Annotated in this window: 50 protein-coding genes (1 of these 50 running past the window's edge); 39 read left to right on the forward strand and 11 right to left on the reverse strand. The window is 73.3% G+C overall.

Translation table 11 applies throughout. The features are described from left to right. Window positions 1-353: 353 nt before the first annotated feature. From gatC to pucL, 7 genes are all read left to right on the forward strand, one after another. Complete coding sequence (gene gatC, locus FB00_RS08535) at window positions 354-650, forward strand: Asp-tRNA(Asn)/Glu-tRNA(Gln) amidotransferase subunit GatC (RefSeq protein ID WP_047232578.1); 297 nt, start codon at window positions 354-356, stop codon at window positions 648-650. A gap of 1 nt (window position 651) precedes the next feature. Beyond that, entirely contained in the window at window positions 652-2,193 is a 1,542-nt protein-coding gene (gatA, locus tag FB00_RS08540) for an Asp-tRNA(Asn)/Glu-tRNA(Gln) amidotransferase subunit GatA (RefSeq protein ID WP_047232503.1), read from the forward strand. Next, entirely contained in the window at window positions 2,190-3,695 is a 1,506-nt protein-coding gene (gatB, locus tag FB00_RS08545; protein WP_047232504.1) for an Asp-tRNA(Asn)/Glu-tRNA(Gln) amidotransferase subunit GatB, read from the forward strand. The genes gatA and gatB overlap by 4 nt, the downstream gene beginning before the upstream one ends. Window positions 3,696-3,699: 4 nt before the next feature. Next, on the forward strand, window positions 3,700-4,305 hold the full coding sequence (locus FB00_RS08550; protein WP_082141147.1) for a GNAT family N-acetyltransferase: 606 nt from the start codon (window positions 3,700-3,702) through the stop codon (window positions 4,303-4,305). Window positions 4,306-4,622: 317 nt separating this feature from the next. Further along, complete coding sequence (gene uraD, locus FB00_RS08555) at window positions 4,623-5,120, forward strand: 2-oxo-4-hydroxy-4-carboxy-5-ureidoimidazoline decarboxylase (RefSeq protein WP_047232505.1); 498 nt, start codon at window positions 4,623-4,625, stop codon at window positions 5,118-5,120. Continuing rightward, on the forward strand, window positions 5,117-5,485 hold the full coding sequence (uraH, locus tag FB00_RS08560) for a hydroxyisourate hydrolase (protein ID WP_047232506.1): 369 nt from the start codon (window positions 5,117-5,119) through the stop codon (window positions 5,483-5,485). Before uraD ends, uraH begins: the two co-directional genes overlap by 4 nt. A 1-nt stretch (window position 5,486) precedes the next feature. Further along, on the forward strand, window positions 5,487-6,425 hold the full coding sequence (pucL, locus tag FB00_RS08565) for a factor-independent urate hydroxylase (RefSeq protein ID WP_047232507.1): 939 nt from the start codon (window positions 5,487-5,489) through the stop codon (window positions 6,423-6,425). Window positions 6,426-6,516: 91 nt separating this feature from the next. On the opposite strand, the gene FB00_RS08570 is transcribed toward pucL, so the two are convergent. After that, window positions 6,517-7,329, reverse strand: coding sequence for an IclR family transcriptional regulator (locus tag FB00_RS08570; RefSeq protein ID WP_047232508.1), 813 nt, complete (start codon window positions 7,327-7,329; stop codon window positions 6,517-6,519). 131 nt (window positions 7,330-7,460) lie between these two features. On the opposite strand from FB00_RS08570, the gene FB00_RS08575 reads away from it, so the two are divergent. The 5 genes from FB00_RS08575 to FB00_RS08595 all read left to right on the forward strand — a co-directional run bounded on the left by FB00_RS08575 (window position 7,461) and on the right by FB00_RS08595 (window position 13,956). Beyond that, a complete protein-coding gene (locus FB00_RS08575) occupies window positions 7,461-8,957 on the forward strand; it encodes an NAD-dependent malic enzyme (protein WP_082141148.1) in 1,497 nt (498 codons plus the stop codon). Between the two features lie 42 nt (window positions 8,958-8,999). After that, window positions 9,000-10,646, forward strand: a complete 1,647-nt coding sequence (aceB, locus tag FB00_RS08580) for a malate synthase A (RefSeq protein ID WP_047232509.1) — start codon at window positions 9,000-9,002, stop codon at window positions 10,644-10,646. Then, window positions 10,643-12,016, forward strand: a complete 1,374-nt coding sequence (locus tag FB00_RS08585) for a DUF6986 family protein (protein ID WP_419865522.1) — start codon at window positions 10,643-10,645, stop codon at window positions 12,014-12,016. The genes aceB and FB00_RS08585 overlap by 4 nt, the downstream gene beginning before the upstream one ends. Window positions 12,017-12,111: 95 nt before the next feature. Next, window positions 12,112-12,942, forward strand: a complete 831-nt coding sequence (locus tag FB00_RS08590) for a bifunctional allantoicase/(S)-ureidoglycine aminohydrolase (protein ID WP_047232510.1) — start codon at window positions 12,112-12,114, stop codon at window positions 12,940-12,942. Between the two features lie 441 nt (window positions 12,943-13,383). Further along, window positions 13,384-13,956 (forward strand): Ltp family lipoprotein, encoded by a 573-nt coding sequence (locus FB00_RS08595; RefSeq protein WP_231581781.1) that lies wholly within the window; start codon window positions 13,384-13,386, stop codon window positions 13,954-13,956. 27 nt (window positions 13,957-13,983) lie between these two features. On the opposite strand, the gene FB00_RS08600 is transcribed toward FB00_RS08595, so the two are convergent. Continuing rightward, entirely contained in the window at window positions 13,984-14,232 is a 249-nt protein-coding gene (locus FB00_RS08600; RefSeq protein WP_156186344.1) for a hypothetical protein, read from the reverse strand. Window positions 14,233-14,585: 353 nt separating this feature from the next. On the opposite strand from FB00_RS08600, the gene FB00_RS08605 reads away from it, so the two are divergent. The 4 genes from FB00_RS08605 (at window position 14,586) to allB (ending at window position 19,565) form a co-directional block, all read left to right on the forward strand. After that, window positions 14,586-15,392 (forward strand): hydroxypyruvate isomerase family protein, encoded by an 807-nt coding sequence (locus FB00_RS08605; RefSeq protein ID WP_047232512.1) that lies wholly within the window; start codon window positions 14,586-14,588, stop codon window positions 15,390-15,392. 62 nt (window positions 15,393-15,454) lie between these two features. Then, window positions 15,455-16,339: a 2-hydroxy-3-oxopropionate reductase gene (locus tag FB00_RS08610; RefSeq protein ID WP_047232513.1), complete on the forward strand. Its 885-nt coding sequence runs from the start codon at window positions 15,455-15,457 to the stop codon at window positions 16,337-16,339. A gap of 43 nt (window positions 16,340-16,382) precedes the next feature. Then, window positions 16,383-18,158, forward strand: coding sequence for a glyoxylate carboligase (gene gcl, locus FB00_RS08615; protein ID WP_047232514.1), 1,776 nt, complete (start codon window positions 16,383-16,385; stop codon window positions 18,156-18,158). A gap of 42 nt (window positions 18,159-18,200) precedes the next feature. After that, window positions 18,201-19,565, forward strand: a complete 1,365-nt coding sequence (allB, locus tag FB00_RS08620; protein ID WP_047232583.1) for an allantoinase AllB — start codon at window positions 18,201-18,203, stop codon at window positions 19,563-19,565. Between the two features lie 162 nt (window positions 19,566-19,727). On the opposite strand, the gene FB00_RS08625 is transcribed toward allB, so the two are convergent. The 3 genes from FB00_RS08625 to FB00_RS08635 form a co-directional block, all read right to left on the reverse strand. Next, window positions 19,728-20,216, reverse strand: a complete 489-nt coding sequence (locus FB00_RS08625) for an SRPBCC family protein (RefSeq protein ID WP_047232515.1) — start codon at window positions 20,214-20,216, stop codon at window positions 19,728-19,730. Continuing rightward, window positions 20,213-20,581 (reverse strand): ArsR/SmtB family transcription factor, encoded by a 369-nt coding sequence (locus tag FB00_RS08630; RefSeq protein WP_047232516.1) that lies wholly within the window; start codon window positions 20,579-20,581, stop codon window positions 20,213-20,215. Before FB00_RS08630 ends, FB00_RS08625 begins: the two co-directional genes overlap by 4 nt. A gap of 109 nt (window positions 20,582-20,690) precedes the next feature. After that, complete coding sequence (locus FB00_RS08635; RefSeq protein ID WP_047232517.1) at window positions 20,691-22,070, reverse strand: cryptochrome/photolyase family protein; 1,380 nt, start codon at window positions 22,068-22,070, stop codon at window positions 20,691-20,693. Window positions 22,071-22,121: 51 nt separating this feature from the next. Between FB00_RS08635 and FB00_RS08640 the strand changes: the two genes are divergently transcribed. After that, complete coding sequence (locus FB00_RS08640; RefSeq protein ID WP_082141150.1) at window positions 22,122-23,753, forward strand: peptide MFS transporter; 1,632 nt, start codon at window positions 22,122-22,124, stop codon at window positions 23,751-23,753. A gap of 93 nt (window positions 23,754-23,846) precedes the next feature. On the opposite strand, the gene FB00_RS08645 is transcribed toward FB00_RS08640, so the two are convergent. Continuing rightward, a complete protein-coding gene (locus tag FB00_RS08645; RefSeq protein WP_047232518.1) occupies window positions 23,847-24,452 on the reverse strand; it encodes a hypothetical protein in 606 nt (201 codons plus the stop codon). Window positions 24,453-24,771: 319 nt separating this feature from the next. Here FB00_RS08645 and ilvD (FB00_RS08650) point away from each other — a divergent pair, with 319 nt between their 5' ends. The 4 genes from ilvD (FB00_RS08650) (at window position 24,772) to FB00_RS08665 (ending at window position 30,751) form a co-directional block, all read left to right on the forward strand. After that, window positions 24,772-26,637, forward strand: a complete 1,866-nt coding sequence (ilvD, locus tag FB00_RS08650) for a dihydroxy-acid dehydratase (RefSeq protein ID WP_047232519.1) — start codon at window positions 24,772-24,774, stop codon at window positions 26,635-26,637. A 745-nt stretch (window positions 26,638-27,382) separates the two neighbouring features. Further along, window positions 27,383-29,101, forward strand: coding sequence for a dihydroxy-acid dehydratase (gene ilvD, locus FB00_RS08655; protein WP_047232520.1), 1,719 nt, complete (start codon window positions 27,383-27,385; stop codon window positions 29,099-29,101). An 80-nt stretch (window positions 29,102-29,181) separates the two neighbouring features. Next, on the forward strand, window positions 29,182-29,856 hold the full coding sequence (locus FB00_RS08660; protein WP_047232521.1) for a 4a-hydroxytetrahydrobiopterin dehydratase: 675 nt from the start codon (window positions 29,182-29,184) through the stop codon (window positions 29,854-29,856). Between the two features lie 76 nt (window positions 29,857-29,932). Then, complete coding sequence (locus FB00_RS08665; RefSeq protein ID WP_156186346.1) at window positions 29,933-30,751, forward strand: hypothetical protein; 819 nt, start codon at window positions 29,933-29,935, stop codon at window positions 30,749-30,751. A gap of 38 nt (window positions 30,752-30,789) precedes the next feature. Here FB00_RS08665 and FB00_RS08670 read toward each other — a convergent pair whose 3' ends face one another. Continuing rightward, complete coding sequence (locus tag FB00_RS08670; protein WP_231581782.1) at window positions 30,790-32,109, reverse strand: cytochrome P450; 1,320 nt, start codon at window positions 32,107-32,109, stop codon at window positions 30,790-30,792. Window positions 32,110-32,237: 128 nt separating this feature from the next. Between FB00_RS08670 and FB00_RS08675 the strand changes: the two genes are divergently transcribed. The 13 genes from FB00_RS08675 (at window position 32,238) to FB00_RS08735 (ending at window position 48,247) form a co-directional block, all read left to right on the forward strand. Continuing rightward, a complete protein-coding gene (locus FB00_RS08675; RefSeq protein ID WP_231581783.1) occupies window positions 32,238-33,329 on the forward strand; it encodes a 3-oxoacyl-ACP synthase III family protein in 1,092 nt (363 codons plus the stop codon). Next, window positions 33,326-34,117: a glycosyltransferase family 2 protein gene (locus FB00_RS08680; RefSeq protein ID WP_047232525.1), complete on the forward strand. Its 792-nt coding sequence runs from the start codon at window positions 33,326-33,328 to the stop codon at window positions 34,115-34,117. The genes FB00_RS08675 and FB00_RS08680 overlap by 4 nt, the downstream gene beginning before the upstream one ends. Further along, window positions 34,114-35,418, forward strand: a complete 1,305-nt coding sequence (locus FB00_RS08685; protein ID WP_231581784.1) for a cytochrome P450 — start codon at window positions 34,114-34,116, stop codon at window positions 35,416-35,418. Before FB00_RS08680 ends, FB00_RS08685 begins: the two co-directional genes overlap by 4 nt. Beyond that, on the forward strand, window positions 35,415-37,211 hold the full coding sequence (locus FB00_RS08690) for a class I adenylate-forming enzyme family protein (RefSeq protein WP_052877555.1): 1,797 nt from the start codon (window positions 35,415-35,417) through the stop codon (window positions 37,209-37,211). The genes FB00_RS08685 and FB00_RS08690 overlap by 4 nt, the downstream gene beginning before the upstream one ends. Then, the gene (locus FB00_RS08695) at window positions 37,208-38,188 is read left to right on the forward strand and encodes an NAD-dependent epimerase/dehydratase family protein (protein WP_047232526.1); all 981 of its coding nucleotides are present in this window, start codon (window positions 37,208-37,210) and stop codon (window positions 38,186-38,188) included. Before FB00_RS08690 ends, FB00_RS08695 begins: the two co-directional genes overlap by 4 nt. A 47-nt stretch (window positions 38,189-38,235) precedes the next feature. Next, complete coding sequence (locus FB00_RS22985; RefSeq protein WP_047232527.1) at window positions 38,236-39,282, forward strand: DUF4037 domain-containing protein; 1,047 nt, start codon at window positions 38,236-38,238, stop codon at window positions 39,280-39,282. A 19-nt stretch (window positions 39,283-39,301) separates the two neighbouring features. Further along, window positions 39,302-41,155, forward strand: a complete 1,854-nt coding sequence (locus tag FB00_RS08705; RefSeq protein ID WP_082141151.1) for an alpha-glucosidase — start codon at window positions 39,302-39,304, stop codon at window positions 41,153-41,155. A 120-nt stretch (window positions 41,156-41,275) separates the two neighbouring features. Next, window positions 41,276-42,259 (forward strand): ABC transporter ATP-binding protein, encoded by a 984-nt coding sequence (locus tag FB00_RS08710; RefSeq protein ID WP_047232528.1) that lies wholly within the window; start codon window positions 41,276-41,278, stop codon window positions 42,257-42,259. Continuing rightward, complete coding sequence (locus tag FB00_RS21045) at window positions 42,256-43,263, forward strand: ABC transporter permease subunit (protein WP_052877556.1); 1,008 nt, start codon at window positions 42,256-42,258, stop codon at window positions 43,261-43,263. The genes FB00_RS08710 and FB00_RS21045 overlap by 4 nt, the downstream gene beginning before the upstream one ends. A gap of 438 nt (window positions 43,264-43,701) precedes the next feature. After that, window positions 43,702-45,615: an acetolactate synthase large subunit gene (locus tag FB00_RS08720; RefSeq protein WP_047232529.1), complete on the forward strand. Its 1,914-nt coding sequence runs from the start codon at window positions 43,702-43,704 to the stop codon at window positions 45,613-45,615. Window positions 45,616-45,621: 6 nt separating this feature from the next. Next, the gene (gene ilvN / locus FB00_RS08725; protein WP_047232530.1) at window positions 45,622-46,146 is read left to right on the forward strand and encodes an acetolactate synthase small subunit; all 525 of its coding nucleotides are present in this window, start codon (window positions 45,622-45,624) and stop codon (window positions 46,144-46,146) included. 120 nt (window positions 46,147-46,266) lie between these two features. After that, window positions 46,267-47,292 (forward strand): ketol-acid reductoisomerase, encoded by a 1,026-nt coding sequence (ilvC, locus tag FB00_RS08730; RefSeq protein ID WP_047232531.1) that lies wholly within the window; start codon window positions 46,267-46,269, stop codon window positions 47,290-47,292. 415 nt (window positions 47,293-47,707) lie between these two features. Continuing rightward, window positions 47,708-48,247 carry an ASCH domain-containing protein gene (locus tag FB00_RS08735; protein ID WP_047232532.1) on the forward strand — a complete coding sequence of 180 codons (540 nt, stop codon included), beginning with the start codon at window positions 47,708-47,710 and terminating at the stop codon, window positions 48,245-48,247. Between the two features lie 69 nt (window positions 48,248-48,316). Here the strand turns inward: FB00_RS08735 and FB00_RS08740 are convergent, their stop codons facing one another. Then, window positions 48,317-49,534, reverse strand: coding sequence for an ROK family transcriptional regulator (locus FB00_RS08740; RefSeq protein ID WP_047232533.1), 1,218 nt, complete (start codon window positions 49,532-49,534; stop codon window positions 48,317-48,319). Window positions 49,535-49,665: 131 nt separating this feature from the next. On the opposite strand from FB00_RS08740, the gene FB00_RS08745 reads away from it, so the two are divergent. Next, window positions 49,666-50,709, forward strand: a complete 1,044-nt coding sequence (locus tag FB00_RS08745) for a 3-isopropylmalate dehydrogenase (RefSeq protein WP_047232534.1) — start codon at window positions 49,666-49,668, stop codon at window positions 50,707-50,709. A gap of 207 nt (window positions 50,710-50,916) precedes the next feature. Further along, a complete protein-coding gene (locus tag FB00_RS08750) occupies window positions 50,917-52,050 on the forward strand; it encodes a branched-chain amino acid aminotransferase (protein WP_047232589.1) in 1,134 nt (377 codons plus the stop codon). Between the two features lie 100 nt (window positions 52,051-52,150). Here the strand turns inward: FB00_RS08750 and FB00_RS08755 are convergent, their stop codons facing one another. Next, window positions 52,151-52,744 (reverse strand): hypothetical protein, encoded by a 594-nt coding sequence (locus tag FB00_RS08755; protein WP_047232590.1) that lies wholly within the window; start codon window positions 52,742-52,744, stop codon window positions 52,151-52,153. Between the two features lie 338 nt (window positions 52,745-53,082). Between FB00_RS08755 and cimA the strand changes: the two genes are divergently transcribed. Then, entirely contained in the window at window positions 53,083-54,741 is a 1,659-nt protein-coding gene (cimA, locus tag FB00_RS08760; protein WP_047232535.1) for a citramalate synthase, read from the forward strand. A gap of 109 nt (window positions 54,742-54,850) precedes the next feature. Further along, window positions 54,851-55,900, forward strand: coding sequence for a lipoate--protein ligase family protein (locus FB00_RS08765; protein WP_047232536.1), 1,050 nt, complete (start codon window positions 54,851-54,853; stop codon window positions 55,898-55,900). 73 nt (window positions 55,901-55,973) lie between these two features. Here the strand turns inward: FB00_RS08765 and FB00_RS08770 are convergent, their stop codons facing one another. Next, window positions 55,974-56,720 (reverse strand): YggS family pyridoxal phosphate-dependent enzyme, encoded by a 747-nt coding sequence (locus FB00_RS08770; RefSeq protein ID WP_047232537.1) that lies wholly within the window; start codon window positions 56,718-56,720, stop codon window positions 55,974-55,976. Window positions 56,721-56,829: 109 nt separating this feature from the next. Between FB00_RS08770 and FB00_RS08775 the strand changes: the two genes are divergently transcribed. Beyond that, the gene (locus FB00_RS08775) at window positions 56,830-57,228 is read left to right on the forward strand and encodes a YccF domain-containing protein (RefSeq protein ID WP_047232538.1); all 399 of its coding nucleotides are present in this window, start codon (window positions 56,830-56,832) and stop codon (window positions 57,226-57,228) included. 79 nt (window positions 57,229-57,307) lie between these two features. Here the strand turns inward: FB00_RS08775 and ybaK are convergent, their stop codons facing one another. Then, window positions 57,308-57,671, reverse strand: the 3' portion of a protein-coding gene (gene ybaK / locus FB00_RS08780) for a Cys-tRNA(Pro) deacylase (protein ID WP_047232539.1). Its footprint extends 140 nt past the window's final position; the window shows 364 of its 504 coding nt (coding positions 141-504); the start codon falls outside the window, past its right edge — the gene reads right to left on this strand; the stop codon is at window positions 57,308-57,310.

The raw sequence follows: 57,671 nt of genomic DNA on the forward strand, positions 1-57,671 counted from the left end.
CACTGCTGCGACGTGCGCCGATGGCTGAGCGGTGGGGGTGGGCTCGGATGCGAAGGGGCGTCAGAGCGGCGCTCCTAGAACCCACGGCCGAGGGACCCGGGTGACGGCGCCGCAGCCCCGAGCACCGAGGCCACCCGCGCCGCGGACCCGACCCCGCGGGCTTGAAACCCGACCGCGTCCACCTTGTCGAACCACGGTTCTACCCCGTGCGACCACAGTTCTACCTCCCGCGCCCACGGTTCTACCCGTGCGGCGGGGGCTCTCTCGTCGGCGGCACGGTCTGGTCACACCCGCGTGGTGGGAGGGCCGGCGGCGCGGTGGGCACGGCGTCGGTCCCCACTAGAATGGCGACCATGTCCACCATCTCCCGTGACGAGGTCGCGCGCGTCGCCGCGCTGGCCCGCATCGATCTGCGACCCGAGGAGCTGGACCGGCTCTCCGGCGAGCTCGACGTGATCGTCGACGCCATCGCCAAGGTCAGCGAGGTCGCGACGCCCGATGTCCCTGCGACGAGCCACCCGCTCCCGATGACCAACGTCTTCCGGGACGACATCCCCGAGCCGCCGCTGCCGGTCGAGGACGTGCTCGCCGCGGCGCCGTCGGCCGAGGACGGGCGCTTCGCCGTCCCGCAGATCCTCGGGGAGGAGTGAGATGAGCGAGGACCTGACCCGACTGTCCGCCGCGGAGCTGGCGGAGGGGCTGACCGCACGTGACTTCTCGAGCGTCGACGCGACCCAGGCGCACCTCGACCGGATCGTCGCCGTCGACGGCGCCGTGAACGCGTTCCTCCACGTGAATGCCGAGGAGGCGCTGGCGACCGCGCGCTCGGTCGACGAGCGACGCGTCGCGGGCGAGGAGCTGCACCCGCTGGCAGGTGTCCCGATCGCCGTCAAGGACGTCGTCGTGACCCGGGGCATGCCGACGACCGCCGGCTCCAAGATCCTCGAGGGCTGGATCCCGCCCTACGACGCCACGCTCGTCGAGAAGATCCGCGCCGCGGGGCTGCCGATCCTCGGCAAGACGAACATGGACGAGTTCGCGATGGGCTCGTCGACCGAGCACTCGGCGTTCGGCAACACGCGCAACCCGTGGGACCTCGACCGCATCCCGGGCGGGTCGGGTGGCGGTTCGGCCGCCGCGGTGGCCGCGTTCGAGGCGCCGCTCGCGATCGGTACGGACACGGGCGGCTCGATCCGCCAGCCCGGTGCCGTCACCGGCACCGTCGGCGTGAAGCCCACCTACGGCGGGGTCTCGCGCTACGGCCTCATCGCGATGGCGTCGTCGCTCGACCAGGCGGGTCCTGTCACCCGGACCGTGCTCGACTCCGCGTTGCTGCACGAGCTCATCGGGGGCTACGACCCGCGCGACTCGACGTCGATCCCCGGCCGCGCGCCGGCGCTCGTCGACGCGGCGGTCCAGGGCGCCACGGGCGACCTGTCGGGCGTGCGCGTCGGCGTCGTCAAGGAGCTCAACGGCGAGGGCTACCAGGAGGGCGTCAGCGCGCGGTTCGCGCAGTCGCTCGACCTCCTGCGCGGTCTGGGCGCGGAGATCGTCGAGGTCTCCTGCCCGCACTTCGAGTACGCGCTCGGCGCGTACTACCTCATCATGCCGTCGGAGGCGTCGAGCAACCTCGCGAAGTTCGACGGCATGCGCTTCGGCCTGCGCGTCGAGCCGGAGGAGGGCCCGGTGACCGCCGAGCGCGTCATGGCCGCGACCCGCGGCGCGGGCTTCGGCGACGAGGTGAAGCGCCGCATCATCCTCGGCACGTACGCGCTGTCGGCGGGCTACTACGACGCTTACTACGGGAGCGCGCAGAAGGTCCGCACGCTCATCCAGCGCGACTTCGCCGCGGCCTTCGAGCACGCGGACGTCCTCGTCTCCCCGACGGCGCCGACCACGGCGTTCCGGTTCGGCGAGAAGCTCGACGACCCGCTGGCGATGTACCTCAACGACGTCGCGACGATCCCCGCGAACCTCGCGGGCGTCCCCGGCATGTCGGTCCCGGCGGGCCTGTCGGACGACGGCCTGCCCGTCGGGTTCCAGATCCTCGCGCCGGCCAAGGCCGACGATCGCATGTACCGGGTGGGCGCCGCGCTCGAGTCCGCGCTCCTGAGCGCGTGGGGCGGCCCTCTGCTCGACCGCGCGCCGGCGCTGCCCACGGCCACCATCGAGAAGGAAGGCCAGGTCGGATGACCGCCACGACCGTCGACCTCGTCGACTACGCCGACGCCATGCGCCGCTACGACCCCGTCATCGGGATCGAGGTGCACGTCGAGCTCGGCACGCTGACCAAGATGTTCTGCCCCGCCGAGGTGAGCTTCGGCGCGGAGCCCAACACCCAGGTGACCCCGGTGTCCCTCGGGCTCCCGGGCGCGCTGCCGGTCGTCAACGGCAAGGCCGTCGAGTACGCGATCCGCATCGGCCTCGCGCTCAACTGCCAGATCGCCGAGACCTGCCGGTTCGCGCGCAAGAACTACTTCTACCCGGACGTCCCGAAGAACTTCCAGACGTCGCAGTACGACGAGCCCATCGCGTACGACGGGTGGCTCGACGTCGAGCTCGAGGACGGCACCGTGTTCCGCGTCGAGATCGAGCGCGCGCACATGGAGGAGGACGCCGGCAAGAACACCCACGTGGGTGGCGCGACCGGCCGCATCCACGGCGCGGAGTACTCGCTCGTCGACTACAACCGGGCCGGCATCCCGCTGGTGGAGATCGTCACGCGGCCGATCACGGGCGCGGGCGACCGCGCCCCCGAGGTCGCGCGTGCCTACGTCCAGACGCTGCGTGACATCTTCCGTGCGCTCGACGTGTCCGAGGCCCGCATGGAGCGCGGCAACGTCCGCGCCGACGTGAACCTCTCCCTGCGTCCGACGCCCGAGTCGCCGCTCGGCACCCGGACGGAGACGAAGAACGTCAACTCCTTCCGCTCCGTCGAGCGGGCCGTCCGGTACGAGGTCTCGCGCCAGGCCGCCGTGCTCGACGCGGGCGGCACCGTGATCCAGGAGACGCGGCACTGGCACGAGGACACCGGCATCACGACCTCCGGGCGCGTGAAGTCCGACGCCGAGGACTACCGGTACTTCCCGGAGCCGGACCTCGTGCCGATCGCGCCGCCGCGCGAGTGGATCGAGGAGATCCGTGCCGGGCTCCCGGAGCTCCCGGTCGCGCGCCGCCGTCGCCTTCAGGGCGAGTGGGGCTACGCGGACGCGGAGATGCGCGACGTCGTCAACGCGGGCGCGATCGACCTCATCGAGGCGACCGTCGCCGCAGGGACGAGCCCGGCCGGCGCGCGCAAGTGGTGGATGGGCGAGCTCGCCCGTCGCGCGAAGCAGGACGAGGTCGCGCTCGAGGAGCTGCCCGTGACGCCCGCCCAGGTCGCGGCGCTCCAGGGGCTGGTCGACGCGGGCCGGATCAACGACAAGCTCGCGCGCCAGGTCCTCGACGGCGTGCTCGCCGGCGAGGGGGACCCGGAGGCGGTCGTGACCGCCCGGGGGCTCGAGGTCGTGTCCGACGACGGCGCGCTGCTCGCCGCGATCGACGAGGCGCTGGCCGCGCAGCCGGACGTCGTCGAGAAGGTCCGGGGCGGCAACCTCGGTCCGGTCGGCGCGATCATCGGCGCCGTCATGAAGGCGACGCGCGGTCAGGCGGACGCCGGTCGGGTGCGCGAGCTCATCCTCGAGCGGATCGGCTGACGCCGTGACGCGCGGACCGGTCCTGCTCGGGGAGATGGTGCGCCTGCGCCCGATCGAGGCGCGGGACGCCGACCGCATGTGGGAGTCGCTCCAGGACCCGGAGTCGAACCGGCTCACGGGGACGACCGCGACGTTCACGCGCGACCAGATCGACGAGTGGTCGGCGAAGATCAGCGACCGCGAGGGTCGTTACGACTGGGCGATCACCGCGGGCGCCGTGCGCGACGGCCAGCTGGTGAGCGACGAGATGATCGGCGAGATCGTGCTCAACGACCTCGACGAGGACGCCCGTTCGGCGAACCTCCGCCTCGCGCTGCTCCCGAACTATCGGGGCCGCGGCTACGGTCGTGAGGCGATCTTCGAGGTGCTGCGGTTCGCGTTCGAGGGCGCGACCGACGTCGAGGGGGAGCACCACGAGGGGCCGCACCTGCACCGCGTGAGCCTCGACGTGCTGAGCATCAACCCGCGGGCGCGGATGCTCTACGAGTCCCTCGGCTTCCGTGAGGAGGGCCGGCTGCGCGACGTCTACCGCGACGGCGACGGGTGGGCGGACGCGACGGTCATGAGCATCCTCGAGGACGAGTTCAGGGCGGGCCTCGGCGCACCCTGAGCCGTCGGACGACGCTTTCGCGCGCACGGACGAGACGGGAGGGCCCGGCAGCATCGGCTGCCGGGCCCTTCGCCGTCCCCGAGGCGTGCGGTTCTCGCGGGCGTGCGGTCCTTGCGGCGTGCTGCGGGAGCGCCCGGGTCCCGTGGCGCTCGGGCTCGTGACGTGCGGTGGTGCCCGCAGCGGGAGACCGTGGTTGACATGACCGAGCGATCCGACGTACATTCATAAGACGGAAACAAACTTCCGAGATGTGGAATCCAGGTCCGGGCGGTGTCGCACACGCCGACCGGGCCGGACGTCGAGAGGGACACGCGGCGATGACGCTGGACGAGTTCAACCGGTTGTCACCGGAGGAGGCGCGCGATGCGCTCCTGGCGTGCGCGCACGTCGGGCGGTGGGCCGACGCGGTCGCCGCCGGCCGCCCGTACGCGAGCGTCGAGGACGCGGCCGACGCCGCCCTCGCCGCGGCGGACCCCTGGACGGACGCCGAGGTCGACTCGGCGCTGTCCCGGCACCCCCGGATCGGGGAGCGCGCACAGGGCGACGCGGCGGACGCGAGCATGTCGCGGTCCGAGCAGTCCGGCGTCGACACGTCCGACGACGACATCCAGCGCCGGCTGACCGAGGGCAACCGCGCGTACGAGGAGCGGTTCGGGCACGTGTTCCTCATCCGCGCCGCCGGCCGCAGCGCCGAGGAGATCCTCGAGCAGCTCACCGAGCGGCTCGGCAACGACGCCGACTCCGAGCGGGCGAACGCCGCCCGCAACCTGCGCGAGATCGCCGCGCTGCGGCTGAAGGGAATGCTGACCCCATGAGCACCCACGCCAGCCACATCACCACGCACGTACTCGACGCGGCCAGCGGTAGGCCCGCCGAGGGGATCGCCGTCCGCCTGGAGGCGGCTCCGGAGATCGCGGACAGGACGACGGGGCAGGGCTGGTCCCTGGTGGCGTCCTCCCGCACGAACGACGACGGCCGCGTGCCCCAGCTCGGGCCCGAGACCCTCGTCCCCGGTACGTACCGGCTCGTGTTCGACACGGCCGAGTACTTCGACCGGCGAGACACCGTGTCCTTCTACCCGGAGGTCGTCATCGTCTTCCGGGTGGCGAGCGCTGAGCAGCACTACCACGTCCCCGTCCTGCTCAGCCCGTTCGCCTACTCGACCTATCGAGGGAGCTGACATGAGCACCACCACGACCGCCGAGCAGCCGGCGGCCACGCAGAGCAGCGGGGCCATCGTCCTGGGCGACAACCAGTGGGGCAAGGCGGAGGTGCGCCTCGTGCGCGTCGACCGCGCCACGCCTCGCCACGAGATCACGGATCTCAACGTCTCCTCGCAGCTGCGGGGCGGGCAGGAGGCCACGCACCTGGAGGGCGACAACTCCAGGTGCGTCGCCACCGACACCCAGAAGAACACGATCTACGCGTTCGCCCGCGACGGCGTCGGCGCGATCGAGGACTTCGCGATCCGCCTCGGCCAGCACTTCGTCGAGGACTTCGAGTGGATCGAGGGTGGTCGCTGGGAGATCGAGCAGTACACCTGGAACCGCATCGAGACCGCGGACGGCGAGCACGACCACGCGTTCGTCCGGAACAACCAGGAGACGCGCACGACGGTCGTCCAGCGCGACGGCGACGAGGTCTTCGTCGTCTCGGGCCTCACGGACCTCGTCGTGCTCAAGTCGACGGGCTCGGAGTTCCACGGGTTCCCGCGCGACCGCTACACGACGCTCGTGGAGACGAACGACCGCATCCTCGCGACGTCGGTCACCTCGCGGTGGCGCTACACGACGACGGACGTCGACTTCGACGCCGTGTACGCGAAGGTCCGCGCGATCCAGCTCGAGGCGTTCGCGACGACCCACTCGCTCGCGCTCCAGCAGACGCTGTTCGCGATGGGCAAGGCGGTCCTCGAGGCCATCCCGGAGATCGCCGAGATCAAGTTCTCGATGCCGAACAAGCACCACTTCCTCGTGGACCTCGCGCCGTTCGGCCTCGACAACCCGAACGAGGTCTTCTACGCGGCAGACCGCCCGTACGGCCTCATCGAGGCCACGGTCCAGCGCGAGGGCGAGCCGGCCGAGCCGCGCGCCTGGGCGACCGTCACCGGGTTCTGCTGAGCCGACCGTGACGGACGGACGCGCCCTGCCCGACCGCGGAGCACCCGCGGTACGGCAGGGCGCGCCCGCACCGTCGCACCCCGGCGCCGCCTCAGGGCGCGGCGGTGATGAGCTCGCGCGTGAGCTCGCTCGCGACGCGGTGCAGCACCGGCACGGCCCGCTCCCCGAACTCGTACGTCACGCGGGCCGCGGGGCCCGAGACGGACAGGGCGGTGGGGGTCGGGGCGTCGGGCACCGCGACGGCGAAGCAGCGCACGCCGAGCTCCTGCTCGCCGTCGTCGATCGCGTACCCGCGCTCGCGCGTCGCCGCGAGCTCGGCGAGGAGCGCGTCGACGTCGGTGATCGACTGGTCGGTCGCGGGCGGCATGCCGACCCGGCCCATGATCTCCCGCACGGTCTGGTCGGGGAGCTGGGCGAGCACGGCCTTGCCGACGCCCGTGCAGTGGGTGAAGACGCGCCGGCCCACCTCGGTGAACATCCGCATGGAGTGGCTCGACGACGCCTGGGCGACGTAGACCGCCATGTCGCGGTCGATCATCGCGAGGTTCGCCGACTCGCCGAGGTCGCGGGCGAGCTGCTCGAGGTAGGGGCGGGCGCCGGCGCCGAGCTGGCGGCCCGCCGACTCGCCGAGCCGGATGAGGCGCGGGCCGAGCGTGTAGCGACGCGACGGCGTCTGGCGCACGTAGCCCTGGGCGAGCAGCGTCCGGAGCAGCCGGTGGATCGTCGGCAGGGGCAGCCCGGCGTGCTGCGCGAGCTCGCTGAGCCCGGACTCGCCGCCGAAGTCGGCGAGCAGCTCGAGCAGCTCGATCGCCCGGTCCACGGACTGCACGCCCCCGGCGGGCTTCGCGGGCCGTGCGCCCGGCTGGCTCTCCGTCGGCTCCGTCGCCGCCGAGATCTCGGCCATCTCACGATCTCCTGTCCACCTGGTGCCGCCCGACGCAGGGTGCGTACCTCGTCAGAGCAGTGCGGGACCGTCCCGCGCTCCCTTCCGCATCACGGAAGACACGCCTCAGCATACGAGAAGAAGGAACGAACATGACGTCCGAGACGAAGGCCCCGGAGACGCAGGCCCCGACGGCGAAGGCCGCCGCGACCAGCCCGAGCTACTCCATCACGCTGCGGGTCGAGGCCCCGAGCGGGCACCGCACCGCGAGCGACCTCGTCGCCGCGGTGAGCGCGACCGGCGCCGCGATCACGGGTGTCGACGTGTCGGAGTCGGGCGCGGACCGCCTCGTCGTCGACGTCACGGCGGACACCGTCGACGCCGCGCACGTGGAGCGCATCCGCGACGCGCTGAGCGCGCTCGACGGCATCACCGTGCGCCACGTGAGCGACGCGACGTTCCTCATGCACCTGGGCGGCAAGCTCGAGGTCAACCCCAAGGTGCCGCTGCGCCACCGCGCCGACCTCGCCCGCGCCTACACGCCCGGCGTGGCGCGCGTGTGCCTCGCCATCGCCGAGCGCCCCGAGGACGCACGCCGGCTGACGGTCAAGCGCAACACCGTCGCGGTCGTGACCGACGGGACCGCCGTCCTCGGCCTGGGCGACATCGGCCCGGCCGCCGCGCTCCCCGTCATGGAGGGCAAGGCCGCGCTGTTCAAGCAGTTCGCGGGCGTCGACGCCTGGCCCGTGTGCCTCGACACGACCGACACCGAGGAGATCATCCGCACGGTCAAGGCGATCGCCCCCGTGTACGGCGGGATCAACCTCGAGGACATCTCGGCGCCGCGCTGCTTCGAGATCGAGCGCCGGCTGCGCGAGGAGCTCGACATCCCCGTGTTCCACGACGACCAGCACGGCACGGCGATCGTCGTCCTCGCGGCGCTGACCAACGCGCTGCGGGTGGTCGGCAAGACGATCGAGGACGTGCGCATCGTCGTCTCCGGCGTGGGCGCGGCGGGCAACGCGATCATCTCGCTGCTTCAGGGGCAGGGTGCGCGGCACATCGTCGCGTTCGACCGCCACGGCGCGATCCACCCGGGCGCGAACCTCACGGACGACCACCGCCGTCGCCTCGCCGAGACGACCAACGCCGAGGGCTTCACCGGCACGCTCCGCGAGGGTCTCGCCGGGGCCGACGTGTTCATCGGCGTCTCCGGCCCGAACATCCTCACGGGTGACGACGTCGCGACGATGGCCGACGACGCGATCGTCTTCGCGCTCGCGAACCCGACGCCCGAGGTCGACCCCATCGCCGCGGCGCAGCACGCGACCGTCGTCGCGACGGGCCGCAGCGACTACCCGAACCAGATCAACAACGTGCTCGCCTTCCCGGGGCTATTCCGCGGCCTGCTCGACGTCGGCGCGAGCGAGATCACCGACGAGATGCTGCGCGCTGCGGCCGTCGCGATCGCGGACGCCGTCGCGCCCGAGGAGCTCAGCGCGAGCTACATCGTGCCGAGCGTGTTCGAGCCCGCGGTCTCCAAGGCCGTCGCGCGCGCCGTCGCCGAGGTCGCGGAGCGCGGCCGGGCGGAGCAGGCTCAGGGGAGCACCACGTCGGGCCACCACGTCGGGTCGGCGTCCCGGTCCTGACGCACCGTCGTCAGCCCGGCCGCCCCGCAGAAAGGACACACCATGACCACCACCACGGCCGTCGCCGTCCACGGACCTGCCGTCGAGCGGTCCGACGAGATCCTGACCCCGGACGCGCTCGACTTCGTCGCGGGGCTCCAGCGCCGGTTCGGCGGACGCCGCGACGAGCTCCTCGCCGCTCGCGCCGCGCGGCGCGAGGAGGTCGCCCGCACCGGTCGTCTCGACTTCCTGCCCGAGACCGCCGACGTGCGCGCGGGGGAGTGGACGGTCGCCGGCGCGCCCGCCGACCTCCGGGACCGCCGCGTCGAGATCACCGGGCCTCCGACGCCGAAGATGGCGATCAACGCGCTCAACTCGGGCGCGAAGGTGTGGCTCGCGGACCTCGAGGACGCGTCGACGCCGCACTGGGCCAACGTCGTCGGGGGCCAGGTCGCCCTGCACGACGCCACGCGCCGCACGCTCGCGTTCACCTCGCCGGAGGGCAAGCAGTACGCGCTGCGCCCCGAGGCCGACGGCGACGCGCTCGCCGTCATGGTCGTGCGACCGCGCGGGTGGCACTTCGACGAGGTGCACCTGACGGTGGACGGGACGCCCGCCGTCGGCGCTCTCGTCGACTTCGGCCTGCACTTCTTCCACAACGCCGCGGAGCTCCTCGCGCGCGGCTCGGGCCCGTACTACTACCTGCCGAAGATGGAGTCGCACCTCGAGGCGCGCCTGTGGGACGAGGTCTTCACGCACGCGCAGGAGGCGCTCGGGATCCCGCACGGGACGATCCGCGCGACGGTGCTCATCGAGACCATCCCGGCCGCGTTCGAGATGGACGAGATCCTCTACGAGCTCCGCGACCACGCGTCGGGGCTCAACGCGGGCCGCTGGGACTACCTGTTCTCCGTCATCAAGTACTTCCGCGACTCGGGCCCGTCGTTCACGCTGCCCGACCGCGGCGCGATCACCATGACCGCGCCCTTCATGCGCGCGTACACCGAGCTGCTCGTCCAGACGTGCCACAAGCGTGGGGCGTTCGCGATGGGCGGCATGGCCGCGGTCATCCCGAACCGTCGCGAGCCCGAGGTCACGGCCCAGGCGTTCGACAAGGTGCGCGCCGACAAGCAGCGCGAGGCCGGGGACGGGTTCGACGGCTCGTGGGTCGCGCACCCGGACCTCGTGCCCGTGTGCCGCGAGGTGTTCGACGGCGTGCTCGGCGACCGGCCCAACCAGCTCGACCGACAGCGCCCCGAGGTCCACGTCACGGCCGACCAGCTCCTCGACGTGTCGTCGGCGCAGGGCGACGTCACCGAGGCCGGGCTGCGCAACAACCTCTACGTGTCCGTCGCGTACGTCGCGGCGTGGCTCGCGGGCAACGGCGCGGTCGCGATCCACAACCTCATGGAGGACGCCGCGACCGCGGAGATCTCGCGGTCGCAGGTGTGGCAGTGGGTGCGCTCGGGCGCGTCGTTCACGGCGGGCGAGAGCGCGGGCACGACGGTCACCGCGGACCTGGTCCGCACGCTCCTGCGCGAGGAGACCGCGCGGCTGCGCGACGACGTCGGGCACGAGGCGTACGACGTCGGTCCCTACGACCGGGCCGCCGCGCTCGTCGAGGACATCGCGCTCAACGAGCACTACGTCGACTTCCTCACGCTCCCGGCGTACGAGGACGTCGTCGCGCACGAGCAGGACGCCTCCTGATGCCGGCGGGGTTCCCGGAGGGGTCGGGCTCGACATCGGGGCGGGCCTTCAGCGAGCAGGGCGTCGCCGCGCTGCACGCGACGCTCGACGGTCTGCTCGCGCCGTGGGACGCGGAGCTCGAGGCGCGGTACCCGGGCGACGACGGCTCGCGCCAGCCTGTGCACACCGTCTACGTGCCCGGTGACCGGTACACCGCGGGCCTCGTGCCCGAGTGGGCGGCCCGGGCGCGCGAGGCGGTCGACGCGGCGGGCGGCGGTGCCGAGGGGGTACGTCGGCTCGTCGACCTGCTCGGGATCGGTGCGGGATCCGGGGACGGCCTCGCCGACGCCGTGGCCGAGCGCGTGCGCGCCAAGCTCGCCGTCGAGGCGATCGAGGACCTGCGGATCGACTTCGAGGACGGGTTCGGCGACCGCGGCGACGCGGCCGAGGACGCCGCGGTCGCGGCGGCCGCGCGCGAGCTCGCTCGCGCCGAGGCGCAGGGCACGGCGACGCCGTTCAGCGGGATCCGGATCAAGTGCCTCGAGGCCGCGACGCGCCGGCGCGGCGTGCGCACGCTCGCGCTGTTCGTCGCGGAGCTCGTCGCGGCCCGCGCCGCCCAGGGCCAGACGGGCCTGCCCGACGGCTTCGTCGTCACGCTCGCCAAAGTCACCGCGCCGCAGCAGGTCGAGGCGATGGCGGTCGCGTGCGAGCGCGTCGAGCAGGCGAACGGCCTGGAGCCGGGCAGCCTGCGGTTCGAGGTGCAGGTCGAGACGCCGCAGGCGCTGCTCGCGGCGGACGGCACGGCGACCGTGGCGCGGCTCGTGCACGCGGCGCCCGGGCGGGTCACCGCGCTGCACTACGGCACGTACGACTACTCGGCGTCGCTCGGCATCGCGGCGGCGTACCAGTCGATGGAGCACCCCGCGGCCGACCACGCGAAGTCGGTCATGCAGCTCGCCGTCGCGGGCACGGGCGTGCGCCTGTCGGACGGCTCGACGAACGTGCTCCCCGTCGGCGACCCGCAGGCCGTCGACGCGGCGTGGCGCCTGCACGGGCGGCTCGTGCGCCGCTCGCTCGAGCGCGGCTACTACCAGGGCTGGGACCTGCACCCCGCGCAGCTCCCGAGCCGGTTCGCGGCGACGTACGCGTTCTACCGCGAGGGCGCGGCGTCGGCGCTCGCGCGCCTCGCGGCGTACGTCGGGTTCGTGCCCGACGCCGGTGGCGTGCTCGACGAGCCCGCCACGGCCAAGGCGATGGCCTGGTTCCTCGGGCGCGGCGTCGACTGCGGCGCGCTCACCGAGGCCGAGGTCCGCGCCGCGACCGGTCTCGACCGCGCCGGGCTCGACGCCGTCCGCGTCTCGGGGCACGCCCCGCAGCCCGTCGCGGGCTGACCGACGCCCTCCGCACCGTCCCGTCCACCCCGCCCCGTCCAGCCCGCCGCGACCGACCGTCGTCGGCCCGGGCCATCATCTCGAGGAGTGAACCCATGACCCAGACCACCCCCTACTACACCCCGCAGGGTGGCCTGCCCGCGCAGACCGAGCTGCTCACCGACCGCGCGATCGTCACCGAGGCCTACACGGTGATCCCGCGCGGCGTGCTGCGCGACATCGTCACGAGCAACCTGCCGGGCTGGGAGAAGACCCGGCTGTGGGTGCTCGCCCGGCCGATCGAGGGTTTCGCGACGACGTTCGCGCAGTACGTCATGGAGGTCTCGCCCGGCGGCGGGTCGGACCAGGGCGAGGACGAGGAGACGGTGCAGTCCGTCGTCTTCGTCACCGAGGGCACGCTCGTGCTCACGCTCGCCGGGGTCGAGCACGTGCTCGAGCCGGGCGGGTACGCGTACCTGGCGGCGGGGGAGCGGTGGGCGCTGCACAACCGGTCGGACGCCAAGGCCGCGTTCCAGTGGATCCGCAAGGTGTACGAGCCGATCCCGGGACACACCGCGACGTCGTTCGTCACGCGGGAGCAGGACGTCGAGCCGCGCGCGATGCCGGACACCGACGGCGTCTGGGTGACCACGCGGTTCGTCGACCCCGACGACCTCGCGCACGACATGCACGTCAACATCGTGACGTTCCAGCCCGGCGGGTCCATCCCGTTCGCGGAGACGCACATCATGGAGCACGGCCTCTACGTGCTCGAGGGCAAGGCGGTCTACCGCCTCAACGGCGACTGGGTCGAGGTCCAGGAGGGCGACTTCATGTGGCTCCGGGCGTTCTGCCCGCAGGCCTGCTACGCGGGCGGCCCCAAGCCGTTCCGCTACCTGCTCTACAAGGACGTGAACCGGCAGGTCAAGCTCGACCGCCGCCGCTGACGCGACACTCGACGAGGGCATGACGAGGGCCCGGTTCCGCACGCGGAACCGGGCCCTTTGCTCTTGCTTCGCACATTTCACCCGGCGCGGCGCGAAGATCATCCGGCCCGGAACGGCTCCCGGCTCGTCAACGGTGCCACAGTGAGTGCACGGCAACGGATCACGTGAACCAATGGAGTGTTCATGGCACCGCGCTACAACTCCCCGCCCAACTGGCCGCCGCCCCCCGCAGGGTGGTCACCGCCCCCAGGCTGGTCGCCTGATCCCTCATGGGGTCCAGCGCCGCAGGGGTGGCCGTTCTGGGTCGACGACTCCGAGTCCGGCTCTCCCGATCACCGGGGGGTGCTTCCGGCGGCCGACGTGGGTGAGGAGAGCGCCGGCGCGGAGAAGTCGAGGTCCTGGTTTGCTCGGCACAAGCTCCTGACGGGAGCAGGCGTTCTGGTGCTGCTCGTCGTCGCCATCGCGGCTTTGGTGGGCGGGAACGACGACGCCGGCCAGGAGCCCGTCGCTGCCACGACGACGGAAGCTGCCGATTCGGACGAGAAGTCGGCCGAGGAGATCGCTGCGGAGGAGCAGGCAGAGGCTGACCGCCTCGCCGAGGAAGAGGCCGCTGCGGCGGCGGCGGCCGAGGAGGAGCGGCTGGCGGAGGAGCAGCGACTCGCCGAAGACGCAGCAGCTGCCGAGGCGGCTGCAGCGGAAGCAGCGAGGATCGGGTCGGTCGCGCAGCAGAACGCTTACCGGTCGGCCGTGAGCTACCTCGAGTACACGGGGTTCTCGCGTTCGGGCCTTATCGGGCAGCTCGAGTTCGAGGGGTACAGCACCGCCGACGCCGAGTTCGCCATCGCTCGACTCGAGGCCGAAGGCGGCGTGGACTGGAACGCGGAGGCAGCCGAGAGCGCGGCGAGCTACCTGGACTACACGGCGTTCTCGCGAGCCGGCCTCGTCGACCAGCTCCTCTATGAGGGGTTCACACCGGAACAAGCGGAGTACGGAGTGAGCACCACGGGACTGTGAGTCAGGTCCGGTCCCGACCGGTCGCCGTCATCGCGTCGCCGAGGGCCCGTCTGCGCGTCGACTCTGCACGTCGAGAAACGTCCCGGTAGCGACGAGCTTTGCGCCTTCGTAGAGCCTCACGTTCTGCGCCTCCATGAAGGCTGCGCCCGCCCACTCCTCGAAGAGCACCGTGATCTGAACCTCGACGTTCTGACCGAGTGGCAGCTCGGCTCGCCCATCGGCACTCTCGACGATGCACGACGTCTGAAAGTCGCCGAGCTCGATCTGAGAGCGCACGCCCGAGACGGGAGTTGTCTCGCGACCGCCTTCGTGCGCCGTGAGAAAGCGGATCCGAGCATCGCGTGGGCCAAAGGCCATCGTCGCATCCCTCGTCGATCGGTCGGCAGTGTCGGCGCCTGAAGTCCGGGAGCGGCGTCAGCCTCGCACACCTCGTACGGCCCCTGCTGACGGCTCCCGTGGAGCGTCGGACCTGGGAAGAGGCGCGAACCGTGGACGCTTTCCCGCACCGAGGCTGCAGAGACGGTTGACGCTCCGCGACGAGCATGCCTACACTTCCATACAGCAGAAGAAAAGTTCCGCAGAATGGAATCGCAAGGTCGCGAGACGCGGACGGACCCAGGGAGACGACGATGAGCCCCGCACCGACTTACACCGTCAACTGCTCGATCCTGCTCACGGACCTGCCGCTGCTCGAGCGGCCGGCCGCCGCGGCGGCCGCGGGCTTCCGCGGTGTCGAGTTCTGGTGGCCGTTCGCGTCGCCCACGCCGGCGCAGGACGAGGTCGACGCGTTCGTCGGTGCGATCGAGGCGTCGGGCGTCCAGCTCACGGGCCTCAACTTCGACGCCGGCAACATGCCCGGCGGAGACCGCGGCCTCGTGTCGTGGCCCGCACGCTCGGCCGACCTGCGGGCGAACCTGGACGTCGTCACCACGATCGGCGAGCGCACCGGCTGCCGCGCGTTCAACGCCCTCTACGGCAACCGCCAGGAGGGCGAGACGCCCGAGGCGCAGGACGCGCTGGGGGCCGAGAACCTCGCGCTCGCCGCCCGGGCCGTCGGGCGCATCGGGGGCACGGTGCTCGTCGAGCCCGTGAGCGGCGCCCCGGCCTACCCGCTCAAGACCGCCGCCGACGCCGTGCGCGTCATCGACCGGGTCGCGGCCGACCACGGCGAGACGAACCTGGGTCTCCTGTTCGACGTCTACCACCTGTCCGTCAACGGCGACGACGTCGACGCGGCGCTCTCGACCTACCGCGGGCGCATCGCCCACGTGCAGATCGCCGACGCCCCCGGGCGCGGCGAGCCCGGCACGGGCGACCTGCCGATCGACCGCTGGACCAAGGAGCTGCGGACCGGCGGCTACGACGGCTGGATCGGCCTCGAGTACAAGACGGAGGCCGCCGACCCGTTCGCGTGGCTCCCGGCTGCCGAGCGCTGACCTTCCGCGGTCGTCCGCCCCCGACACAGACCCCCGACCCGAACCACCCAGAGGAGCACACCATGGCCTCCATCGCCTTCATCGGACTCGGCATCATGGGCAGCCCCATGGCCGTCCACCTGCAGGACGCCGGGCACGACGTCGCGGGCTACAACCGCAGCCCCGAGAAGACCGCGCCGCTCGTCGCGGCCGGCGGTCGCGCGGCGGAGTCGGTCGCCGACGCCGTCTCCGGCGCCGACGTCGTCGCGATCATGGTCCCCGACTCGCCCGACGTCGAGGCCGTTCTCACCGGCGACGACGGCGTCCTCGCGAACGCCAAGCCCGGCGCGCTCGTCATCGACTTCTCGTCGATCCGTCCCGACGTCACGGTCGCGCTCGCGCGGCAGGCGACGGACGCGGGACTGCGCATCGTCGACGCCCCCGTCTCGGGCGGTGAGCCCGGCGCGATCAACGCCGCGCTGTCGATCATGGTCGGCGGCATGCCCGAGGACTTCGAGGCGGCCAAGCCGTTCCTCGACGTCGTCGGCAAGACGGTCGTGCACGTGGGCCCGAACGGCTCCGGCCAGACGGTCAAGGCCGCGAACCAGCTCATCGTCGCCGCGAACATCCAGGCGCTCGCCGAGGCGGTCGTCTTCCTCGAGGCATACGGCGTCGACACCGAGGCCGCGATCGAGGTCCTCGGCGGCGGCCTCGCGGGCTCGGCCGTGCTGAACCAGAAGGCGCGCAAGATGCTCGACCGCGACTTCGGCCCCGGCTTCCGGATCGAGCTCCACCACAAGGACCTCGGCATCGTCACCGCCGCGGCCCGCGAGGCGGGCGTCGTCGCGCCGCTCGGCGGCCTCGTCGCCCAGCTCATGGCCTCCGCCCGCGCGAACGGCGACGGCGGCCTCGACCACTCCGGCCTGTTCCGCGGCGTCGAGCGCCTGTCCGGCCGCGACGCCTCCTGACCTTCCCCTGACGACGACGTCACCTCCAGCAAGGAGAGAAACCATGCCTCGTATGCGTGCGGTGGACGCCGCAGTGGCGATCCTCGAGATCGAGGGCGCGACCCAGGCGTTCGGCCTGCCCGGCGCCGCCATCAACCCCTTCTACTCCGCGATGCGCGCGCACGGCGGCATCGACCACGTGCTCGCCCGCCACGTCGAGGGCGCGTCGCACATGGCCGACGGCTACTCCCGCGCGAAGCCGGGGAACATCGGCATCTGCATCGGCACGTCGGGCCCCGCGGGCACCGACATGATCACCGGCCTCTACGCCGCGTGGGCCGACTCGATCCCGATGCTCTGCATCACGGGCCAGGCGCCGGTCGCCAAGCTCGACAAGGAGGACTTCCAGGCCGTCGACATCGCGAGCATCGCCGCTCCGGTGACCAAGCTGGCCAAGACCGTCCTCGAGGCCGGGCAGGTGCCGCAGGTCTTCCAGCAGGCGTTCCACCTCATGCGCTCGGGCCGCCCGGGCCCGGTGCTCATCGACCTGCCGATCGACGTGCAGCTCGCGGAGATCGAGTTCGACCCGGCGACGTACCAGCCGCTGCCCGTGCACCGCCCGACGGCGACGCGCGCGCAGGCGGAGAAGGCGATCGACCTGCTGCTCGCGGCCGGGCGCCCCCTGCTGATCGCGGGCGGCGGCATCGTCAACGCGGGCGGCGAGGACCTGCTCGTCGAGCTCGCCGAGACGCTGGGTGTCCCCGTGATCCCGACGCTCATGGGCTGGGGCGTCATCCCTGACGACCACGCGCTCATGGCCGGCATGGCCGGGCTCCAGACGTCGCACCGCTACGGCAACGCGAACCTGCTCGCCTCGGACTTCGTGCTCGGGATCGGCAACCGCTGGGCCAACCGTCACACGGGCGGCCTCGACACGTACCGCGCGGGCCGCACCTTCGTCCACGTCGACATCGAGCCGACGCAGATCGGGCGCGTGTTCGCGCCCGACTACGGCATCGTCTCCGACGCGAGGGCCGCCCTCGAGCTGTTCGTCGAGGTCGCACGCGAGCGCCGCGACGCCGGGCAGGCGCGCGACTACTCCGGCTGGGCCGCCGAGTGCGCCGAGCGCAAGCGCACGCTCCAGCGCAAGACGCACTTCACCGAGATCCCCATCAAGCCGCAGCGCGTGTACGAGGAGATGAACAAGGCGTTCGGCCCCGAGACCCGCTACGTCACGACGATCGGGCTCTCGCAGATCGCCGGCGCGCAGTTCCTCCACGTGTACCAGCCGCGGCACTGGATCAACGCCGGCCAGGCGGGCCCGCTCGGCTGGACCGGGCCGGCGGCGCTCGGCGTCGCGAAGGCCGTGCCGGACGAGCCGGTCGTCGCGCTCTCGGGCGACTACGACTTCCAGTTCATGATCGAGGAGCTCGCCGTCGGCGCGCAGTTCAACCTGCCGTACGTGCACGTCGTCGTGAACAACTCCTACCTCGGCCTCATCCGGCAGTCGCAGCGCGCGTTCGACATGGACTACCACGTCCAGCTGTCGTTCGAGAACATCAACTCGCCCGAGGTGGGCGGCTACGGCGTCGACCACGTCAAGGTGGCCGAGGGCCTGGGCTGCAAGGCGATCCGCGTGACCGACCCCGACGAGCTCGGCGACGCGTTCGCCAAGGCGCAGGGCATGGCCGCCGAGTTCCGCGTGCCGGTCGTGGTCGAGGTCATCCTCGAGCGCGTGACGAACATCGCGATGGGCGTCGAGCTCACGGGGGTCAACGAGTTCGAGGACCTCGCGATCTCGGCCGACGACGCGCCGACCGCCGTCGCGCTGCTCGACTGAGCGTGCCGCACCGGAGGAGCAGACGACATGGAGGAGGACGCGATGAGCGCGGGTGAGGTGAGCGGTCGCGAGCACGAGTACGACCTCGTCGTGCGGGGCGAGCGCGTGCTCGTCGCGTCGGGCGAGCAGCCGCGCGAGGTCGGGGTCAGCGGGGGAGTGGTCCGGGCGATCGAGCCCCTGGGCGCGGGGCTCGACGGCGCACGCGTCGTCGAGCTGGAGCCGCACCAGGTGCTGGTCCCCGGCCTCGTGGACACGCACGTGCACGTCAACGAGCCCGGGCGCACCGAGTGGGAGGGGTTCGCGTCCGCGACGCGGGCCGCCGCCGCGGGCGGCGTGACGACGATCGTCGACATGCCGCTCAACTCGATCCCGCCGACGGTCGACGTCGAGGCGCTCGAGACCAAGCAGAAGGTCGCGCGCGACCAGGCGTTCGTCGACGTCGGGTTCTGGGGCGGCGCCGTGCCCGGCAACGCGGACGAGCTGCGGCCCCTGTGGGACGCGGGCGTGTTCGGCTTCAAGTGCTTCCTGCTGCACTCGGGCGTCGAGGAGTTCGGGTACCTCGAGCCCGACGAGCTCGAGGCCGACCTGCGCCTGCTGGCCGACTTCGACGGGCTCATGCTCGTGCACGCCGAGGACTCGCGCGCGATCGAGCGGGCGCCCACCCCGCACGGCGACCACTACGACACCTTCCTCGCGTCGCGCCCGCGCGGCGCGGAGAACGTCGCGATCGCCGCGGTGATCGAGGCGGCGCGCTGGACCGGGGCGCGCGCGCACGTGCTGCACCTGTCGAGCTCGGACGCGCTGCCGATGATCCGGAGCGCGAAGCGCGAGGGCGTGCGGCTCACGGTCGAGACGTGCCCGCACTACCTGGCGCTCGCGGCCGAGGAGATCCCGGACGGCGCGACGCAGTTCAAGTGCTGCCCGCCCATCCGGGAGATCGACAACCGCGAGCTGCTCTGGGAGGGGTTGCTCGACGGCACGATCGACTGCATCGTCTCCGACCACTCCCCGAGCACGCCCGACCTCAAGGACCTCGACACGGGGGACTTCGGGACGGCGTGGGGCGGCGTCTCGTCGCTCCAGCTCGGTCTCGCGATCGTGTGGACCGAGGCCCGGACGCGGGGCGTGCCGTTCGCGCGCGTCGTCGAGTGGATGTCGTCGCGCCCGGCCGGCATCGCGGGGCTCCAGCGCAAGGGCTCGATCGCGCTCGGGTTCGACGCCGACCTCGCGGTCGTCGAGCCGGACACGGCGTTCGTCGTCGACCCGAAGGCCCTGCACCACAAGAACCCCATCACGCCGTACGCCGACCGCGCGCTCTCGGGCGCCGTCGTCGCGACGTACCTGCGGGGCGAGGAGATCACGTTCGACCGCCCCACGGGCCGCCTCCTCGCGCGCGGCGAGGCGTGAGGGGCTGAAGACTCCCGTGCCCGACCGCGGGGGTCGGGCACGGGAAACCCCCGAGGCGCGCCACGGTCCGGGTCGACGAGGACCCGGGCCGGTGGCACGCCTGGGGCGGCACCGCTGGTGGGTGCCGCCCCGATCTCGCTCGGCTGGGCGCGGGTGTGCGGGTCAGGACTCCGCGAGGAGCTCGTCGAGCTGCTCGTAGCCCTCGCGGACGCCGACCTCCATGCCGCTCGCGACGAAGCTGTCGCGACCCTCGATCGAGTCGACGAGCGACGTCGCGGTGAGGCGGCTGCGGCCGTCGGGCAGGTCCTCGAACACGAGGCGGTCCAGCGAGACACCGTCGGGGAACCCCTCGTACGTGAAGGTCTGGACGATGAGCTCGTCCGGGCGCACCTCGTGGACGCTGCCGAAGAACGCGTACTCGTTGCCGTCGGGGTCCACCTGGACGTAGCGGTAGGCGCCGCCCGTGCGCACGTCCCAGTGCTCGTTGCGCTGGGTGAGGTAGCGCGGGCCGTTCCAGCGCGCGAACAGCTCGGGGTCGAGGTGGGCGCGGAAGACCTTCGCCGCGGGCGCGTCGAACTCGCGCACGATGCGGACGATCGGGAGGTCCTTCGGGACGACGATCTCGGTCTCGTGGGTGCCGGTGGTGGTCATGGTGCTGCTCCTGTCGTCGGGTCGTTCTCGGGTGCGGCCGCCGGGTCGGGCAGGTCGCGCAGGACGTCGTCGAGGCGGCGGTAGCGGTCCTCCGCCTCGCGCCGGTAGCGCTCGATCCACTTCGTCATGAGGTCGAAGACCTCCGCCTCGAGGTGCACGGGGGCGCGTCGGGCGTCCGTCGTGCGGGTCACCAGTCCGGAGTCCTCGAGCACGCGCAGGTGCTTGGACACGGCCTGGACGGACATGTCGTACGGCCGGGCGAGCTCGCCCACGCTGGCGTCACCCGACGCGAGCCGGGCCACCATGTCGCGGCGCGTGGGGTCGGCCAGCGCCGAGAACACGCGCGAGAGCGGGTCGGCCGTCACGGGACCTCCTCGTCGGGCGCCGCGCGCGACGTCCGATAGTCAACTGTTCGGTTGACTAAGACGTTACGCCTGCCTCCGGGGCTCGTCAACCCCGTGGTTGATAAGAAGGTCAGGTCCGTCGTGCGCGCTCGAAGTCGTCGAGCGAGACCTTGCGCTCGACGGCGTGGTCCACGATCCGCTCGGGGTACCCGGCCGGTTGCTCGCGCAGCGTCCACGGCTCGTGGACCGCCCGGCCCTCGACGCCCCGCAGCTCCGGCACCCAGCGGCGCACGTAGGTGCCGTCGGGGTCGAACTTCTTGCCCTGCGTGACGGGGTTGAAGATGCGGAAGTACGGCGCGGCGTCCCGGCCCGTCCCGGCCACCCACTGCCAGTTGAGCTGGTTCTGGGAGACGTCGCCGTCCGCGAGGTGCGCCATGAAGTGCGCCGCGCCGCGCTGCCACCGCACGTGCAGGTCCTTGACGAGGAACGACGCGACCACCATCCGCACGCGGTTGTGCATCCACCCCTCGCCGAGGAGCTGGCGCATCCCCGCGTCGACGAGCGGGTAGCCGGTGCGCCCGGCCGCCCAGGCCGCGAGGTACCGGTCCTCGTCCGCCCCGGTCGCCCACGCGTCGTCGGGCACGACCGTGCGCAGCGACCGCCGCGCGGCCCCCGGGTGGTGGAACAGGACGTCCGCGTGGAACTCGCGCCACGCGAGCTCCGAGCGGTAGGCGAGCGCGTCGTCGGACGGCGCGAGCCCGTCGTGCAGGGCGCTCCGCACGTCCGCGAGGAGGGTCCGGGGGTGGAGCTCGCCCCACTTGAGCGGGATCGACATGCCCGACGTCGCGGGCCGGTCCGGGCGGTCGCGCTCGGTCGCGTAGCCCGCGAGGTGGTCCGCCAGGAAGTCCCGCCACCGCCGGCGCGCGGCCGCCTCGCCCGCGGCCGGGAGCCGGGCGTCGGTCCCCGGGTCGTCCGGGACGCCGTCGGACCGCAGCGACGCCCACGGCGCGTCGCGCGGGCGCGGCACCGGGTCGCGCCACCCGTGCGTGACCCACGCGTCGCGGAACGGCGTGAAGACCTGGAACGGGGTCCCGGTGCGCGTGAGCACGCGCCCGGGTGCGACGGCGTAGGGCGAGCCGGTGCGCACGAGGCGCGCGCCGCCGTCGGTCAGCGCCTGCTCGACCGCCTCGTCCCGCGCGACACCGTAGGGCTCGTACGCCCCCGCGACGTGCACCTCCTCGGCGCCCACCTCGCGTGCGAGGGCGGGCACGACCACGCGCGGGTCGCCGTGCCGGACGACGAGCCTGCCGCCCGTCGCCTCGTCGAGCGCGGCGAGGCTCCGCGCGAGGTAGGCGCGGCGCGGGTCGCCTGCGGCGCCCCAGAGGCGCGGGTCGAGCACGTAGAGCGCGACGACGTCGTCGCCGGCCTCTCGGGCGGTCTCGACGGCCACTGCGAGGGCCGGGTTGTCGGCGAGGCGCAGGTCGCGGCGGCACCACCAGAGCGTCGGCATCCGGCCACGCTAACGGTCGCCTGCCGCGCACGCCGGTGGGAGCATCGCAGGATGGACGGTGACGACCCGCAGGGGAAGGACGACGCCCGGCGCCGCGCGCTCGGTCGCGAGGCGCGCACCGAGCCGGACCCGGGCGCACCACCCCTCGGTTCGGGTACCGCGGCCGGTGTCGGGGCGGCCGAGGGACCGGCGGCCGGGGCGATCGAGGGGGACCACGCGTTCTTCGGGCACCCGCGCGGCCTGCTGACGCTCTTCACCACGGAGCTGTGGGAGCGGTTCAGCTACTACGGGATGCGCGCGATCCTGCTGTTCTACCTCACGGACACCGTGGCGAACGGCGGTCTCGGCATCGACGAGACGACCGGGCTCGCGCTCGTGTCGATCTACGGCACGAGCGTGTACCTGCTCTCGGTCGTCGGCGGCTGGCTCGCGGACCGCGTGATCGGCTCGCGGCGCTCGGTCCTGTACGGCGGGATCATCATCGCGGCCGGGCACGTGAGCCTGACGGTCCCCGGCACGGGCTTCTCGATGGCCGGCATCGCGATGGTGGCGCTCGGGACCGGCCTGCTCAAGCCCAACGTGTCCTCGATGGTCGGCGAGCTCTACGCGCGCGACGACCCGCGCCGCGACTCGGGCTTCTCCATCTTCTACATGGGCATCAACCTCGGGTCGTTCATCGCGCCGTTCCTCGTCGGGGCGGCGCGTGCCTGGGGCGGCTACCACGCCGGGTTCGCCGTGGCGGCGGTCGGCATGGCCGTCGCGCTCGTGTTCTTCGTCGCCGGCCGCCGCTACCTCGGCGAGGCAGGCGCGCACGTGCCCAACCCCGTGCGCCCCGAGGAGCGGGCGAAGATCGCGCGCATCTTCCTGCTCATCGCCGCGGGCGTCGTGCTCGTCGGGCTGATCGCGGTCCTGGTGGCCGGCGGCTTCGACATCTCGACGTTCATCGACACGATGTCCTACCTCGCGTTCCTCGCGCCGATCGCGTACTTCATCGTCATGTACCGCTCGCCGCGCGTGACCGACGCCGAGCGGCCCCGCGTCATCGCGTACATCCCGCTGTTCGTCGCGGCGATGCTCTTCTGGATGATCTTCGAGCAGGCCGCGACGACGCTCTCGGCGTTCGCCAAGGACCGGACGGACCTCACGTTCTTCGGGGTCGGCATCAGCCCCGAGTTCTTCCAGTCGGTGAACCCGCTGTCGATCATCGTCCTCGCGCCGGTGTTCGCGTGGATCTGGCTCAAGACCGGCGACCGCCCGACGACGGCCAACAAGTTCGCGATCGGCCTCACGCTCGCGTCGGTCTCGTTCCTCTTCCTCGCCGTCGCGTCCGCGGTCGTCGGCGACGGCAAGGCGCCGTCGTGGGTGCTCGTGCTCGTCTACGTGATCCAGACGCTCGGCGAGCTGTGCCTCTCGCCGGTCGGCCTCGCCGCGACGACGTTGCTCGCGCCCAAGGCGTTCCGCTCCCAGGCGATGGCCCTGTGGTTCCTCGCGCCCGCGGCCGGGCAGGCCATCACGGCGCAGGTCGTGCAGGTCACGGAGGGGGCGTCGGACACCGCGTACTTCGGCAGCATCGGCGCCGTGACGCTCGTGTTCGCGCTCGCGCTGTTCGCGCTCGCGCCATGGGTCACGCGGCACATCCGGCACGCCGACGAGCTCGAGGGCGCGCACACCGCCGGGGCCTGACGGGGCAGCGCTTCCGACGTGCGCACCGCGACCCGGGGCGCGCGAGGCCGCGCCGTTGCGACCTCGCGCGGTTCCGGGCCCGGCGTCCTGCTGTCAGCGCAGCCAGGGCGCCCGGCGGACCAGGGGCAGCGCGGCCCAGCGACGTCCGAGCCCCCAGGTGTCGCCCGCGAGCGTCGTGGCGAGGACGACGAGGAGCAGCACCACGAGGACGTGCTGGTCGACGACCGGGTTGTTCGACCCGGGCGTGAACGGCCACTGCGAGAGCCAGAGCATCCCGAAGAGCAGCGCGCCGCTCACCGCGGCCACGCGCAGGCCGATCCCGAGCAGGAGCGCGAGCCCCACGCCGAGCAGCCCGAGCATGAAGAGCCAGTCGGTGACCGGGCCGGCCATCGCGGTGAACGTCCCCGCGAGCGGGCCCTGGACCCCGTGCTCGAGGTAGCCCTGCGCCGGGGCGGCACCCGCGAGCCACGCGCGCTCGCGCGGCGTCGCGTAGCCGAGGCCGACGAGCTTGTCGGCGAAGGGCCAGAGGAAGACGACGGCGCCGCCGAGACGGGCGAGCGCGAGGGCGTGCCGGGCGGAGGAGCGCGTGACGACGGCGTCCTGGGCGACGAGGCCGGGCGCCGCCGGGGCGGTGGCGCCGGGAGCGGCCCCGGACGACGCGTCGGGCGGTGAGGTCGTGCGCGTGGTGGACGTGGACATGAGGTGCCCCCTCGGGAACGGGATCTGAGATCGGGTCGGTGCCCGGGCCTGGCCTGCTGCCCCTGCGCGGTGTCGCTCTCCGTCGAGGCGTCGCCGAGCGCCCTGGCCGTGCCGTGCTCGTCCACGGTGGCAGGACGACCTGCGGCGGTTCAACCCTTACGTAACGTTTAGGTGGAGATCCCTCAGTGGGTAGGGACTCCGCGTACGTAGCCCGACGACCACGAGACGGACGCCCGGTTCGTCCGGTCGCCGGCAGGCGTAATGTGACCCGGCGGCCGGAGGATCGGCCGCGGCCACCCGTCGAAGGAGCTGAACCGACATGAGCCGCCCCCTGCGCTCCCGGACGTCCACCCACGGCCGCAACATGGCCGGCGCCCGCGCCCTCTGGCGCGCGACCGGCATGGGCTCGGAGGACTTCGGCAAGCCGATCATCGCGATCGCGAACTCGTACACGCAGTTCGTCCCCGGCCACGTCCACCTCAAGGACATGGGCGACCTCGTCGCGTCGGCGATCCGCGAGGCCGGTGGCGTCTCCAAGGAGTTCAACACGATCGCCGTCGACGACGGCATCGCGATGGGCCACGGCGGCATGCTCTACTCGCTGCCGAGCCGCGACCTCATCGCCGACTCGGTCGAGTACATGGTCAACGCGCACTGCGCCGACGCGCTCGTGTGCATCTCGAACTGCGACAAGATCACGCCCGGCATGCTCAACGCGGCCCTGCGGCTCAACATCCCCGTGATCTTCGTGTCCGGCGGCCCCATGGAGGCCGGAAAGGCGGTCATCGCCGACGGCGTCGCCAAGACCCCCCTCAACCTCGTCAACGCGATCAACTACTCGGCGGACGACGACGTGTCCGACGCCGCGCTCGCGCAGGTCGAGGAGAACGCGTGCCCCACGTGCGGGTCGTGCTCGGGCATGTTCACCGCGAACTCCATGAACTGCCTCACCGAGGCGCTCGGCCTGTCGCTGCCGGGCAACGGCTCGACCCTCGCCACGCACGCCGCGCGCAAGGAGCTCTTCCTCGAGGCCGGCCGCACAATCGTCGACCTCGCCAAGCGCTACTACGAGGACGAGGACGACTCCGTCGCGCCGCGCTCGATCGCGACCAAGGCCGCGTTCTCCAACGCCATGGCGCTCGACGTCGCCATGGGCGGCTCGACCAACACCGTGCTGCACATCCTCGCCGCGGCGCAGGAGGGTGAGGTCGACTTCGACCTCACCGACATCGAACGCATCAGCCGCCAGGTGCCGTGCCTGTCCAAGGTCGCGCCGAACCACCCGAACTTCCACATGGAGGACGTGCACCGCGCCGGCGGGATCCCCGCCCTCCTCGGCGAGCTCGACCGCGCGGGCCTGCTCGACCACGACGTCACGAGCGTCCACACGCCGACGCTGCGCGCCTGGCTCGACGACTGGGACGTCCGGGGCGGCAAGGCGACCGAGCGGGCGATCGAGCTGTTCCACGCGGCGCCCGGGGGAGTGCGCACCACGCAGGCGTTCTCGACGTCGAACCGCTGGGAGTCGCTCGACACCGACGCCGCAAACGGCTGCATCCGCGACCTCGAGCACGCGTACACCGTCGAGGGCGGCCTCGCCGTGCTGCGCGGCAACCTCGCCGAGGACGGTGCCGTGTTCAAGACTGCCGGGGTCGACCCGGACGTCTTCCACTTCGTCGGCAAGGCGCTCGTCTGCGAGTCGCAGGACGAGGCGGTCGAGAAGATCCTCACCAAGCAGGTCGAGCCGGGGCACGTCGTCGTCGTGCGCTACGAGGGTCCCGCGGGCGGCCCGGGCATGCAGGAGATGCTGTACCCGACGTCGTTCATCAAGGGTCGCGGGCTCGGCAAGGTGACCGCGCTCATCACCGACGGCCGCTTCTCCGGCGGGTCGTCGGGCATCTCCGTCGGCCACGTCTCGCCCGAGGCCGCCGCGGGCGGCGTCATCGGCCTCGTCGAGGACGGCGACGAGATCGAGATCGACGTCGACACGCGCCTCATCCGCCTCAACGTCCCCGACGACGTGCTCGCCGAGCGTCGCGCCAAGATGGAGGCGCGCGAGAACCCGTGGCAGCCGGTCGACCGCGACCGCTACGTCTCGCCGGCGCTCCAGGCGTACGCCGCCATGGCGACGTCCGCCGACCGCGGCGCCGTCCGCGACGTGTCGCTCATCAAGCGCAGCCGCTGATCCCGACGACGACGGGCCCGCACCTCGTGAGGTACGGGCCCGTCGTCGGGTCTCGGCCCTGTGGGGCCGGGCCGGCGGTGTGCGCTCGCTCCCAAGCCCGCGGGTCGGGTCCGCGGCGCGGGTGGCCTCGGTGCTCGGGCTGCGGCGCCGTCACCCCGAGTCCTTCGGCCGTGGGTTCTAGGAGCGCCGCTCTGACGCCCCTTCGCATCCGAGCCCACCCCCACCGCTCAGCCGTCGGCACACCATCGCCTGGCGACAGGCCGACCGCGGTCCCGGCAGGCCGAACAGGTGACGTGGCTCGTCGGTCACGCTGGACGACCCCCTGAGACCTGCTCGGCGTGACGTCGCGACGTCCAGAGCGGCGCGCGACAACGACACGACCTGCGACCGTGACCTGCGGCACAGCGCTGCGGTGTGCGGCAGCGCCCTGCGGCGACCGGATGCGGCAGCGGGAAGATCCCGGCGAGACCGATTCCGCGGGAGGTCGCCCGGGTGCGCGACGACCAGGGCGAGACGGAGTAGGGCGGGTTGGGTGGTGGTGCCGCGTCGTGGCGGGTCTGGCGGGAGCCGCGAGGAACGAGCGGCGGATGGTAGACGCGGCACCACCACCCAACCCGACCACCCAGGGTGACCACGTGCCGTCGGGCAGCAGCACCACGGCCACCCACGCCGACCACGCGCCGTCGGGCACGAGAAACCACCGTTCTACCTCGCCGGGGCGCGGGTGGGTTCCTAGAGTGGGGGCATGACTGGGCAGACCCCGCGCACGGACGCCGGACCCGACCTCAAGCCTCGTTCCCGCCAGGTCACGGACGGCCTGGAGGCGACGGCGTCGCGCGGGATGCTGCGCGCCGTCGGGATGGGCGACGAGGACTTCGCCAAGCCGCAGATCGGCATCGCGAGCTCGTGGAACGAGATCACGCCGTGCAACCTGTCGCTCGACCGGCTCGCGCAGGGCGCCAAGGAGGGCGTGCACGCGGGCGGCGGGTACCCGCTGCAGTTCGGGACGATCTCCGTCTCGGACGGGATCTCCATGGGCCACGAGGGGATGCACTTCTCGCTCGTGAGCCGCGACATCATCGCGGACTCGGTCGAGACGGTGGTCCAGGCGGAGCGCCTCGACGGGACGGTCCTGCTCGCCGGGTGCGACAAGTCCCTCCCGGGGATGCTCATGGCCGCCGCACGGCTCGACCTCGCGAGCGTGTTCCTCTACGCGGGCTCGATCATGCCGGGCTGGGTCAAGCTCTCCGACGGCACGGAGAAGGACGTCACGCTCATCGACGCGTTCGAGGCGGTCGGCGCGTGCGCGCGCGGGCTCATGAGCCGCGAGGACGTGGACCGCATCGAGCGCGCGATCTGCCCCGGCGAGGGCGCGTGCGGCGGCATGTACACGGCGAACACGATGGCGTCGGTCGCGGAGGCGATGGGCATGTCGCTGCCGGGGTCGGCGGCGCCGCCGTCGGCGGACCGCCGTCGGGACGCGTTCGCGCACCGCTCGGGCGAGGCCGTCGTCAACCTGCTGCGGCTGGGGATCACCGCGCGCGACATCATGACCAAGGAGGCGTTCGAGAACGCGATCGCCGTCGTCATGGCGTTCGGCGGCTCGACCAACGCGGTGCTGCACCTGCTCGCCATCGCGCACGAGGCCGAGGTCGACCTCACGCTCGCCGACTTCGACCGCGTCGCGAGCCGCGTGCCGCACCTCGGCGACCTCAAGCCGTTCGGGCGCTACGTGATGAACGACGTCGACCGCATCGGTGGCGTTCCGGTCGTCATGAAGGCACTTCTCGACGCCGGGCTGCTGCACGGCGACGCGCTCACCGTCACGGGCCGCACGGTCGCGGAGAACCTCGCCGACATCGACCCGCCCGACCCGGACGGCAAGATCCTGCGGGCCCTCGACAACCCGATCCACCACACGGGCGGCATCACGATCCTGCACGGGTCGCTCGCGCCCGAGGGAGCCGTCGTGAAGTCCGCCGGGTTCGACGAGGACGTGTTCGAGGGCACCGCGCGCGTCTTCGAGCGCGAGCGCGCGGCGCTCGACGCCCTGGAGGACGGCACGATCACCGACGGGGACGTCGTCGTCATCCGGTACGAGGGCCCCAAGGGTGGTCCGGGGATGCGCGAGATGCTCGCGATCACGGGCGCCATCAAGGGCGCCGGGCTCGGCAAGACCGTCCTGCTGCTGACCGACGGCCGGTTCTCCGGCGGGACGACCGGCCTGTGCGTGGGGCACGTCGCGCCCGAGGCGGTCGACGGCGGCCCCATCGCGTTCGTGCGCGACGGCGACCCGATCCGGCTCGACGTCGCGAACAAGACGCTCGACCTGCTGGTCGACGCCGACACGCTCGCCGCCCGGCGCGACGGCTGGGCGCCGCTGCCCCCGACGTTCACGCGCGGCGTGCTCGCGAAGTACGCCAAGCTCGTCCAGTCCGCGTCGCGCGGCGCGATCCTCGAGTGACCCCGGGGCGCGCGGGCGGGGGAGGGGCGCACTAGCGTGGTGTCGCACCCCGCCGCAGCGACGCAGACCGGAGGACCGTCATGACCGAGACCGCCGACGACCGCATCACCGCGCGGCAGTTCCACGACAGCGACGGCGTCGAGGACTGGCGGGTCATCCTCAGGACGGTGCAGACGCTGTTCCGCACGGGCTCGTTCACCGCGGGGGTGGAGCTGGTCGACGCGATCGGCGAGCTCGCCGAGGCGGTGAACCACCACCCGGACGTGGACCTGCGCTACGGGACCGTGACGGTCCGGCTGACCTCGCACGACGTCGGAGGCGTCAGCGCGCGCGACGTCGCGCTCGCCCGGCAGATCTCCGCCGCGGCGCGAGAGCTCGACCTCGTCGCGGACCCGACGGCGGTGCAGGACCTCGAGATCGCGATCGACACGCTCGTCGGGACGGCGGTGCAGCCGTTCTGGCGTGCGGTCCTCGGGTTCGACGAGGGCTCCCCGGAGCTGCCCGCACCCGAGCTCCGGGACCCGACGACCCATGCCCCCGCGTTCTGGTTCCAGCAGATGGACGCGCCGCGCGAGCAGCGCAACCGGATCCACGTGGACGTGACGGTGCCGCACGACGTCGCCGAGGCGCGCGTGACGGCGGCCATCGCCGCGGGCGGGCACCTCGTGTCCGACCGCCGCGCGCCCGCCTTCTGGGTCCTGGCCGACGCCGAGGGCAACGAGGCGTGCGTGTGCACGTGGCAGTCGCGCGACTGACGACGTCCCGAGGCGCCGGGGGAGCGGGTGTGAGACGGGTGAGGGCGGTGCGCTCGTGGCCTGCGACGCTGGTCCCATGACAGCCCGTCCCGCGAGGTCCCCGCGTCGTCGTCGCCCGATCGCGCCGTCGGTCGTGCCCGTGCTCGTCGCCGCTGCCTGTGTCGTCGCGCTCGGAGCGTGCTCGACCGCCACGGAGCCGGGGCCCGGGTCGACGACGCCTGCCGACGCGCCGAGCCCGTCGGTCACCGACGACGCGACGGACGTGACCGAGCCGTCGGAGGACCCGACCGACGAGGCGGTCGACCCACTCGCCGACCGACCGACCGAGCCTCCGGCGCAGGCGGTCGACGCGGGCACGGTCGCGGCAGGCTCGCCTGCCGCGGCGAGCGGCACGGGGAGCGCGGAGGTGACGTTCGTGCGCGACGGCGACTTCGCCGTCGTCGTGCACCTCGACTGCGGCGAGTGCGCCGACACGCGGGCGTTCATGGCGCCCACGGGCGTCACCCCGTACCCCGGCACGCTCGGCGAGGCGACCGGCTCGTACCTCATGGACGTGTTCGAGGACTCCGCGCCGCAGCAGTCGATCTGGCTCGAGACGCCGAGGGAGTGGTCGGTGCGGTTCGAGAGCTGGAACGACCTCCCGCCCGTCACCGGAGCGCAGTCGGGCACGGGGTCGACGGTCCTGCGGCTGGACGGCACGGCGTCGAGCTCTGAGGTGTCGTGGGCCCCTGCCGGGCCGGAGGACTCGTTCCAGGGCCGGTACTTCGGCGTCACGCGCGAGGCGTCGCGCGTGGTCGGCGACACCGAGGCGTTCACCGAGACGTTCGACCTCGTGCTGCCCGGCGTCCTGGCCGTGAAGACCGCGGGCACCTGGAGCGTGACCCCGCACGGCTGACGACCAGCGCTGGGCGTCGCGGCTCGGGCCGCGCCGCGTCAGGCGCGCGCGACGACGAGCTCGTCGTACCCCGGTACGAGCACGCGCCGCTTGGCCCGGCGGGACACGATCTGCAGGGGCAGGCCGTCGTCCCACAGCGCGTGCAGCAGCGCGGCGATCTCGGCGCGCGCGAGCGCCGCCCCGAGGCACAGGTGACGGCCCGCGCCGAACCAGAGCTGCCGGGTCTCGCGCACGTAGGGGCGGTCGGCGCGGAACGGTCCGGCGGCGACGTTCGCGGCCCACGTGAGGATCATGACGCGCTCCCCGGCGCGCAGCGTGCGGCCCGCGACCTCGACGTCGGCGGACACGCCGCGCCCGATGACGGACGCCGGGCTGGTCACGCGCAGCCCCTCGCGCACCGCGTTCTCGACGACGTCGGGCTCGCCCGCGGCGCGCTCGACGGGGTGCGCGCGCTCGTCGGCCATGAGCCGCAGCAGGCGGTGCTGCTCGCGCGTGTCGATCAGGAGCGCCGTGGTGCGGGACATCGCGGACGCCGACGTCTCGGTGCCCGCCACCATGAGCAGGCTCGCGAGCCCTGTGGTCTCCTCCAGCCCGAGGCCGAGCTCGCGGCACCGGCCGAGCAGGCGGTCGGCGGGGGCGTGGCGCCAGCCGTCGGGAACGCCCCGGGTCAGCTCGGCGACGATCGCCTGCGCCGCGGTGACCTGCTCCGGCGACAGGTAGGTCGAGCCGGCGCTGCCGAGCGCGATCGACGCGAGGCGCTCGCCCGTCGCGAAGGCCACGAGCGCGTCGTCGTCCCCGGGGACGACGGCGCTCGCGCCGTCGGGAGCGGCGCTCCCGCCGAGCGTCGGGATGCCGAGCAGGGAGATCATCATCCGCCCCACGAGCACGCGGGCGAGCCGGCCCACGTCGACCGTCCCGCCCGCCGCGAGGGTCCGGCGAGCGTCGTCGAGCGCCACGGACCACGCGCCGTCGACGAGCGCCGCCGCGCTCGCCTCCGTGAAGAGCTCGCGCGAGCGCGTGCGCAGGTCGTGGTGGCCCGGGCCGTCGAACAGGTCGAGGACCCAGTCGCCGAGGATCTGCGCCCACAGGTGCCCGACCCCGCCCTCGCCGACGATCGTGAAGTGCCGGTGGTCGGTGAGGATGCGCCGCCCGACGGTCGGGTCCGCGGTCACCCAGCCCAGCCCGGGCACCTTCCGCAGGCCGCCGCCCTCGCGCGCTCCGGCGAGCGCTCCGCCCGCGAGCAGGACGCCGGCCATCGCGGGCCGCGCAGCGGCGAGCACCTGCAGCTCGCGCCGGGTCGTGGGCAGGGCGCGGCGTCGCTCGCGGGTGGTCACCGGCGCGGTCGTGGTCGCAGTCACCGGGTCAGTGTGGCGCACGCCGAGCCCGCCCGGGGGCGCGCACCGCGATCTGCGGATGGGCAGTTCACCCCATCGGATCCTGTGGACGACCGCCGTCGGAGCGGGTCTGCTTGGCTACTGTGTCGCGCGTGCCAGACAACCCCGCCGGGACGGCGTCCCGCCCGCCCCTCGCGCCCCCGACGGCTGTGCTCGCCGCCGTCGGGGTCCACCTGCCCGAGCGCACGGTCGACGTGCGCGAGGCGGAGCGCGCCCTCGCGGCGCGCAACCCGGGCGCGGCGCCGCGCGTGCCGATGGTCTCGCGCCTCACGGGCGTGCGGCAGGTCCATGTGCTCCCGGACGACTGGGACGCGTCCGACCTCGCGGTCGCGGCCGCGGAGAAGCTGCTCGCGACCGAGGGGCTGGCGACCGACGACGTCGACCTGCTCCTCTTCGCCTCGGCCAGCCAGGACATGGTCGAGCCGGCGACGAGCCACATCGTCGCGGCGAAGCTCGGCGTCCGCGCACCGGTGATGGACGTCAAGAACGCGTGCAACTCGGTGCTCAACGCGATCGAGGTCGCGGAGGCGCTCATCGGCACCGGGCGCTACGCGACCGTCCTGATCGCGTCGGGTGAGGCGCCGTCGCGCGCGGTGCGCTGGGACGTCCCGGACCGCGCGACGTACCTGCTCTCCGCGCCGGGCTACACGATGTCCGACGCCGGCGCGGCCGTCCTCGTGCGCCGCGCCACCGCCGTCGAGGCCGAGGCGCGCGACGCGGACGGCGTGCCCGCGCCGCGCGGCATCCTCGCGAGCGCGTTCGGTGCGGAGTCGGCGCACTGGGACGTCGGCATGCTCCCGGGCGGCGGCACGGCGCACCCGCGCGACCTCGAGCGGACGTACTTCGAGATCGACGGGTCGCGTCTGCGCGACGCGTTCCTCGCCCTGGGACCGGGCGTCGTCCTCGACGCGCTGGGTCGCGCGGGCCTGGGGTGGGACGACGTCGCGCTCGTCGCGGTCCACCAGGTCGCGGTCGCCTACCTCGACGACGTGCACGCCGCGCTCGGCCTCCCGACCGGCCGCACGCTCGTCACCGTCGCCGACCACGGCAACGTCGCCTCCGCGACGCTCCCGTTGCAGCTCGCCACGGCGCTGGAGACCGGCCGGGTCGGGCCGGGGGACGTCGTCGTGCTCGTCGGGCTCGCCGGCGGCATCAGCATCGGCGCGACGGTGGTGCGGCTGTGACCGCGCGGCGGTTCACGCGGCACGTCGCGAGCCCGCAGCGGCTCGCGGTCGTCGTGCCCGCGCGCGACGAGGCGCACGGGATCGTCGCGACGCTGGAGGCGCTGCGCGACCAGCAGGACACCGACTTCGACCTCGTCGTCGTGGACAACGGGTCGTCGGACGGCACGGGCGACCTCGTCCGGGAGACGGCGGCGGCGTGGGGCATGACGCGGTGGCGCGTGGTCGACGAGCCGCAGAAGGGCACGGGCGCCGCGGCCGACACGGGGATGCGGGCGGCGATCGAGCAGGGGGCGACGCACCTCGCGCGCACGGACGCCGACTGCCTCCCGCTGCCGGACTGGACGCGGCGCGTGCGGGCCGCGTTCGCGAGCGGGCACGACCTCGTCGCCGGCCGGCTCGTGGCGCGGACGGACGACCGGCCGGTCTCGCGCGTCCAGCAGGGCGTGCTGTCGGCGGCGGTGAGCGTCGCGAGCACGTTCGGGCGGTTCCGGCCCGGCAACCAGGACCCGTCCTACCTCGGTCCCTACGTCATGGCGCCGGGCTGCAACCTGGCGATCACGGCCGAGCTCTACGTGGCCGCGGGCGGGTTTCCGCGCACGGCGATCGAGGACGTCCACGAGGATCGGGCGCTCGTCAACGCGGTGCGTCGCCTCACGCGGCGGTACGGGGCGCACCGCGAGGTCGTCGTGCTCGCGTCGGCGCGCCGGGCGCACGCCTGGGGCCTCGTCCGCACGCTCGGCTGGTACGCCGACCACCGCTACCGGCCCGACGTCGTGGACATCCGGTGACCGGGACGACGCTCGCGCCCGCGCCCACCGGGCTCGCCGCGGCGATGCGCTGGGAGGAGCGCGTCCAGCGCGGGGCGCACCCGCTCGTCTACCCCGCGATCCGGGCCCTGCGCCACCGCGGTCCGGTCGTGCGCGTCCCCGGCATCGGGGTGGTCGTGTCCGACGCCGCTACCGCGCGGGCCGTGCTGCTCGACACCGAGCGCTTCACCAAGGTGGGCCCGGGGTCGCCGTCGGACCTCTGGACGCCCGTGCTCGGCCCGTCCGTGCTGCTCAACATGGAGGGCGCCGACCACGCGCGCCTGCGCCGGGCGCTGTCCGGACTGTTCACGCCCCGTGCGGTGCGCGAGCTCGTCGCGGTGAGCGTCCCCGACGTCCTCGCGGGGCTCGCCCCGCGCCTGCTCGCGGGCGAGCGCGTCGACCTCGTCGCGGAGACCGCGACCATGGCGGGCACCGTCATCTGTGCCATGACCGGGCTGCCGCCCACCGACGCCGCCGTGCGCGAGGCGATGACGGCCGCGCAGTCCGTGGTCGGGCTCGTGCGGCTGCACCGGCGCAGCCTCACGCCCGCGCAGGTGCGGCACGCGCGCGCCGTCCTCGCGCGGCTGTCCGCCCCGGCCCGCGACGCCTACCGCGCGGGCGACCCCGCGACCGTCCCCGGTCGCATGCGCGAGCTCGGGCTCTCGGAGGACGAGGCGATGGGCGCGGTCGGCGCGTTCGTCCTCACGGGGACCGAGACCATCCAGTCCTTCGTGCCACGCCTCGTCGCGCTCACCGCGGACACCGGCTGGCTCGACCGGCTCCTCGCGGCCGACCCCGGCGCCGGACCGGAGGCCGCGGCGCTGCGCGGGCGCGTCGTCGAGGAGGCGCTGCGCGTCACGGCGCCGACGCCCGCGATGCTGCGCTCGGTGCGCACCGACGCGACCGTGGGCGACGTCCGCGTCCGCGCGGGGGACCGGGTCGTGATCGCGACGATCTCCTGCTGCAAGGACGCAGGCCCCTTCGACCCGGACGCCCCCGTCGACCCGGCCGTGCGGCACCTGTGGTTCGGCGCCGGCCCGCACTTCTGCCTCGGCATGCCGCTCGCCATGGCTCAGGTCGACGCGGTGCTGGACGCGCTGCGCCCCGTCGCGGCCGCGGGGCGCAGCGTCGAGGTCGTCGACCGTGCCGTCGCGCGCGGCGTGCTCATCCCCGCGTACCGTTCGCTCGTCGTGCGACCGGCCGACGGCGGGGCGCGCGCGTCGGGTGCGGCCACGCGCCCGGTCGCGGGATCGGCCGTGTCGCAAGCAGGGGAGGCGGCGTGACCGCGCCCGACGACGTGGCCGGCCACCTGCTCGGCCCGATCCTCGAGCGGGGCGCCCCCGGCCACGTGTCCGAAGGGGCCGTCGCGCTCCGACGCTGGACGCGGCCCGGACGCCGCGGCGCACGCGTGCGCGAGGAGGTCACGTACGCCGACCTCGCGCACCGCGTCGAGGCGACCGCGACGGCGCTCGCGGCCGACGGTCTCGCGCCCGGCGACCGGGCGCTGTTCTCGGTGCGCCCTCGGCCGGCGGGCGTCGTGCTCGCGTTCGGCGTCGTCCGTGCGGGCGGCACGATCGTGTTCGTCGACCCTGGCTCGACCCCCGAGCTGTTCACGGCGCGCGTGGGCGCGGCCGGGCCGTCGCTCGCGACCACCGAGTCGCTGCTGTACGCGGTGTCGCGGGGGCCGCTGCGCCGTCTGGCCCGCTCGCGCGGCCTGCTGCTGCCGGACTACGCGAGCCTGCCGCTGCGGCACGTGCACGCGGGTCCGTGGCTCCCCGGGGTGCCGCGCGGCTCGCGCGCCGCGCGCCGCCTCGCCGCGGGTCCTGTCGCCCACGCGGCGCTGCCGTCGCTCGACCCGGACCGTGAGGCCCTGACCGTCTTCACGTCCGGTACGACGGCGCAGCCCAAGGCCGTCGTGCACACGGCCGGGTCCCTGCTCGCCGGGTGCGACCTGCTGCGCGACGTGTTCGAGCTCGCACCGGGCGACGTCGTGCACACCGACCAGATGCTGCTCGGTGTCCCCGCGCTGCTCGCGGGCGCCACGTGGTCCGTGCCCGCCGACCCGCCGGGTCGCGACATCGCGACGTTCGCACGCCAGCTCGACGGCGCCGCGGGCACCTACCTCGTGCCGGCGGACGTCACGGCGCTGCTCGACGCGGTCGAGGACGGGACGGTGCCCGCGCGCGGGCCGCGCGTCGCGCTCGTCGGCGGGGCGCCCGTGACGCGTGCGCTGCTGGAGCGCGCGACGCGCGTGCTGCCCGGGACGCGCTGGGTCGCGGTGTACGGGATGACGGAGATCCTGCCGGTCGCGGTGGTCGAGGCGCGCGAGAAGCTCGCGTACGCGGGGGACGGCGACCTGGTCGGCGCACCGCTGCCCGGTACCGTCGCGCGACTCGACCCGGTCGAGGGCGAGGGGCCCGAGGACGGCCAGGACGCCCCCGGCGGGCCCGGGCACGACATCGTCGTCGGGGAGCTCGTGCTGTCCGGGCCGTCGCTCATGGCGGGCTACCTGCACGACCTCGACGCGCCCGCGCGTGGCCTGGGCGCACGGGCCGCGGAGCACCGTACCGGCGACCTCGCGCGCGTCGACGACACCGGGCGGCTCGTGCTCGTCGGCCGCACGCGAGACATGATCATCCGCGGCACGACGAACATCTACCCCGGCCTGTACGAGCCGCGCGTCGCGGCGCTCGACGGCGTCGGCGAGGCGCTGCTCGTGGGCGTGCCCCAGGTGGACGGCGACGAGCGGGTCGCGCTGGTCGTCACGGCGGGGACGGGTGACCCGGCGACGGGTGACCCTCGGCCGGATGGGGCCACCGGGCGCGGTCCACGGTCCGACGGCGGGTCGGCGGTCCGCCTCGACCCGCACCACCCGCTCGTCGACCGGGTGCGGGCCGCGCTGCCGGGCGTGCTCGACCACGACGCGCTGCCCGACGTCGTGCTGCACGCCGACCGCGTCCCGCTCGCCGGTCGCTCGCGCAAGCCCGACCGTGCGGCGCTCTCCCGCGCCGCCGCGCCGTTCGTGCACGCCGAGCCGACCGCCGTCGGCCGGGACACCCACGGCGCCCGCGCGTGAGGATCGTCGTCACCGGGGCGTCGGGGTTCGTCGGGGGAGCGGTCGCACGCGGTCTCGTCGCCGACGGCCACGAGGTCTGGACGTCCTCCCGCCGCGACCCGGGGATCCCGGGCGCCCGGCACCTCGCGTGGGACCTCACCGCCGGTCCGCTCGCCGACCCGCCCGCGGTGGACGCCGTCGTGCACTCGGGTGCCGCCGTGTCCGACTGGTGCGCGCTCGAGGTCGCGCGCGCGACCAACGTCGGCGGGACGCTCGCGGTGCGCGACACGTTCCCGGGCGCGCGGTTCGTGCACGTGTCGTCCGGCAGCGTGTACGACCCGTACGCCCCGAGCGTGCGCGCCCGCGAGCAGGAGGCTCCTGTCGCCCGGTACCTCGACGCCTACGGGACGACCAAGGCGGAGGCCGAGCGCGCGCTGGCCCGCGACGCCTCGGACCACCCCGACCGGGGCGCCGTCGTCGTGCTGCGCCCGCACGCCGTCTACGGCCCAGGAGACACGACGCTGCTCCCGCGGATCGAGGCGGCCGTGCGGCGCGGACGCCTCGTCCTGCCCGGAGGGGGCGGCGCGCTCCAGTCGCTGACGCACGTCGACACGCTGCTCGCCGCGGTGCGCGCCGCCGTCGCGCTGCCCGACGACGCCGCCCGTGCGCCTGGCCGCGGAGAAGTGCCGACCCGGGGGCTGCTCGTCGCGAACGTCGCCGACGCCGAGCCGGTCGTGCTGCGCGACGCGCTCACCGAGGCGCTGCGCCGCCGCGGCACCGCCGTCCGTGTCGTCGCCGTCCCGGTCCGCCCCGCGTGGGCGATGGCGGGCGCGGTCGAGACGGTCGCGCGCTGGCTGCGACGGCCCGAGCCGCCGCGCCTCACGAGGTACGCGCTGAGCCACCTCGCGATGGAACGCACCTACGACCTCACGGTCCTGCGCGACGTGCTCGGGGTCGAGCCGGCTCCCACGAGCTTCGTCGGGGCCGAGCGGTGGTAGCGGCGAAAGCCCTGGGTGTCGTGACGCCGACCCGCTAGGTTGCCCGGGTGGAGACCGGGACCGACCTCGCGCGGCGCTACTACGACGAGGTCGTCGGGCCGATCGTGCTCGGCCGCTGGCCCGGTCTGCCGCACGCGGCGGGACGCCTCGGGAGCGGGTCCGACGTCCTGGGGCTCGACGACGCGACGTCGCGCGACCACGACTGGGGCCTGCGTCTGACGCTGCTGGTCGACGAGCCGATGGTCGACGAGGTCGACGCGCTGCTCGATGCGGCGCTCCCTGGCACGTTCGCCGGTCACCCGACCCGGTTCCCGACCACGTGGAGCCCGCACGGTCCGCACCAGGTCGAGGTCGCGTCGCCGTCGGGCTTCACCACGTCCCGCCTGGGACTCGACGCGACGCGCCCGCTCAGCCTGGACGACTGGCTCGCGCTCACCGGTCAGGCGGTGCTCGAGGTCACCGCGGGTCCCGTCTTCGCGGACACCGACGGTCGGGTCACCGCGGCGCGCGACCGCCTCGCCTGGTACCCGGCCGACCTGTGGCGGTACGCGGTCGCCGTCGACTGGGCGCGGATCGGGCAGGAGCTGCCGTTCGTCGGCCGGACGGCGGAGCGCGGCGACGACCTCGGGTCGCGCGTCGTCGCCGCCCGGCTCGTGCGCGTCGCGATGCACCTCGGGTTCCTGCTCGAGCGGCGCTGGCCGCCGTACGGGAAGTGGTTCGGGACGGCGTTCGCCACGCTCCCGCGCGCCGCCGCCGCCGCGCCCGACCTCGCCGCCGCGCTCGCGGCCGACGACTGGAGGTCCCGCGAGGTGGCGCTGTGCCGGGGTCTGGAGACCCTGCACGACCTCCAGGGCGCGGTGGGCCTCCCGACCGTGACCGACGTCGTCGTCCCGTTCTTCGACCGGCCCTTCCGGGGGCTCGGGCCGGTGGCCGCCGCGGTGACGTCCGCGATCCAGGACCCGGTGGTGCGGGCGCTGCCACCGGGCGTCGGGACGGTCGAGCAGTGGGTCGACGACGTCGACGTACTCACGGACCCCGGCCGTCGCGTCGCCGCGGCGCGCGGTGTCCGGCAGGCTGGGACGACCACCCCGTGACCCGAGAGGAAGCCGTGCGATGACCTCGTCCGCACCCACCCCGGACCCCCTGCCCCGCGGCGGGTGGCCCGGCGCCGAGACGCCCGGTGACGCGCCCTGGTGGACGCGCTCGGTCGTGTACCAGGTGTACCCGCGCTCGTTCCAGGACACCGACGGCGACGGCGTCGGCGACCTCCCCGGGATCACCCGGCGGCTCGACCACCTGGAGCGGCTGGGGGTGGACGTCGTCTGGTTGTCCCCGGTGTACCGGTCGCCGCAGGCGGACAACGGCTACGACATCAGCGACTACGAGGACGTCGACCCGCTCTTCGGGTCGCTCGCGGACCTCGACGCCCTGATCGAGGGTTTGCACGCGCGCGGGATGAAGCTCGTCATGGACCTCGTCGTCAACCACACGAGCGACGAGCACCCGTGGTTCGTCCAGTCGCGCTCGTCAACCGAGAGCCCGCGGCGCGACTGGTACTGGTGGCGCCCCGCACGCGCCGGCATGGAGCCCGGGGCGCCGGGAGCCGAGCCGACCAACTGGCGCTCGTTCTTCGGCGGGAGCGCGTGGCGGTTCGACGAGGCGTCGGGGGAGTACTACCTGCACCTGTTCGACACCAAGCAGCCGGACCTCAACTGGGAGAACCCGGAGGTCCGCCAGGCGGTCTACGCCATGATGCGGCGGTGGCTCGACCGCGGCGTCGACGGGTTCCGGATGGACGTCATCAACCTGATCTCCAAGGACGTCGCGCCCGACGGCTCGCTGCCCGACGGCGAGGTGCACTGGGGGACGTTCGGTGACGGGAGCCCGCACTACACGGACGGGCCGCGCGTGCACGAGTTCCTCGCCGAGATGCACCGCGAGGTGTTCGCGCCGTACCTCGCGCAGGGCCGCGAGATCCTCACCGTGGGGGAGACGCCGGGCGTGACCGTCGAGCACGGCGTCCGCTACACCGACCCCGACCGTCGCGAGGTCGACATGGTGTTCCAGTTCGAGCACATGGGCATCGACCACGGCGCGACGCGCTACGACCCGGTCCGGTGGGACCTCGCCGACCTCAAGGCGACGCTCGGCCGGTGGCAGGCCGGTCTCGCCGACCGGGGCTGGAACGCCCTGTACTGGGACAACCACGACCAGCCGCGCGTCGTCTCGCGCTTCGGCGACGACTCTCCCGCGCACCGCGTCGCGTCGGCCAAGGCGCTCGCTCTCCTGCTGCACCTGCACCGCGGCACGCCGTACGTCTACCAGGGCGAGGAGCTCGGCATGACGAACGCGCCGTTCACGCGCGTCGAGCAGTACCAGGACGTCGAGTCGCTCGGGTACTTCCGCGAGCTCACCGGGCGCACGGGCGGCCCGCGGCTGCGCACCGACGGCGAGATGCTCGCCGTGCTCGCGCACGCGAGCCGCGACCACGCCCGCACCCCCGTGCAGTGGGACGCGACCCCGAACGCCGGGTTCACGACGGGGACGCCGTGGCTCGAGGTCAACCCGAACCACACCACGATCAACGCGGAGGCCGCGTGGGCCGACGAGGACTCGGTCCTGCACTTCTACCGGCGGCTCGTCGCCCTGCGTCGCGACGAGCCGGTCGTCGCGCTCGGCGACTTCCACATGCTCCTCCCGGACCACGCGGCGCTCTACGCGTTCACCCGGACCCTCGACACCCCGGTCCGTGACGGCAGGACCAGGCGGGACGAGCTCCTCGTCCTCGTGAACGTGAGCGGGCAGCCGCAGGACGTCCCCGACGGCGTGCTCGCCGGCTGGGAGGACGCGGCGACCGTGGTGGCCACGCACACCGCGGCGACCGCCGGCGGGCGCCCGGGCAGCGCCCGTCTGGAGCCCTGGGAGGCCGTCGTGCGCCGCCGCTCGACCGAGATCCTCCCCGGGTAGGAGGCAGGTCATGCGACGGTAGGAGGTCTGTTCCGTCTGGACCAAGAGTGCCCTATGCTCACCCCAGCCGGCGGGGCTGCCGGGCAGGGGGCCGCGGCGCGGCCGGGGAGGGGCGCACGGGTGCAGACCACGGGAGCCCCCGCGATCGAGGCGCGGGGGCTGCGCAAGACGTACCGGAGCCGCAGGGGGCGGTCGGTGGGCGTCGAGGGGCTCGACCTCGTCGTGCCCGTCGGCGGGGTCCACGGGTTCCTCGGGCCGAACGGCTCCGGGAAGACCACGACGATCCGCATGCTCCTCGGGCTCGTGCGCGCCGACGCGGGGAGCGCGCACATCTTCGGCCGCGAGGTGCCGCGGCACCTGCCCGACGTCGTCGGTCGCGTCGGTGCGATCGTGGAATCCCCGAAGTTCTTCCCCGCCTTCAGCGCGCGCAAGAACCTCGACCTGCTCGCGGCGGCGATCGGCGCTCCTGCGGGCCGGGTGGGCGAGGTGCTCGCCGAGGTCGGGCTGTCCGACCGCGCCGGCGACCGGTACCGCGGCTACTCGCTGGGGATGAAGCAGCGGCTCGCGATCGCCGCGACGCTGCTCAAGGACCCCGACCTGCTCATCTTCGACGAGCCGACGAACGGGCTCGACCCCGCCGGGATCCGAGAGATCCGGGACACCATGCGCTCGCTCGCGGACCGCGGGAAGACCGTGCTGGTGAGCAGCCACATCCTCGCCGAGGTCGAGCAGGTCGCGGACACGGTCTCGATCATCGCGCGCGGCCGCCTCATCGCGTCGGGGAGCGTGAGCGAGCTCATCGGTGCCGGCGGCGCGACGCTCCAGGTCGGGGTCGCCGACCCGGCGCGCGCCGCCGCGGTGCTGCGTGCCGACGGCTTCACGGTACGCGAGGACGGCGCCCGCCTGCTCGTGGACGGCGTCGCCGACGCCGCGCAGGTCACCCGGGCGCTCGCCGCCCACGACCTCTGGCTCACCGAGCTCGTCCCGGTCCACGCCGGCCTCGAGGCGGTGTTCCTCGAGCTCGTCGGCAAGGACGAGGCCGCGGGCACGCGGCACGACCGTCGTGGTGACCACGCCGTCGCGACGCAGGGGGTCGTCGCGTGAGCCGCCTGCTGAGGGTCGAGCTCCGCCGCCTCCGCGCGCGTCGTCTCGTGCGCTGGGCGAGCGCGGGGACCCTCGTCCTCGCGGCGCTGAGCGTGCTGCTCGCCTACACCCAGAGCCTGCCGCCGTCGGATCTCGAGGTGGAGCAGGCGGAGCACGCGTACGAGCAGCAGCTCGACGACTGGGAGCAGAACGGAGACGAGTACGTCGCGCAGTGCGAGTCGGACCAGGAGGTCGCTCGCGAGACCGACCCCGCCGCCGACTACGGGTGCGACGACATGGCGCCCCGGCTCGAGTGGTTCCTCTCCGAGCCCCCCACGTTCGACGGCGACGAGGAGTCCTGGCCGGTCCCGGGCGCGACGACGGTCACCCAGCTCGCACCGCTCCTGCTCCTCTTCGCGCTCGTCGTCGGGGTGTCGTTCCTCACCGCCGAGATCTCGTCGGGGGCGATCGGGCTGTGGCTCACGTTCGAGCCGCGCCGTCAGCGCGTCTACTGGTCCAAGGCTGCCGCCGCCGCGCTCGGTGTGCTGCCCGTCGTCGTGCTCGCCTATCTCGTCATGGCGGGCGGTGCGTACGGCGCCTACGCGATCAACGGGCAGCTCGGGGCCGTCACCTCCGAGACGTGGACGCGGCTCGCGAGCGTCGGCGGACGGGCGGTGCTCGCTGCCGCGCTCGTCGCGGCCACAGGGGCTGCGCTCGGCGTGCTGTTGAAGAACGCGGCGGGAGCGCTCGGTCTGGTCGTGGTCTGGGTCGCCGTCGTGGAGACGGTCGTCACGCTCGCCGTGCAGGACGCGCAGGCCTGGCTCGTGCGGACCAACGTCGTGGCCTGGGTCCAGGGCGGCACGACCGTCTGGGTGCAGGAGTGCACCACGGACGCGACCGGGACGACGTGCCAGGGCGTGGAGCGGATCGTCACCCAGACGCAGGGCGGCCTCTACCTGCTGGCGGTCGCCGCCGTGCTGTCGCTGGTGGCAGCGGTCGTGTTCCGGCGGCGCGACGTCTCCTGACACCTCGTGCGGCGGCGGCGACCGCTCCTCGTGCCGAGGCGCTCGTCCCATCTCGTGAGACGGGCGCCTCGACACGTGACATCCCCGAAACATGGGCGTACAGTCCCATGACGTGCAGACGATCCTCCTTGTAGTACTTCCTGAGCGCGCCGGCTGAGGCCACGCCACCAGGCTTCGTCAGCGCGCTCACCCCTCGTCCAGCCCGGCATCCCGGGTCCGAGGGGTTTTTTTGTTGCCACCACACCGGCACGACAACACCAGACAGGACCGCGGACGGCCCACCCCGGCCACCGCGAGCGCCGCACCCGCGAGACCCGCGAGCACCGGCACCGCACACCGCGACCAGCACGACCGCACCACCACGGTCGGCTCCGGTACCCGGCGGAGCGCCCCCACGGGGCGCCTGCCGGGCCGAGGCCACGACACGCAGGAGACACCATGGCCCAGGGTCCCACCCCGGCACCTCCGCGACCGGGGGCCCCGACGCCCGCGGCGCAGGCGCCGAAGCCCGCCCCGACACCCGCGTCGGTCGCCCCGCGCGGCGACGTCCGGCGCGCTGCCACGGCTCGCCCGGCCGGCAGCACGCAGGGCACCTCGACGGGTGAGGAGATGACCGGCGCGCAGTCGATCGTCCGCTCGCTCGAGGAGGTCGGCGCCGACGTCGTCTTCGGCATCCCGGGTGGTGCGATCCTCCCGACGTACGACCCGCTCATGGACTCGCAGCGACTGCGCCACATCCTCGTGCGCCACGAGCAGGGCGGCGGCCACGCCGCGCAGGGCTACGCGCACGCGACCGGCAGGGTCGGCGTGACCATGGCGACCTCGGGCCCCGGCGCGACGAACCTCGTGACGCCGATCGCCGACGCGAACATGGACTCGATCCCGCTCGTCGCGATCACCGGCCAGGTCGCCGCGGGCGCGATCGGTACGGACGCCTTCCAGGAGGCGGACATCGTCGGCATCACGCTGCCGATCACCAAGCACAACTTCCTCGTCACCGACCCCGACGACATCCCGCGCACCATCGCGGAGGCGTTCCACATCGCCTCGACGGGCCGCCCCGGTCCGGTGCTCGTGGACATCGCGAAGTCGGCCATGCAGTCGCGCACGACGTTCTCGTGGCCCCAGGACGTACAGCTCCCGGGCTACCACCCGGTGACGAAGCCGCACAGCAAGCAGATCAAGGAGGCCGCGCGACTGCTCGCGTCGGCCCGCCGGCCCGTGCTCTACGTGGGTGGCGGCGTGGTCCGCGCGAACGCGTCGGCCGAGCTGCGGCGCCTCGTCGACCTGTCGGGCGCGCCGGTCGTCACGACGCTCATGGCGCGCGGCGCCGTGCCCGACACGCACCCCCAGAACCTCGGGATGCCCGGCATGCACGGCACCGTCCCGGCCGTGGCGGCGCTCCAGAAGGCGGACCTCGTCGTGTCCCTCGGCGCGCGCTTCGACGACCGCGTGACGGGCAAGCTCTCGAGCTTCGCTCCGCACGCGCAGGTCGTGCACGCGGACATCGACCCGGCGGAGATCGGCAAGAACCGCGACGTGGACGTCCCGATCGTCGGCGACCTCAAGGAGGTCATCTCCGACCTGCTCCCCGAGCTCGAGCGCGAGCACGAGTCCAAGGGGAAGCCGGACGTCGAGGCCTGGTGGCGCCAGATCGACGACTGGCGCGAGACCTACCCCCTCGGGTACACCGAGCCCGACGACGGCCACCTCGCCCCGCAGCACGTCATCTCGCGCCTGGGCGAGATCTCCGGCCCTGAGTCGATCTACGTCGCGGGCGTCGGCCAGCACCAGATGTGGGCCGCGCAGTTCATCCGCTACGAGCACCCGCGGACCTGGATCAACTCCGGCGGCCTCGGCACCATGGGCTTCTCGATCCCCGCGGCGATGGGCGCGAAGGTCGGCCGCCCGGACGCCACGGTGTGGGCGATCGACGGCGACGGCTGCTTCCAGATGACCAACCAGGAGCTCGCCACCTGCACGATCAACGAGATCCCGATCAAGGTCGCGCTGATCAACAACTCCTCGCTCGGCATGGTGCGCCAGTGGCAGACCCTGTTCTACGACAAGCGCTACTCCAACACCGACCTGCACACCGGGCACGGCACGGCGCGCGTCCCCGACTTCGTCAAGCTCGCCGACGCCTACGGGTGCGAGGGCATCCGCGTCGAGTCGATGGGCGACGTCGACGCCGCGATCAAGCGCGCGATGGAGATCGACGACCGCCCCGTGGTCATCGACTTCAACGTCTCGCGCGACGCGATGGTGTGGCCGATGGTCGCCGCCGGCGTGAGCAACGACGACATCCAGTACGCGCGGGGCATCTCGCCCGCGTGGGACCGAGAGGACTGACCCGCCATGTCCCGCCACACCCTCTCCGTGCTCGTCGAGAACAAGCCCGGCGTGCTGACGCGCGTCGCGGGCCTGTTCGCTCGCCGCGCCTTCAACATCCACTCGCTCGCGGTCGGCCCGACCGAGCACGAGGAGATCTCGCGCATCACCGTGGTCGTCGACGTCGAGGAACGTCCGCTCGAGCAGGTGACGAAGCAGCTCAACAAGCTGGTCAACGTCATCAAGATCGTCGAGCTCGACGCGGCCGCGTCCGTGCAGCGCGAGCTCCTGCTCGTCAAGGTGCGCGCCGACGGCGCGAACCGCACCGGCGTGCTCGAGGTCGTCAACCTCTTCCGCGCGAAGGTCGTCGACGTCGTGCCCGACGCCGTGACCATCGAGGCGACGGGCACGGGCGAGAAGCTGAACGCCCTGCTCGGAGCGCTCGAGCCCTACGGCGTGCGCGAGATCGTGAAGTCGGGGACCGTCGCCGTCGGGCGCGGCTCCCGCTCGATCACCGACCGCGCGCTGGAACGCGTGGTCCGCTCCGCCTGACGATCGCCTACCCTCGCACCAAGACCCGCACGGGCGTCGGTGCGCACCCGATCGTCGTTCCACCGCGAGACATCGCAACAGACCCCCTGCACCGCAAACGAAGAACCGAGGAGAACCATCGTGGCTGAGCTGTTCTACGACGACGACGCCGACCTGTCCATCATCCAGGCCAAGAAGGTCGCGATCGTCGGCTACGGGAGCCAGGGCCACGCGCACGCCCAGAACCTGCGCGACTCCGGCGTCGAGGTCGTCGTCGCCCTCCGCGAGGGCTCGAAGTCGACCGCCAAGGCCCAGGACGAGGGCTTCGAGGTGAAGTCCGTCGCCGACGCCGCGGCGTGGGCCGACCTGATCATGATCCTCGCGCCGGACCAGCACCAGCGCTCGATCTACAACGACGAGATCAAGCCGAACCTCGCCGCCGGCAAGACGCTCGCCTTCGCGCACGGCTTCAACATCCGCTTCGGCTACATCGAGGCCCCCGACGGCGTCGACGTCATCCTCATCGCGCCCAAGGCCCCGGGCCACACCGTGCGCCGCGAGTTCGTCGCCGGCCGCGGCATCCCCGACATCATCGCCGTCGAGAAGGACGCGTCGGGCCAGGCGTGGGACGTCGCGCTGTCGTACGCGAAGGCGATCGGCGGCACGCGCGCCGGCGTCATCAAGACGACGTTCACCGAGGAGACCGAGACCGACCTCTTCGGCGAGCAGGCCGTCCTGTGCGGTGGCGTGTCGCAGCTCGTCCAGTACGGCTTCGAGACCCTCACCGAGGCCGGCTACCAGCCGGAGATCGCCTACTTCGAGGTGCTGCACGAGCTGAAGCTCATCGTCGACCTCATGTGGGAGGGCGGCATCGCCAAGCAGCGCTGGTCCGTCTCCGACACCGCCGAGTACGGCGACTACGTCTCCGGCCCGCGCGTCATCGATCCGCACGTCAAGGAGAACATGCAGGGCGTCCTCGCGGACATCCAGTCCGGCGCGTTCGCCAAGCGCTTCATCGACGACCAGGACGCCGGCGCGCCGGAGTTCACGGAGCTCCGCGAGAAGGCCGCGCAGCACCCGATCGAGAAGGTCGGCAAGGAGTTGCGCTCGCTGTTCGCGTGGAAGCAGCAGGACGCCGACTACACCGAGGGCAGCGCCGCACGCTGACGCAGGCAGGGCGACGAAGGAGCCCTTGCCGGAGTCGGCGGGAGGTGTCTGCCCGACCGACTGCACCGAGGGCAGCGCCGCACGCTGACGCAGGCAGGGCGACGAAGGAGCCCTTGCCGGAGTCGGCGGGAGGTGTCTGCCCGACCATGAACACCGAGGGCTCTGCGGCTCGCTGAGCCTGACGCTCGTCGCTCACCTCGAGGAGGGGGCGGCGTCGTGCGCGATGTACCATCCGGCCTCGTGCCTCGGCCTCCCGCCAGGCCCGCCACGATCGCGCACGACGCCGCCCCCTCCTCGTGCTGTCGGGTCACCTCCACGTCGCCACGGGGCGTCGAAAGTCCGGATCCTTGCGACACGGGTGGGACGAATGGCGGGAGACCGGGCAGATCGACCCTCGGTGCGCCACGATAGGGGCATGACCCGACAGGCGGACGAGGGGGAACCGGTGACGGACGACGTGGTGGTGGACGAGAGGGCGGCGGAGATCCTCGCGTTCTGGGAGCTGGCGCGGCCGAGCGCCGGGATGGCACGGGTGGGCGTGGTCACCGGCACCACGGTCTCCGAGACGGTGCCGCCGCCCGCATGGTCGTTCGGCGACAACCCCGCGCTGGCCGACGCCCTGCTCGCGGCGGTGCTCAGCGGGGAGAAGACCGCGACGTCGTCCGCCCTGTGGGAGTACGAGGACTCGGGGGAGCCCGTCCCGCGCGTCGGCGAGCTGTCGATCCTGCTCGACGGTGCGGGCCACCCGCGGGCCCTCGTCCGCACGACGTCGGTCGAGGTCGTCGCGTTCGAGGAGGTCGACGCGGACTTCGCCCTGGCGGAGGGCGAGGACGACGGCTCGCTCGAGGCGTGGCGCGACGGTCACGAGACGTACTTCCGGCGCGTGCTGGAGCGAGAGTTCGCTCCCGACATGCCGCTCGTGTGCGAGCGGTTCGAGCTGCGCTACCCGCGCTGAGCAGGGGATGAGCGGTGGCCCGCCGTGCCACGTTCGGCCGGCCACCGCTCGCGGGGCAGGTGAAGAGGACTACCCCGGGACTGGTGACGCTCCGACCCGGTGGTCCGGTCGGCCCGCCGCGGTGAGCAGGAGCGTGCGCACGTCCTGCGCGACGACGGAGCGCGCGCCGCGCAGGACCGCGAGCTCGGGGACGGCGCTCGCGACGACCGCGCCCGTCCGCTGGTCGGTGCCCCGGAGCACGGCGGCCGTGGCCTCGGCGAGCTCGTCGCCGCACGCGACTCCCGTCGGTCCGCCGAGCACGACGGCGTCGGGCTCGAGGATCGCCACGACGGGCTGGAGCACGATCGTGACGCGACGGGCGAGGTCGTGCACGAGCTCGTGGACGGCGTCGGTGTCGCGGTGCTCACGGACGGCGGCGACGGCCGCGGCGTAGGGGGTGCCCTCCGTGACGCCGGGGACGCCCGCCCGGGCGCAGAGCTCGACGAGCCGGAGGCCGCCGACGAGGTCCTGCACGTTGACGGAGTCGTCGATCCCGGCGGCGGGCACGGGGAGGTAGCCGATCTCGCCGGCGCCGCCCGAGGTGCCGTGGTGGACGCGGCCGTCGAGCCACGCCCCCATGCCGATGCCCTCGCCGAGCCACAGCAGGGCGAAGCTCTGCTCGTCGCGACCGGCGTCACGCTCGGCGATCGCGGCGAGGTTCACGTCGTTCTCGACGCGCACGTCGATGCCGAGAGCGTCCTCGAGATGCCCCCGGAGCCCTTCGCGCGGCCAGCCGGGCAGCTCGCCGACGAGGGCGATGTCGCCCGTGCGCGGGGCGACGGCCGCCTGGACGCCGACGACGGCGGTCGCCACGCGCGCGACCGGGATGCCCGCCTCCGCGCAGGCCTCGTCGCGCGCCGTGCGGACGTCGGTCGCGGCGGCGCGGTCCGGGCCGGCGGCGACGGTGGTCTCTCCGAGCGTCCGGCCGAGCGCGTCGACGACGCTCGCCCGCACGCCGTCGGGCACGACGTCGAGCGCGAGCCCGACGAGGACGTCGGTGCGTGCGGCGTACTGTGTCGCCTGCGGCCCGCGCGCGCCCTGCACGGAGCCGGTCGGTTCGATGAGACCGGACTGCTCGAGCCGTGCGACGATCTGCGAGGCCGTCGGACGGGACACGCCCGTGCTGTCGCCGATCTGGGACCGGGTGAGCGGTCCGGCGTCGAGGAGGAGCTCGAGCGCCGCGCGATCGTTGATCGTGCGGAGCAGCCCCGGCGTGCCGGGGATCCTCGACGAGGGGGGCGCGGTCATGATGTTCCTTCGAACGGGCTTTAGGAAAGTTTCCTAATAGTGCACGGTCTCGGCCTGTCGCGCAACTCGAACGCCGTCCGAGACGTGAGACCGTCGTCCCGAGGGGTGGCGCGGCGGCGTAGGCTCGCCGCATGACGCGCACCATTGATCTGGCAGTCGTGGCCGGGGACGGCATCGGTACCGAGGTCGTCGAGCAGGGCCTCGCCGTGCTCGAGGCCGCCGTGGCCGGCTCGGACGTGAAGGTCTCCACGACGCCGTTCGACCTGGGTGCGCGCCGCTGGCACGCGACGGGCGAGACGCTCACCGACGCGGACCTCGAGGCGATCCGCGGCCACGACGCGATCCTCCTGGGCGCGATCGGCGACCCGAGCGTCCCGTCGGGCGTCCTCGAGCGCGGTCTGCTGCTCAAGCTGCGCTTCGCGCTCGACCACTACGTGAACCTGCGACCGGGCAAGCTGTACCCGGGTGTCACCTCGCCCCTCGCCGAGCCGGGCGAGATCGACTTCGTCGTGGTGCGCGAGGGGACCGAGGGCCCGTACGTCGGCAACGGCGGATCGCTGCGCACCGGCACGCCCCACGAGATCGCGACCGAGGTCTCCCTCAACACGGCGTTCGGCGTCGAGCGCGTGGTGCGCGACGCCTTCGCCCGGGCCCAGGCGCGTCCGCGCAAGCACCTCACGCTCGTGCACAAGCACAACGTCCTCGTGCACGCGGGCCACCTGTGGCGCCGGACGGTCGAGGCCGTCAACGCCGAGTTCCCCGACGTCACGACGGACTACCTGCACGTCGACGCGGCGACCATCTTCCTCACGACGAAGCCGTCGCGCTTCGACGTCATCGTCACGGACAACCTGTTCGGCGACATCCTCACCGACCAGGCCGCCGCGATCACGGGCGGGATCGGCCTCGCCGCGTCCGCGAACATCAACCCCGACCGCACGGCGCCGTCGATGTTCGAGCCGGTGCACGGCTCGGCCCCGGACATCGCCGGACAGGGCAAGGCCGACCCGACCGCCACGGTCCTGTCGGTCGCGCTGCTCCTCGACCACCTGGGCCTCGGCGACGAGGCGAAGCGCGTGGAGGCGGCCGTCGCCGCCGACCTCGCCGGGCGGGGGAGCCGAGTACGCTCGACGGCCGAGGTGGGCCGCGAGCTCGCCGCTCGCGTCGCCGGCTGACACGCCGCCCGGGTCCTGCGCGGACCCGGGCACCGGTTCGCCCGCAGTCCCCGCACCTCGGTCGTCATCGCCCCAGGACCGGATCCCTCCCGTTCTGACCCGGTGACGCCTGCCGTCGTCGTGCTCTCGCGCGGATCGCCGCACGAGCCGTACGGTCGTGGAAAACTAGGCGGAGACCACCCGGGTCGCCAGGTGAAAGGCCTCATGATGAGCACCCTCGCAGCGCAGCACCAGCCGTCCTCCTCGGAGGAGGACCTCATCGCCCTGTTCGACGTCCGCCCCACGGACGCCCCGACGCCGCCCGCCGAGCGCGAGGCCGCGATCGCGGCCCCGAAGTTCGGCACGGTCTTCACGGACCACATGGCGCGGATCAGCTGGAACTCGACCGACGGGTGGGTCGACCGCCGCATCGAGAAGTACGGACCCCTCCTGCTGGACCCGGCGACCGCCGTCCTGCACTACGCGCAGGAGATCTTCGAGGGCATGAAGGCGTACCGCCACGCCGACGGGTCGGTGTGGACGTTCCGCCCCGAGGCGAACGCCGCGCGCTTCGCCCGCTCGGCCCACCGCCTCGCGCTCCCGGCGCTGTCGGTCGACGACTTCGTCGGGTCGATCACGGCGCTCGTGCGCACGGACGTCGACTGGGTGCCCAGCGGCGACGAGGCGAGCCTCTACCTGCGCCCGTTCATGTACGCGTCGGAGGCCTTCCTCGGCGTGCGCCCGTCGCTCGAGGCCGAGTACCTGGTGATCGCCTCGCCGGTCGGGCCCTACTTCTCGGGCGGCGTCAAGCCCGTGTCGATCTGGGTCGACCGCGAGTACAGCCGCGCGGGCGCCGGTGGCACGGGCGACGCGAAGTGCGGCGGCAACTACGCCTCCAGCCTGCTGCCGCAGGTGGTCGCGCAGCAGCACGGGTGCGAGCAGGTGTGCTTCCTGGACTCCGGGACGCGCACGTTCCTCGAGGAGCTCGGCGGCATGAACGTGTTCGTCGTCAAGGCGGACGGCTCGGTCGAGACGCCCGAGCTCAGCGGCTCGATCCTCGAGGGCGTCACGCGCTCGTCGATCATCCGCCTCCTCACCGACCGCGGACACGACGTGGTCGAGCGCCGCATCCCGCTCACCGACGTCCTCGCCGGGATCCGGGACGGCTCCGTGACCGAGGTGTTCGCGTGCGGCACGGCCGCCGTCATCACCCCGATCGGGCGGCTCGCGGGCTCCGACTTCGACCACACCATCGGCGGCGGCGAGGCCGGGTCGCTCACCATGGCGATCCGCGCCGAGCTCACCGACATCCAGACCGGGCGCGCGGCCGACCGCCACGGCTGGCTCCGCCGCCTCGCCTGAGGCACGTTCTCCGCACCCTGCACGACGACGGGGCCGCCTCCCGCGGGAGGCGGCCCCGTCGTCGTGCGGGCCGGTCAGCGTGGACGCGCCGGCCGGTGGGTCAGAGGGCGGTCGCCGGCCGCACGACGATCGTCCGCCCGGCGACGCCCGCGAGCAGCGACCAGACCGCGATGCCGATGAGCAGGTTGATGAGCCCGGACAGGGCCGCCGCCGTGACGTCGCTCGACCACGCGAACGGGAGCACGGCGATCACCACGACGACCAGTGCCATGATCCAGCCGAAGAACGCGCGCGGGCGCGGCGTGCTGAGGATGAGCAGGTGCAGGACGCCTGCCGCGAGGACCGCGAGGATCGCCCCGTCGATCGCCCACGCCGCCTGGCGCGACCCCGTGCCGAACAGGTCCGGCGGCGGGACCAGGGTGATCGAGAAGATCCGCTCGAAGATGATCACGCCGAGCAGCCCGATGAGGGCCGCGACGAGGGCGGTCGCCGCGGCGCCCGCCCAGAACCGGCCGGCCTCGACCGCGAGGCGCGGGTCCGCGGGGTTGACGGGCGGCCTCTGGTCGGGGAAGCCGGCCTGCGGGTCGGTCGGGGGGATCGCGGGGGGCGGGGCGTGCTGCGGTACGGGCGGCTGCCCGTAGCGGCGCGTCGGGGGGTTCTGCGGGTCGTAGCCGCCCGGCGTCGGGTCGCTCATCGTCACTCCTCGGTCGGTCGCCGCCGCGCCCGAGGGCGGTGGGCGGCTCAGTGGATGGACGCTCGTGTCCATCCTCGCGGAACCTGTGGCACCATGTGCCCTGTGACACACCTCGTCTCCCAGCTCATTATCGAGTAGCGCGCCCGGTAGTACTCACCGGACGCGCAGACCTCCCGCACCCTCGGGGGGTTTTTTTTGTTGCTGGGCACCACCCCCGCCCGGCGGCACGGATGCCGGGCCTCCCGCCTCACGAGGGCCCCGCCCGGCGTCCTGGGAGACGGACCAGAGGGACGGACGCTGCGGCGTCCGCGACACGACGAACGGCAGGAAGAGGCACCATGACCTCGGCGACGACCCCCGTGACCGGCCCCCGCGAGCCCCGGGTCTTCCACGTCTACGACACGACCCTGCGCGACGGCGCGCAGCAGGAGGGCATGAACCTCTCCGTCGCCGACAAGCTCGCCATCGCCCCGCTGCTCGACGAGCTCGGCGTCGGGTTCATCGAGGGCGGCTGGCCGGGCGCGGTGCCCAAGGACACGGAGTTCTTCCGCCGCGCCGCCAAGGAGCTCGACCTCCGGCACGCCGTGCTCGCCGCGTTCGGCTCGACGCGCAAGGCGGGTTTGCGCGCGTGGGACGACCCGCAGGTGCGGGCGCTCGTCGACTCCGAGGCGCCGGTCGTGACGCTCGTCGCCAAGTCCGACGTCCGGCACGTCGAGCGCGCGCTGCGCACGACGCCCGACGAGGGCCTCGCGATGATCACCGACACCGTGTCGTTCCTCGTGGGCGAGGGACGCCGGGTCGTCGTCGACGCCGAGCACTTCTTCGACGGCTACCGGTACGACGCCGCCTTCACGCGGTCCGCCGTGCAGGCCGCGTTCGAGGCGGGGGCCGAGGTCGTCGCGCTCTGCGACACCAACGGCGGGATGCTGCCCACCTGGGTGGTCGAGGTCGTCGAGGAGCTGCGCGACGCCGTCGGGCTCCCGCACGGGCGCGACGCGCTCCCGGGCGACGCGCTGCTCGGCATGCACGCGCACAACGACTCGGGCTGCGCCGTCGCGAACACGCTCGCCGCCGTCGAGGCGGGCGCCGCCCACGTGCAGGGGACGGTCAACGGGTACGGGGAGCGCACGGGCAACGTCGACCTCCTCACGGTCGTCGCGAACCTCGAGCTCAAGCACGGGCTGCGGACCCTGACCGGGGAGGGCCTCGAGGAGGCCACGCGCATCTCGCACGCGATCAGCGAGATCACCAACATCTCGCCGTACGCGCGTCAGCCGTACGTCGGCGCGAGCGCGTTCGCGCACAAGGCCGGCCTCCACGCGAGCGCGATCAAGGTCGACCCCGACCTCTACCAGCACATCGACCCGACGGCGGTCGGCAACGACATCCGCATGCTCGTCTCCGACATGGCCGGCCGCGCCTCGATCGAGCTCAAGGGCCGTGAGCTCGGGTTCGACCTGTCGGGCCAGGGCGAGCTGCTCACCCGCGTGACCAACCGGGTGAAGGACGACGAGGCCAACGGCTACACGTACGAGGCGGCGGACGCGTCGTTCGAGCTGCTGCTCCGCGAGGAGATCACGGGCGAGCGGCCGCCGTACTTCCGGGTCGAGAGCTGGCGCACGATCGTCGAGCGGGCCGGGTCGCGCGGCACCGAGGCCACGGCCGAGGCGACCGTCAAGCTCCACGCCGGCGGCGAGCGCATCGTCACCACCGGCGAGGGCAACGGGCCCGTCAACGCGCTCGACCACGCCCTGCGGCTCGCCCTCGGCCGCGTCTACCCCGAGATCGACGTGTTCGAGCTCATCGACTTCAAGGTCCGCATCCTCGACACCGAGCAGGGCACGGACGCGATCACGCGCGTCCTCATCGAGACGACCGACGGCTCGACGTCGTGGTCGACGGTCGGCGTCGGGCCGAACCTCATCGAGGCGGCGTGGGAGGCGCTGACCGACTCCGCGATCTACGGGCTGGTCCACGCGGGCGTCGACCCTCGCTGACCGGTACCTCGCCCTGCCGAGGGACGGCTGGGCGTCCGCGACGGCGGTCTGTTGCGGGGTGACCGACGTCTCCCGCCGTGCGAAGGGCGAGCGGGCTTAGGGTGGACGGGTGCGTGGTGAGTACAAGGTTCCCGGTGGCAAGCTCGTAGCGGTCGACGTCGAGGTGGAGGCCGGGCGGCTCGCCCGCGTCGCGGTGAGCGGCGACTTCTTCCTCGAGCCGGACGACGCGCTCGAGGACATCGACGGCGCGCTGACGGGCATGCCCGAGACGGCGACGGTCGCGCAGCTCGCGAGCGCCGTGCAGGGCGCGCTCGGCGAGGACGTCACGATGATCGGCTTCTCGCCCGAGGCCGTCGCGATCGCGGTGCGCCGCGCGCTCGGGCACGCGACGGGCTGGGGCGACCACACGTTCGAGGTCGTGCACGAGGGCCCGGAGGAGCCGGCGATGCACCTCGCGCTCGACCAGGTGCTCACGGAGGAGCTCGACGCCGGTCGTCGCGGCCCGACGCTGCGGATCTGGGAGTGGGCGTCGCCCGCGGTGATCATCGGGTCGTTCCAGTCGCTGCGCAACGAGGTGGACCCGGAGGGCGCGGAGCGCCACGGCGTGACGGTCGTGCGCCGGATCTCCGGCGGGGGCGCGATGTTCGTCGAGCCGGGGAACACCATCACCTACTCGCTCTACGTCCCCGGGTCGCTCGTCGAGGGGCTGAGCTTCGAGCGCTCGTACGCGTTCCTCGACGACTGGGTGCTCGGCGCGCTCGCGGAGGTGGGCGTCGAGGCGACCTACAAGCCGCTCAACGACATCGCGTCGCCCGCGGGCAAGATCGCGGGGGCGGCGCAGAAGCGGCTGCGCGGGGGAGCGGTGCTGCACCACGTGACGATGGCGTACGACATCGACGCCGGCAAGATGCTCGAGGTGCTGCGGATCGGCCGCGAGAAGCTCTCGGACAAGGGCACGACGAGCGCGAACAAGCGCGTCGACCCGGTGCGCTCGCAGACGGGCATGGCGCGCGAGGACGTCATCGACGCCTTCAAGGAGCACTTCCGGTCGCGCTACCGCACGGTCGAGGGCAAGGTCACGCCCGAGGAGCGCGAGCGGGCGCAGGAGCTCGCGCGCACGAAGTTCTCGACGCCGGAGTGGACCGCGCGCGTCCCGTGACGCCGTACCTCGCGACGTAGAGCCCCCGGTCGCGAGGTATAGCTCCCCGGGTTCTACGTCGCGACGGCGGGTTCTACCTCGGCGTGGGTCGCGGGCCGAAGACCGCGGTGCCGACGCGGACGATCGTCGCGCCCTCGGCGACCGCGAGCTCGAGGTCGCCGCTCATGCCCATGGACAGCTCGCGCGCGTCCCCGGTGCCAGGCGCGCCCGAGCCGGCGACGGCGTCGCGCACCTCGCGCAGGCGCGCGAAGCCCGCGCGCACCACCGTCTCGTCCGGCGCGTTCGCGCCGATCGTCATGAAGCCCCGCAGGCGCAGACCCTCGAGCGCGACGACGGCGGTCGCGAGGGCGGGCGCGTCGTCGGGCCGGACGCCCGACTTGGACTCCTCGCCCGAGACGTTCACCTGCACGAGCACGTCGAGCACCCGGCCGTCGCGCGCGCAGCGCGCCGCGAGCGCCTCGGCGAGCGCGAGCGAGTCCACGCTCTCCACGCCCGTCGCCGTCGCGAGGACCTGGTTGACCTTGTTGCGCTGGAGGTGCCCGATCATGTGGACCTCGACACGCCCCGCCGCCACGAGGTCGGCGAGGTCGGGGGCCTTCGCGACGAGCTCCTGCACGCGGTTCTCGCCGATCAGGTCCGCACCGGCCTCGACGACCGCGCGCACGGCGTCGGCGGGCTGCGTCTTGGTCGCCACGAGCAGCCGCACGTCCGACGGCGCGCGCCCGGCAGCGCGCGCGGCGTCGTCCACCCGGGACCGCACCCGGGCGAGGTTCTGCGCGATCTGCGCGGGCAGCACGGACGACGGCTCGGGGAGGGGCATGCGGTCAGTCTAGGTCGGCCGGGCCGTCCGAGATCCGGGTCGTCTCAGGGTGGTCCCGGATCGGCGCGAGCGGTCTGATCGGCGAGAATGGTGGGGAAAGGACGGTGCCGTGAAGACACTGCTCAACATCATCTGGCTCGTGTTCGCCGGGCTGTGGCTCGCCCTGGGCTACGTCCTGGCGGGCATCATCTGCTGCATCCTCATCGTCACGATCCCGTTCGGCATCGCGTCGTTCCGCATCGCCGGCTATGCGCTGTGGCCGTTCGGCCGCACGGTCGTCGACAAGCCGACCGCGGGCGCGTGGTCGACGATCGGGAACGTCATCTGGGTGGTCGTTGCCGGCATCTGGCTCGCGATCGGGCACGTGGTCACCGCGATCCCGCTGTTCGTGTCGATCATCGGCATCCCGCTCGGGATCGCGAACCTCAAGATGATCCCGGTCTCGCTCCTGCCGCTCGGCAAGGACATCGTCCCGACCGACGCACCGTACACCGCCTACCAGCGCTGACCGACGGTGCGACAGAGGCCCGGTAGCGCGAGGTAGAGGCCTGGTCATGGCCAGGCCTCTACCTCGGCCGACCAGGCCTCTATCTCGCGAGGGGGGCAGCGGTGCCGTCCGTGAGCCGCAGGAGGTCTCCCGGCGCGAGGCCGACGTCGAGGCCGCGGCGCCCGCCCGAGACGTAGACGGCGTCGAACACGAGCGCGGAGTCGTCGAGGAACGTGCGGTGGCGCTGCTTCTGGCCGAGCGGCGAGATGCCGCCGACGACGTAGCCCGTCGCGCGCTCGGCCGCGGCGGGCTCGGCCATCGTCGCCTTCTTGCCGCCCGCCGCCTTGGCGAGGGCCTTGAGGTCGAGCTGGCGGTCGACCGGCACGATCCCCACGACCAGCGCGCCGCCGTCGACCACGGCGAGCAGCGTCTTGAACACCTGCTCCGCCGGGACCCCGATCGCC

Origin of the sequence: Cellulosimicrobium funkei, from assembly GCF_001019615.1 — a bacterium.
GTDB classification, from domain to species: Bacteria; Actinomycetota; Actinomycetes; order Actinomycetales; family Cellulomonadaceae; genus Cellulosimicrobium; species Cellulosimicrobium cellulans_E.

Excerpts from the sequence above, each read along its gene's own strand:
- gatC (WP_047232578.1), top strand. The coding sequence starts at position 354 with ATGTCCACCATCTCCCGTGACGAGGTCGCGCGCGTCGCCGCGCTGGCC.
- gatA (WP_047232503.1), top strand. The coding sequence starts at position 652 with ATGAGCGAGGACCTGACCCGACTGTCCGCCGCGGAGCTGGCGGAGGGG.
- gatB (WP_047232504.1), top strand. The coding sequence starts at position 2,190 with ATGACCGCCACGACCGTCGACCTCGTCGACTACGCCGACGCCATGCGC.
- uraD (WP_047232505.1), top strand. The coding sequence starts at position 4,623 with ATGACGCTGGACGAGTTCAACCGGTTGTCACCGGAGGAGGCGCGCGAT.
- uraH (WP_047232506.1), top strand. The coding sequence starts at position 5,117 with ATGAGCACCCACGCCAGCCACATCACCACGCACGTACTCGACGCGGCC.
- pucL (WP_047232507.1), top strand. The coding sequence starts at position 5,487 with ATGAGCACCACCACGACCGCCGAGCAGCCGGCGGCCACGCAGAGCAGC.
- FB00_RS08570 (WP_047232508.1), bottom strand. The coding sequence starts at position 7,329 with ATGGCCGAGATCTCGGCGGCGACGGAGCCGACGGAGAGCCAGCCGGGC.
- FB00_RS08575 (WP_082141148.1), top strand. The coding sequence starts at position 7,461 with ATGACGTCCGAGACGAAGGCCCCGGAGACGCAGGCCCCGACGGCGAAG.
- aceB (WP_047232509.1), top strand. The coding sequence starts at position 9,000 with ATGACCACCACCACGGCCGTCGCCGTCCACGGACCTGCCGTCGAGCGG.
- FB00_RS08590 (WP_047232510.1), top strand. The coding sequence starts at position 12,112 with ATGACCCAGACCACCCCCTACTACACCCCGCAGGGTGGCCTGCCCGCG.
- FB00_RS08605 (WP_047232512.1), top strand. The coding sequence starts at position 14,586 with ATGAGCCCCGCACCGACTTACACCGTCAACTGCTCGATCCTGCTCACG.
- FB00_RS08610 (WP_047232513.1), top strand. The coding sequence starts at position 15,455 with ATGGCCTCCATCGCCTTCATCGGACTCGGCATCATGGGCAGCCCCATG.
- gcl (WP_047232514.1), top strand. The coding sequence starts at position 16,383 with ATGCCTCGTATGCGTGCGGTGGACGCCGCAGTGGCGATCCTCGAGATC.
- allB (WP_047232583.1), top strand. The coding sequence starts at position 18,201 with ATGAGCGCGGGTGAGGTGAGCGGTCGCGAGCACGAGTACGACCTCGTC.
- FB00_RS08625 (WP_047232515.1), bottom strand. The coding sequence starts at position 20,216 with ATGACCACCACCGGCACCCACGAGACCGAGATCGTCGTCCCGAAGGAC.
- FB00_RS08635 (WP_047232517.1), bottom strand. The coding sequence starts at position 22,070 with ATGCCGACGCTCTGGTGGTGCCGCCGCGACCTGCGCCTCGCCGACAAC.
- FB00_RS08640 (WP_082141150.1), top strand. The coding sequence starts at position 22,122 with ATGGACGGTGACGACCCGCAGGGGAAGGACGACGCCCGGCGCCGCGCG.
- FB00_RS08645 (WP_047232518.1), bottom strand. The coding sequence starts at position 24,452 with ATGTCCACGTCCACCACGCGCACGACCTCACCGCCCGACGCGTCGTCC.
- ilvD (WP_047232519.1), top strand. The coding sequence starts at position 24,772 with ATGAGCCGCCCCCTGCGCTCCCGGACGTCCACCCACGGCCGCAACATG.
- ilvD (WP_047232520.1), top strand. The coding sequence starts at position 27,383 with ATGACTGGGCAGACCCCGCGCACGGACGCCGGACCCGACCTCAAGCCT.
- FB00_RS08660 (WP_047232521.1), top strand. The coding sequence starts at position 29,182 with ATGACCGAGACCGCCGACGACCGCATCACCGCGCGGCAGTTCCACGAC.
- FB00_RS08665 (WP_156186346.1), top strand. The coding sequence starts at position 29,933 with ATGACAGCCCGTCCCGCGAGGTCCCCGCGTCGTCGTCGCCCGATCGCG.
- FB00_RS08705 (WP_082141151.1), top strand. The coding sequence starts at position 39,302 with ATGACCTCGTCCGCACCCACCCCGGACCCCCTGCCCCGCGGCGGGTGG.
- FB00_RS08720 (WP_047232529.1), top strand. The coding sequence starts at position 43,702 with ATGGCCCAGGGTCCCACCCCGGCACCTCCGCGACCGGGGGCCCCGACG.
- ilvN (WP_047232530.1), top strand. The coding sequence starts at position 45,622 with ATGTCCCGCCACACCCTCTCCGTGCTCGTCGAGAACAAGCCCGGCGTG.
- FB00_RS08735 (WP_047232532.1), top strand. The coding sequence starts at position 47,708 with ATGACCCGACAGGCGGACGAGGGGGAACCGGTGACGGACGACGTGGTG.
- FB00_RS08740 (WP_047232533.1), bottom strand. The coding sequence starts at position 49,534 with ATGACCGCGCCCCCCTCGTCGAGGATCCCCGGCACGCCGGGGCTGCTC.
- FB00_RS08745 (WP_047232534.1), top strand. The coding sequence starts at position 49,666 with ATGACGCGCACCATTGATCTGGCAGTCGTGGCCGGGGACGGCATCGGT.
- FB00_RS08750 (WP_047232589.1), top strand. The coding sequence starts at position 50,917 with ATGAGCACCCTCGCAGCGCAGCACCAGCCGTCCTCCTCGGAGGAGGAC.
- FB00_RS08755 (WP_047232590.1), bottom strand. The coding sequence starts at position 52,744 with ATGAGCGACCCGACGCCGGGCGGCTACGACCCGCAGAACCCCCCGACG.
- cimA (WP_047232535.1), top strand. The coding sequence starts at position 53,083 with ATGACCTCGGCGACGACCCCCGTGACCGGCCCCCGCGAGCCCCGGGTC.
- FB00_RS08770 (WP_047232537.1), bottom strand. The coding sequence starts at position 56,720 with ATGCCCCTCCCCGAGCCGTCGTCCGTGCTGCCCGCGCAGATCGCGCAG.